The organism is Streptomyces sp. UNOC14_S4, from assembly GCF_020740835.1.
Taxonomy (GTDB): Bacteria; Actinomycetota; Actinomycetes; order Streptomycetales; family Streptomycetaceae; genus Streptomyces.
Genome location: NZ_JAINFC010000005.1, coordinates 1 through 45,036, shown reverse-complemented (window position 1 = coordinate 45,036; position 45,036 = coordinate 1). Strand labels below are relative to the sequence as shown.

Below are 45,036 nucleotides of genomic sequence, written 5' to 3'. Positions count from 1 at the left end.
CCCCATGGCTCCACCGCGACGCGCTGCGCTTCGTCCGTGGACTGCGCCGGCACGGCCCGGTGACGAAGATCTACATCGGCCCCCGCCCCGTCCACGTCCTCAACTCCGGCGAACTGATCCGCGAGCTGCTGACCGTACGGGCCCGGTCCTTCGACAAGGGCGCGATGTTCGACGCCCTGCGGGTGCCGCTCGGCGACGGGCTGATCACCGCCGCGGGCGAGCGCCACCTCCGCCACCGCCGCATGATGCAGCCCGCCTTCCACCACGACCGGATCGCCCGCTACGCCCGCGTCATGACCGAACGCTCCCGGGCCCGCTCCGCCGCCTGGGAGCCGGGCACCACACGCGATCTGATGCCGGACATCCACCGCCTGACCCTCGACATCCTGCTCGGCACCCTTTTCGCGCACCCCCAGGACCCCGGCCTGCGGCCCGCCGTCAAGGACTGGCTGGCCGTCAAATACCACTCGATGCGCCTCGCGCTCTCCCCGCTGCACGCCTGGGCGGAACACGTCCCGCTGCTACGGGGCTGGCGGCCCCCGGACCCCGGACCGCTGCGCCGCCTGGTGGCCGTCCAGCGGCGGATCGTCGAGACCTACCGCGCCGACGGCCGGGACCGCGGTGATCTGCTCTCGATGCTGCTGCTCGCCGACGGACCGGACGGCGCCCTCACGGACGCCGAGGTGACCGACGAGCTGATCACCCTCTTCCTCGCGGGCACCGGCACGGTCAGCGCTGCCCTGGCCTGGGCCCTGTACGAGATCTCCCGCCGCCCCGCGGTCCAGCGGCGCCTCCACGACGAACTCGACACCGTCCTCGCCGGACGGCCTCCCCGCTTCGAGGACCTGCCCGCCCTGCTCCACACCCGGCAGATCCTGACCGAGACGCTGCGGCTGCACCCGCCGTCGTGGCTGCTGATGCGCCGCGCGGTACGGCCGGTCCGGCTGGGCGGCGTACGGCTCGAGCCGGGGGAGGAGGTCTTCTTCAGCCCGTATGCCCTGCACCGTGATCCGCACCTGTACGAGGACCCCGAGCGCTTCGACCCCGGGCGCTGGCCGCCGCGCGACGGCGCCGCGAGGACACCGCGGCACGCCTACCTCCCCTTCGGCGCGGGCAGCCGCCTGTGCATCGGGGAGGACTTCGCCTGGACCGAACTGACCCTGGCACTCGCCGTGTTCACCGCCCATCGCCGCATCGCACCGGCCGATGACGCGCCCGTGCGGCCGCTGGTCGGCACCGTCCTCCGCCCGGAACGCCTCCCGCTCACCGGCCACCCCCGCAGCCCGTCCTGACCCCCTCCCTCCGCCTCGCCAGGAGCCATACATGCCACACATGTCAGTGCCTGAACAGCCGTCGGGCAGCGGAGCCCGGCCCGGTCGGCTGAGCGGCCGGGTCGCCCTGGTGACCGGCGGTGCCTCCGGGATCGGCGCGGCGTGCGCGGGACGGCTGGCGGAGGAGGGCGCCGTGGTGGTGGTCGCCGATCTCGACGAGAACGGCGCGGCCGGGGTGGCCGAAGAGATCACCAAAGCGGGCGGCGCCGCCCTGCCCCGCCGGATCGACGTGACCGACCCGGACAGCGTCGCCCGCGTCGTCCCGGAGGCGGCCGCTCTGCCCGGCGGCCTGCGGATCGCGGTCAACAGCGCCGGGATCAACGGCCGCCTCGCCCCGCTCGCCGAACTCGCGCCCGCCGACTTCGACGCCGTGACGAGAGTGAACCTCCACGGCGTCTTCCACGCGATGCGCTGCCAGCTTCCCGCGATGGCGGTCAGTGGCGGTGTCATCGTCAACATCGCCTCCATAGCGGCGCATTCGGGCTTCCGCGGCCATGCCGCCTACGCCGCCGCCAAGCAGGGCGTCCTCGCCCTGACCCGCACTGTGGCCCGCGAGTACGCCGGACAGGGCGTACGGGTCCTGTCGGTGTCACCGGGCCTCGTCGACACCCCCATGGCCGCCGCTCTCCCGCCCGGCGCGGCCGACGGCCTCCTCGCCTCCGTCCCCCTGCGGCGCCCCGCCGGGCCGGCCGAGGTCGCCGCGCTCGTGGCGTTCCTGGTGTCCGACGACGCCTCGTATCTGACGGGCAGTGACCATGTGATCGACGGCGGGTACCTGGCCAAGTGACGGATCCTGCCCGCGGGCCGGGGAACCGGGGAAGGGGCCTCCGGGCGGCGGGCCGTAGGGCGAAAGTCCCAGGCGAAGATCCGTACAGCGGCGGTGCCGGGCACCGGCCGGCGGCTGGGAGGGTGGCGATCCTCCGATATCCGCCGGAACCGACCTCGGGAGACCGCCTTGGAGCCCTCGTCCAGTCGTCACATGGCCGCCCCCGACATGCCCGACATGGCGGGGTCCCTGAGGCTGATGGAGGAGGCCTTCGGGTTCTTCCATTCCGCCGCGCTGCGGACCGCCGCGTCGCTCCGGCTCGCCGACCGGCTCGCCGACGGGCCGCGCACCGTCGCCGACCTCGCCGCGGACACCGGTACCGACGGCGCGGCACTGCACCGGCTGCTGCGGCTCCTGGCGTCGCGCGGCGTCTTCCAGGAGGTCCAGGAGGTCCAGGAGGTCCAAGAGGGCGACGCCGACGCGTTCGGGCTGACGCCCGCCGCGTACGCCTTGCGCACCGACGTCCCGGGCTCGCTGCACAGCGCGGTGCTCCTGCTCACCGACGACATGTTCACGTGTTCCTCGGCCGACCTCACCGAGACCGTCCGCACCGGGGAATCTGCCTTCCCCAGGGTCTTCGGCACCCCCTTCTTCCAGCACCTCGAAGCCGACAGCGCGGCCCGGGAGGTCTTCGACGCCGGAATGGCGGCCTTCTCCGGCCGGCTCGACGACGTGGTCGCGGCCGCGTACCCGTTCCCGGACCGGGGCACGGTCGTGGACGTCGGCGGCGGACGGGGCGGGCTGCTCCGGTCCGTCCTGCTGCGCCACCCCGGCCTGTCGGGCGTTCTCTTCGACCGGGCGGCGGCGGTGCGCGAACCCCTGCTCGCCACGCGGGAGCTGACGGGACGCTGGCGGGCCGAGCCGGGGGACTTCTTCGCCGCCGTCCCGGAAGGTGACATCCACCTCCTCAAGCATGTCCTGCCCGACTGGAGCGACGAGGACTGCGTGCGCATCCTGCGTTCCTGCCGCCGGGCCCTCGCCCCGGGCGGCCGGGTCCTGGTGGTGGACGCCGTTCCGCCGCCGGGCAACGCCCCGCACCCGGGCAAGGACCTCGACCTCATGATGCTGACCGCCCTCGGCGGCAGCAGCCGCGGTCCCGCCGAGCTCGACGCCCTCTTCGCCCGCTCCGGACTGCGCCGCGTCCGCACCCTGCCCACGTCCGGCTTCGCCTCGATCGTCGAGGCGGCCGCGGACTGAGCGGGACGGGCGCGTGCCGCCGTGCGGCCCGGCGACGGAACCTGGGACCTGCTCGACCGCCTGGCCAAGGTCCGCCTGGCACCCGACGCCGGGTGCGCGGCCATGGTGGATGGAGCGGCCGCCGGGTCGCACCGTGGTCGCCGTGGAGGGCGGCACGGTCGTGGGTTCGGCGAAGATGGGGCCGAACCGGCCCGGTCGCGGCGCGCACATCGGCACGGCCTCGTTCCTGGTCGACCCCGCGTGTCAGGGCAAGGGCGTCGGGCGGGCGCTCGGCGAGTACGTCATCGACTGGAGCCGCGCGGAGGGCTTCCACGGGATCACGTTCAACGCGGTCGTGGAGACCAACGGCCCGGCGGTGCACCTGTGGAAGTCGCTGGGTTTCGAGGTGATCGGCACCGTGCCGGAGGCCTTCGACCACCCCGAGCACGGCCTGGTCGGACTGCACGTGATGTACCACCGCCTCTGACCGGCCGTTCCCGTTCCCGGGCCGGCGGCTCCTACCGGGCGATCCGCGGATGCCGCCGCCAGGTGCCGGTCGCGGCCTCCAGGGCGGCCGCCATCCGCAGCACCCCCAGATCGTCGCCCTGACGGCCGATGATCTGCAGCCCGGTGGGGAGTCCCTGGGGCGTGAAGCCGAACGGCACCGATACCGCCGGGAGACCGGCGAGCGTGACGCGCGAGCAGATGCGCATCCATTCCCGGTAGTGGGTCTGTTCCACTCCGGCCACGCGTTTCGGCCAGTGCTGATGCACGTCGAACGGCGGCAGTTGGGTGACCGGGGCGATCAGGAACCGGTACTCGGTCAGGAACGCGTACATCCGGTCGTACACCCGCGAGCGCAGCAGTTCCGCGCGGCCCAGGTCGTCGATCGTCAGACCGAGCCCCTGCTCGATCTCCCAGGTCGTCTCGTCGCCGAGGTCCTCGGGCCGCTCCTCGTGGAGCTGCTTGAACGCCTGCCGGTAGGAGGCGGCGCGCAGGACCGAGAACGACTCGTCGGCGCCGCTGAAGTCCGGCTCGCGCTCCTCGACCCGGCAGCCCAGGTCCTCGAGGACCCGCACAGCGGGCGCGAGCGTCCCGGTGATCAGCGGGTCGACGGGCAGCCCGCCGAGCGTGGTGGACCAGGCGACCCGGGTCCAGGCCGCACCGTCCTCCAGCGGCTGGGCGAAGTCGACGGCGGGCGCGTTGAGCGCGGCGCGGTGGTCCGGGCGGGCGACGGCCTGCATCTGCAACGCGACGTCGCCGACCGTCCGTGCCATCACGCCGCTGGTCGCGAGTGTGAAGTGGGTCTGCGGCGACGGCCACGCGGGCACCCGCCCTATAGACGGCCGGAACCCGACGACATTGCAGAACGAGGCCGGATTGCGCAGCGACCCGGCCATGTCGGAGCCGTCGGCGATCGGCGCCATGAGACAGGCCAGCGCCACGGCCGCTCCACCACTGGAACCACCGCACGTCACCGTGGTGTCGTACGGATTCCTGGTGACCCCGAACACCCGGTTGTACGTCTGCGAACCCGTGCCGAATTCGGGAGTGTTGGTCTTGCCCATGGTCACCGCCCCGGCGTCGATCAGGCGCTGTACCACCAGGGCGTTGGTGGCGGGCACGTCGTCCCGGAAGATCGGCGACCCCTGGGTGGTGCGGATGCCCTTGGTCGCGGCGAGGTCCTTGTGCAGCACCGGCAGACCGTGCAGCGGTCCCAGCCGCAGCCCGCGGGCGATGGACGCGTCCGCCCGCGCCGCCAATTCCCGCGCGTGCTCCGGTACGAGGGTCACCACGGCGTTGACCTCCGGATTCACCCGCTCGATCTGATCGAGGTGGGCTTCCAGGACCTCCCTCGCGGAGACCTGACGGGTCACCATCAGGAGCACGAGCTCACGGGCCGTTCTGAAGATCAGGTCCTTGTCCGGCATGATGCCTCGTCCTCTCGCTGTCCACTGCCGCCCAAGGGAACACTCGGCGGCGGTGCTCGGCCAGTGCCTCTTCGTAGTGCCGGAGGAGCAGGTCGCCGACCGCCTCCCAGGTGCGGGCCAGCACTTTCGCGCGCCCGGCCGCGCCGTACGCGGCTCTTCGCGACGGGTCGGTGGCGAGTTCGGCCACGGCTCGGGTGATCGCGTCGCCGTTCTCGGGTGCGACCAGCAGACCGGTGCGGCGGTGGCCGACCAGGTCCAGGGGCCCGCCGACGGCCGGTGCGACGACCGGCAGGCCGCTGGCCATCGCCTCCTGGACGGTCTGGCAGAAGGTCTCCAGCGGCCCGGTGTGCACGAACAGGTCCAACGAGGCGTAACAACGGGCCAGTTCCACATCGACGCGGCGCCCCAGGAAGACGGCGTCCGGCATGGCGGCCCGCAGCGCCGCCGAACTGGGTCCGTCACCGATCACCACCACCCGCACACCCGGCAGCCTGCTCGCCCCGGCGAGCAGGGCGACCCGCTTCTCGGGGGCGAGTCTGCCCACGTAGCCGACCAGTACCTCACCCGCCGGCGCGAGGCCGCGGCGCAGCGCCTCGTCACGGTGGCCGGGATGGAACCGTACGGAGTCCACTCCCCGCGGCCAGAGCGCGACCCGCGGCACCCCGTGGGCGGTCAGGTCCCGGGCGGCGGGAGTGGACGGGGCGAGCGTACGGACCGCGGCGCGGTGCACCGTTCTGAGCCGGCGCCAGGCGGCCGCTCCGCCCAGTCGACGGCCCAGCCGGTACACCCGGGTGTACCCGGCGACGTCGGTCTGGTAGACCGCGACCGCGGGCAGCCCGAGCCGGCCGGCCACCCGCATGCCCCGGGCACCGAGGACGAACGGGCTGGCCAGGTGGACGATGTCGGGGCGGTGGCCGGTGATCGCCGCGGCCAGCAGCCGGCTGGGCAGGGCGATCCGCACCTGCGGGTACCCGGGCAACGGGACCGACGGGATGCGCACCACGGAGAGCGGTGGCCCGGCCGGGGCGAAGGAACGCGGGGCACGGCGGTTCCCCCGGTCCGGGGCCGGGGTGATGACCAGGGGGCGGTGGCCGCGGCGGACCAGGTGCTCGGCGGTGCGCAGCACGCTGTGGGCGACGCCGTTGACTTCGGGAGGGAAGGATTCGGTGATGATCGCGATGCGCATGTCGGCGTGGTTTCCGTCTTCGATCCCGGGCGGTTGTCAGGGGATGGCGCTGGGGATGCATAGCCCGCATGGCATCAGGTATGCCGGGCGCGTCATACGAAGGTGTGTACGGAATCGAACGCCGCTCGTCACTCTTCCCGCCCCGAGGAGCGTGAGGGACCTGTTCATCTGGTGGGCGCCGCCCCCGTCGGCCAGGCCGCACCGCCGTTCCGGCGGCCGCCGTTCCTGCCCGGAAGGAGCGTGACCGTGCGCATCGCGCAGTTGGCGAACTTCTACGGCCCGCGCAGCGGAGGTCTGCGTACCGCCCTGCACCACCTCGGGGCCGGCTACACCGCGCAGGGGCACGAGGTCGTGCTCGTGGTCCCCGGGCCCTCGTACGCCGACGAGACGCTGTCCTCGGGGGTGCGCCGGATCACCTTGCCCGCACCGGGCATCCCGGGGAGCGGCGGCTACCGGGTGGCCGCTCCCTGGCGGGTACGGGCCCTGCTGGAAAGGCTGCGCCCGGACCACATCGAGGTGTCCGACCGGACGACATTACGCGGCATGGGACGTTGGGCCCGGCGCAATCTGGTGTCGAGCGCGATGGTCTCCCACGAGCGGCTGGACCGGTCCCTCGGACGGTTCCTCCCGCCGCCCGTGGCGGCGACCCGTGTCGCGAACTGGGCGAACCGGAGGACGGCCGCCAGTTTCGACACGGTGGTCTGCACGACGGCATTCGCCTGCGAGGAGTTCCACCGGATCGGCGCCGCGAACGTACGGCAGGTTCCGCTCGGGGTCGATCTCACCACGTTCACCCCGGTACGGCGTGACCCGCTGCTGCGCCGTGAACTGGCCGACGGCGCCGACGCCCTGCTCGTGTGCTGCGGACGGCTCTCGGCGGAGAAGCATGTCGAACGCAGCGTGGACGCGGTGGCCGGACTGCAGGCGGCCGGACACCGGGTCCGGCTCGTCATCGCGGGGGACGGGCCGCGGCGGAAGGCACTGGAGCGCCGGGCCGCGGGGCTGCCGGTCGTCTTCCTCGGCTTCCTGCACTCCAGGGCCGAGCTGGCCACCCTGCTCGCGACGGCGGACGTGTCCCTGGCGCCCGGGCCGCACGAGACCTTCGGGCTGGCCGCCTTGGAGTCGCTGGCCTCGGGCACCCCGGTGGTGGCGTCGGCGTCCTCGGCCGTGCGGGAGATCGTGGGGCCCGGTTGCGGTGCGACCGTGGCCGACCGCGCTTCGGCCTACGTCGAGGCGGTCGACGGCGTGCTCACCTCCCCCGAACCGGAACGGCGGGCCGCGGCCCGGGCCAGGGCCGAGCACTTTCCCTGGCGGACGGCGGTCGCGGGCATGCTGGCCGGTCTGGACGACGACCGGACACCGTGACGCGGGAGCACTCCACAACCGTCCCGGGGACGCGGCCGGGCCGGTCGGCGGGTCAGAGGGCGTCGAGGGCCTGGGCGAGGTCGGCGACGAGGTCGTCGGCGTCCTCCAGACCGACGGACAGACGGATCATGCTGTCGGTGATGCCCCGCCTGGCGCGCTCGGCCGGGGTCAGACCGTGGTGGGTGGTGGTGACCGGCTGGGTGACGAGGCTCTCCACCCCGCCGAGGCTGGGGGCGATGGTGAACAGCCGCAACCGGTCGACGAACGCGACGGTCTGCTCGGCGGTGGCGTCGAGGACGGCGCTCAGCACACCGCCGCCCCCACGCATCTGCGCGTCGACGATCCGCTTGGCCTCCCCGGTGGCCAGGCCCGGGTAGTTGACCCGGGCCACGCGGGGATGGGTGGAGAGGAAGGAGGCGACGGCGGCGGCGGTGGCGTTCTGCGCGCGTACGCGCACGGGCAGGGAACGGAGGGAACGGGCGAGCAGGGCGGCGGTCTCGGGGGCGATCGTCTGGCCGAGGTTCCTGCGCCACATGGCGACGGGGGCGAGCAGGCTGGCGGGTCCGGTCAGGACACCGGCGGTCAGGTCGGAGTGGCCGCCCAGGTACTTGGTGGCCGAGTGGACGACCAGGTCCGCGCCGTGCCGGAGCGGGTTCTGGTTCACGGGGGTGGCGAAGGTGTTGTCCACGACCGACAGCGCCCCCGCCGCGCGGGCCCGCGCGGCGACGGCGGCGATGTCGAGGACGGCCAGAGCGGGGTTGGAGGGGGTCTCGAAGAAGACGATCCGCGTACGGTCCGTCAGCACCTCGGGCAGCCGGGCGGTTTCGTCGGGACGCAGGAAGGTGGTGGTGATGCCGACCTGCGGCAGATTGGTGCTCAGCAACTCGAAGGTGCCGCCGTAGACGTCACCGACGCACACGATGTGCTCCCCGGCCCGCGTATGGCCCAGGAACGTCGCGGCCTCGGCGGCCATCCCGGAGGAGAACGCCAGCGCCTGCTCGCCGCCCTCCAGGTCGGCGAGCTTGGCCTCCAGGGAGCGGATGGTCGGGTTGAAGCCGTACCGGGTGTAGAGATTGCCGGGCGCGCGGCCCTCGACGACGTCGAGAAGGTCGGCGGTGGAGCCGAAGGCGAACGTGGAGTGCGTGTACAGCGGGGTGTGAACGGCTCCCTCGGAATCGCGCTGCTCGCCGGCGTGCACGCAACGGGTGGACAGTCCCTGCTCGGTGGGGTCGCTCATGCGTCTCCTGCCTTTCCCTCTTCCCAGGGAACGTGATGCCCGTTCGCCGCGCGGGCATGCGACAGGGGGAGCGCGGCCCGGCCCGAGGGCGCGCTCCGCATCGCGGTGCCGTCTTCCCACACCCGGGCACGTCTCCGAGAATTCCTGGTAGTTGCGTCGTGCACGTCGCGCGGAAGACGCGGAAGACGCAGGCGACGACGACCGGTTCGGATGCCCCCGTCATCTCCCGAAGCGAAGGAGCAGACCTTTCATGCGGTGGAGTCCCGCGGTTCTCACGGCCGAACACGTCCGCAGCGCCGATCCGTCGGCCGACACCGCCGTGTTCCTGCACGGGCTGGGCGGATGGACCCACAACTGGGCCCGCCTGATCGACCTCGTACGGACCTCGGTGCACTGCCTGGCCCTCGACCTCCCGGGCTTCGGGAGATCGGCACCCCCGCCCGACGGCGACATCACCGTCGAGCGCCAGGCCGCGGCCGTGGCCGGCCACCTCGACCGGACCGGGCACCGCCGCGTGCACCTGGTCGGCAACTCCCTGGGCGGTCTGATCGCACTCCATATCGGCGCGCAACGGCCCGAGCTCGTACGCACGTTGACGCTGATCTCGCCCGTGCTCCCGGCCCTCCCGTCGGCGCGGGCCCTCCGGGTGGCCCTCCTCGGGCTGCCGGGCGTCCCCCGCCTCCACACCCGGCTGCTGGGCACCCAGAGCCCCGACCGCCAACTGGACGATCTCTATCGCCTGATCTACGCGAACCCCGCCCTCGTCGGTGCCGAACAGCGGGCGGTCGAGGCACGCGAGCGCCGTCGCAGGGCGGAGCTGTCCTACGCGCAGGAGATGCTGGCCGGGGGAGTGCGCGCGGTGGTCCGCGCGTTCCTCCGGCAGGGCGAGGCGTCGGCGTGGCGCCAGGCCCGCCGGATCGCCGTCCCCACCCTGCTCGTCTACGGACGTGACGACCGCCTCGTCCCCTTCCGCACGGCACAGCGCGCCTACGCGGCCTTCCGTGATGCCCGCCTCCTCACCCTGCCCGGCGTCGGCCACGTCGCCATGCAGGAGCAGCCGGTCGCCGTGGCCGTGGCGCTCCGCGCGCTGATCACCGAAACGGGCAACCGCGGACTGCCGCCGAGCCGAGGCCGGTGCGTCGGGCTGCTGCGCGGTTAGGGCGTTCCCGGGCGTTGCGGCCCGCGTGGACCCGCGCAGTCACCGAATTCCCCTTGATAGTCGGATACTTGTTCTGTCGACGACATGGACGCGGCAGTGTGTGACGAGGGGGATCAGCCATGGGGGACCGGGTTTCGGTACTGGTCGTGGGCGCCGGACTGGCAGGCCTGTCCAGCGCGTTGTTCCTGGCGCAGCGGGGAGTGGACGTGCTGCTGGTGGAGCGGCGCTCCGGGACGTCGCCCTTCCCGCGGGCAGTGGGGCAGAACCAGCGCACGATGGAGTTGCTGGGGTACGGCGGGGTCGCCGACGCGGTGCGGGCGTGTGCGCCGGAGGTGACCGGGTTCAGAGTCAGGATCGCGGCGGGCATCCGGGGCCCGGCCTTCCAGGAGTCCGTCTACGACGACATCGTCGCCGACGCGGATGTGCTGTCCCCGGCCTCATGGGGCATGGCCGGCCAGGACAAGGTGGAGCCCGTGCTGCGTCGGCGCGCCGCGGGACTCGGTGCCGAACTGCGTTTCGACACCGAGCTGGTGTCGTTCGCACAGGACGGGGCCGGGGTGACCGCTGTGCTGCGCGAACGTGGCGGCGAGGCGACGGCCCGGGTACGCGCCGACTACCTCGTCGCGGCGGACGGCGGGCGCAGCGCGGTGCGGGAAGCGCTCGGTGTCGGACGGCACGGTCCGGGCCGCCTCTCGCACAACATCAGCGTGATCTTCGACGCCGATCTCGGCGACCTGGTCGATCACGAGCGGCCCACGCTGCACCTGATCCGCAATGAGCGGGTCGCGGGCGTGTTCGCCACCGTCGATCCCGCCGTCGGGCGGTACCTGTTCAGCACGGCGTACGAGCCGGGCGACGGTGATTCCTCCGAGGACTTCACCGACGACCGGTGCACCGAGCTGATCCGGCTGATCACCGAGCTGATCCGGCTGATCACCGAGCTGCCCGGCCTCGCCGTACGGATCAGGGCCGTGCAGCCGTGGGAGATGGCGGCCGCGGTGGCGGACCGGTTCCGGGTGGGGCGTGTGCTGCTGGCCGGTGACGCGGCCAAGGTCACCCCACCGATCGGCGGGTTCGGCGGCAACACCGCGATCGGCGACGCCTACGACCTGGCGTGGAAACTCGCGGCGGTCCTCGACGCCTCGGCCGGCCCCGGGCTGCTCGACAGCTACGACGCCGAACGGCGCTCGATCGCCGACCGGGTCGTCGCCGAGTCGCTACGGCTGCAGGCCAGCCGCGGGTTCGCGCCGGGCGGGGAAGAGACGGAGAAGGTGTCCGAGCAGCAGAAGGCGGTCGAACTCACGCTCGGCTTCCGCTACCGCTCGGCCGCGGTGCTCACCGAGGACGACGACCCCGCCGACGCGGAGGACCCGTTCCGCCCGACCGGACGGCCCGGGTTCCGCGCACCGCACGTGTGGCTGCGCCGAGGCGACGGCACCGTGTCCACGGTGGAGTTCTTCGGGCGCGACTTCGTGCTCCTGACCGGAGCGGACGGCGGGCTCTGGGCCGAAGCGGCCCAGGAGGCCGCCGAGCGCCTCGGCGTCACCGTGCGGACGCACACGCTCGGCGGGGAGCCGGCCGACACCGTCGGCACGGCCCTTGCCCGGTACGGGATCGGCGCCTCCGGGGCGAGCCTGGTCCGGCCGGACGGGGTCGTCGCCTGGCGCACCACGGACGCACCGGACGATCCGGCGCGGGCCCTGTCGGACGCCCTCACGGAGGTGCTGGCGAGGTAGTGGTCGCGTCTCCGTATTTCCGCATTTCCGCTGCCGGGGCATATCCCGGCAGCGGAGTCGGGCTTCGGGTTCGGGGATCCCCCTGCCGTGCGGCTTGTCAGTCTCGTGGGCCGATCTCGCGCACGACCTTGTAGGTCGGAATCCCGCTCATGCGGGGTTCGGCTCGGCCGGAGAGCCCTTCCAACGCCTGCTGAATGGCAGCCATGCGGCCTTCGGTGTCGGACGTCTCGACGAAGTTGCGGTAGTCGGCTTCGCTCTCCCAGTGCACGATGTTGTACACGCGGGTGCCGTCCGTGCTCACATGGAATCGGGCCGAGCGGAAGCCGGGGTAGAAATTCACCCATCGGGTCTGGAGCTCGGCGAAGGCGTTCACGAGCTCGGCCTGCGTCTCAGGGCCGTCGACGGTGTAGTCGATGATCGAGTAGAAGCCGTTGTCGGTGTTCATGCCGGTGTTCATGCCGGTTCTCCTGCTGTCGGTGGAGGACGACGAGTGGTTCGTGATCATGAGTCTGAAACCTCGACATGACTTGAGGTCAAGCATGATCTGTGCCACACGCCGCGCGCTGTGCCCGAGCAGCGGCAGTACCTGATCCCGTACCGCCGGGGCCGGCGGAGCGACCTCTTAAAGAACTCTTAGCGGGCTCTGGGATACATGGTCGCCATGAACTTCAGGGCCGGTCATCGCCGGGATCATCCGCAGGATGCCTCGCCCTGCCCCCAGGCACCAGCACGACCCGGAGTACACAGATGACACGCCCCCATACCGACGTCGACGTCCCCCGTGGCGAGGGCCGCCGTCCCCGTGCCAAGAAGCGCTGGATCCCCGTCGTGGCCGTGACCGCCGTGCTCGGGCTGGCCGCGTGGCCGGTGCTCGATTACGCCGGGGTGTTCTCCGACAAGGGCGATCCCATCAGCTTCGGCCAGGACGGCAAGCCGGGCGGGACGGGCACCGGCAGGACGTCCATGCCGACGGGGCCGGAGGCGAAGTTCACCGTCGCGGGCACGGTGCCGGAGGACGGCAGCAAGATCGCGGTCACCGAATACATAGGCAAGAAGTCCGGGTTCAAGGGCAAGGTGTGGGTCTGGGTCCCGCCGCAGTACAAGGACCCGAAGTACGCGAAGAGCGGGTTCCCCGTGATGATCGCCCTGCCCGGTGGCGCCGGGTACCCGAACAACTACTGGATGGGCACCGACCTCAAGCTCGAGGCGAGCATCTCCAAGTGGTCGCAGGAGGGCAAGAGCCTGCCGTTCATCGTGGTCATGCCGGTGCTCAACCCCGAAAACCACGACACGGACCCCAAGGACCCCAAGGCGGGTCAGTACTGGGACGGCAGCGACATCCCAGGCCAGCCGAAGATGGGCACCTGGCTGACCGAGGACGTTCCCGACCTGGTCAAGGAGAACTTCCGCACGATCGACTCCCGCGACGGCTGGGCCTTCATGGGCTCCTCCACCGGCGGCTTCGCGGGCCTGAAATCCGTGCTGCAGAAGCCGGACAGGTTCAAGGCCGTCATCGCCTCGGGGCCGGACATCGTCCCGGACTCCCGTCTGTGGGCCGGCCACGACAAGGAGAAGGCGGCCAACAACCCGAAGGTGCTCGCCCCCGAGCTGATCCGGGCAGGACAGCCGGACGTCTACCTCGCCTTCCAGGTCGGCACCAAGGAGACCTCGGCGATGCCTCCGGTCGAGGACTTCGTCAAGCGCTACTCCAAGGGCCCGGTCCACACCAAGCTCAGCGTCATCGAGGGCGGCAGCCACAACGCGAAGACGTACGTGCCGAACATGGAGACGGGCGGCCTCATTCAATGGATCAGCGAGCACATGCAGGGGCCTGTGCCGTCCTCCTGAGCCGGGGCGCCGTTCACCTCATCGCGTCGGCCGCCTCCAGCCAGTCGTCCACCGGGCCGAGCGTGACGAGGCCGCTGCCGGCGCCCGCGAGCTGGCCCGCGGCGGGCCGAAGGCGGGCCTGGGCCTGCCGCAGCGCGGGGCGGTCGCCGAGCGCCAGGGCGGCCGCGGCCTGCAGGCAGCACAGTGCCTCGTACAGCAGGTCCGCGGGCGGCTCCGGCAGGGCACGCAGGGCCTCCTGGGCGTCGGCGCGACGACCGCCGCGCAGCAGGACGAAGGGCTCGGCCCAGGGACGGTACGGACCCCAGTCCGCACCCGGATCGACATGCTCCGTCGCGGACGGTCCGCCTTTCGTGAGACCCCTTTCCGTAAGGCCGCCTTCCGTAAGACGCAGGCACAGCAGTGCCAGGGGCAGCAGACCGTCCCGCAGGCCGGGCATGCCCGAGCCCTCCAGCCCCGTGGCAGCGGCCCGATAGGCGGCCTCGGCCCGCGCGAACCGCCCCGCGGCGGCCAGCCGCAGGGCGCCGTACCACTGGGTGAACACGCCCACCAGCGGCAGTTCGTGGCGCGCGGCCAGGCACTCCGCCGCGGCCGCGTGCTCGTCCGCCGCCGGGAAGTCGCCGAGAGCGCAGCGGGCCTGGAGCCGGATCAGGTGACCGAGCACCTCGAAGGTCACCAGTCCGTGCCCCGCGGCCAGGGCGACCAGCTCCTCGCCGATGGCGTCGCGGCGCGCCGCCAGGCCCGCGCGGGTGCACGACTGCATGAACGTCCCGTTGAGGGCGAACGCGAGCAGCGCCGGATCGTCCAGGCGGCGGGCGATCTCCTCGGCGTGGCGCGCGGCCTGCGGTCCGCGCGGCGAGCGGGTGCCGCGCGTTTCCAGCGCGACGGTGGCCAGCAGGCGGCACCGCGCCGCGTCGTACGACGCCGCGCCCGGCAGGACGGCCAGGGTGCGCTCGGCGGCGGCCACGATCCGCTGCGCCTGCCGCGGGTCGTCGCAGCGGGTCCAGATCGCGGGGACGTCGTAGGCGCCGATCACCCGGGCAGTCAGGCCCGGGTCGCCGAACTCCTCCGCCGCGGTGATCGCCGCCGTCCGGTGTTCCCGCGCCGCCTGGAGACCGCCGCCGCCGGTCACCGCGAGGTTCCGGAGCAGCCCGACCGTCGACTCCAGCCGGGCCCGGGCACCGGCGGCGACGGTGCGGTCGTAGGCCTCGGCCGCCTCCGCCCACACCCGGGCCGCCGTGGCCGCGGGGGCGGACCGCGGGTCGAGCCGCGGGTCGTGGGTGAGGATGTCCGCCTCCAGCCGACGCAGCCGCGGGCCCGGATCGAGGCCGAGCCGGTCGGCCAGCATGGTGCGGGCCCGGCGCAGTACGGCGAGCGCCTCCTGCTGGCGGCCGGTGCGGTACAGGGCCAGCGCCAGCAGCCGCCAGGCGTCCTCGCGCCAGGGGTGCTCGGCCAGGTGGGCGTCCAGGTCGGGTACCGCCGCGTCGGCCGCGCCCAGCGCCAGCCGGGTCTCCGCCAGTTGCTCCACCGCCTGCAGCCGCAGTTCGGCCAGCCGGGAACGCTCACCGCGGGCCCAGTCCTCGTCGGCGAAGTCGGCGTAGGCCGGGCCGCGCCAGAGCTCCAGCGCCTCCCGCAGCCGTTCCAGCGCCCGGGCGGGCGGCAGCGCGGCGGCGGAGCCGACCGCCGCTTCGAGGCGCCAGGCGTCCACGGCGTCCGGTGACGCGTGCAGCGCGTACCCCGGCCCCTCCGTGACCAGCAGCCTCGCCGGTGCGCGGGGCGGCCGGTCCGGTTCCAGGGCGCGGCGCAGGTCGGCGACGAAGGTCCGCACGGCGCCGGTCGCGCCGCGCGGGGGCTCGTCCCACAGGTCCTCGATCAGGCGGGGGAGGGGCACCACACGGCGGCGGGCCACGATCAGCCGTGCGAGCACGGCCCGGTGCCGCGGGCCCTTCAACGCCAGCGCGCCGCCACCGCTGCCCCAGGCCACCACCGGCCCGAGCACCCCGAACGTGACCTGTTCCATTCCCTCACCCGCGTGGATCTCCATCGGCCTCCACGGTACGTGCTGACCGGATGCTGATCGGCGGGCGGCAGCCTTGGCGGTGTCCCCGCCGGCCGGCGGGCGTCACCCCGAACGCAGGAGAGCGGCTCACCATGGCACCGACCATTCCCGGCTTCGACTACCGGCGCGTCCCCGTCGCCGACGGCGTCGCCCTCAATGTGGCCGTCGGCGGCTCGGGCAGCCCGATCGTGCTGCTGCACGGCTTCCCGCAGACCCATCTGATGTGGCGGCACGTCGCCGCCGACCTCGCGGCCGACCACACTGTCATCTGCCCCGACCTGCGCGGCTACGGCGCGAGCGACAAGCCCGCGGAGGGCACGCACGGTACCGCGTACGCCAAGCGGACCATGGCCGCCGACGTCGTCGGCCTGGCCCGTGCCCTCGGCCACGAGCGGTTCGCGCTGGCGGGCCACGACCGGGGCTCCCTGGTCGCCTTCCGCGCCGGTCTCGACCATCCGCGGGCGATCAGCCACCTGGCCTGTCTGGACACCCTGCCGACTCTGGACATGTGGCAGGTGATGCATGGCACCGGCGCCGCCGTCGGCTTCCACCTCTATCTGATGGCCCAGCCCCCGGGTCTGCCCGAGCAGATGATCGCCGCCACCGCGGATGCCTTCTTCGGCCACTTCCTCGACGCGTGGGCCCGGGATCCCGAGGCGATCCCGGCCGGTATCCGTGCCGCCTACCTGGATGCCTGCCGTGACGCGGTGCCCTCCATCGTGGCCGACTACCGTGCCTCCGCCACCGTCGACGTGGCACACGATCAGGCCGACCGGGACGCCGGCAGCCTGCTGCGGATGCCGGTCACCGTCCTCCAGCAGGACTGGGGCGCCGCCCTCGGCTTCGACGCCGCCGCCCTCTGGCGCGCCTGGGCACCTGACCTCCGCCACACCACCGTGACCTGCGGCCACTTCATGGCGGAAGAGGCCCCCGCCCAGGTCGCGGCCGAGCTCCGCGACCTCCTGAGCCGCTGAGCGGCCGAGCCGCCGAGCCGCTGGCCGGTCACCGGCGGCTCGGCCACGGCCTCCGGCCAGTGCATCCCCGGCACCGGGATGGGGCAGGCCGCATCCCGGTGCCACTCGCGCCTTTCCGGTTACAGGGTGGAGCTCAGGCGGTCCATGAGCAGCCGGCTGAAGCGGGCCGGGTCGGGAAGGTCGCCGCCCTCGGCGAGCAGCGCGCTGCCGTACACCAGCTCGGCGATCTCCGGGAGCGCCGGGTCGTCGGCGTTCGCCTCGTGCGCCGAGCGCAGGGCGGTGACGAGCGGGTGCGCGGGGTTGAGTTCGAGGATGCGCTTGACCGAGGGGATCTGCTGTCCCATCGCCCGGTACATCTTCTCCAGAGTCGGCGTCATGTCGTGGGCGTCACCGACGAGGCAGGCCGCCGACGTCGTCAGCCGCGACGACAGCCGGACCTCCTTCACACGGTCGGACAGAGCCGTCGTCAGCCACGGCAGCAGGGCGCCGAAGTCCTGCTCGCGCCTGGCCTTCCCGGCCTCGTCCTGCTCGTCGCCGTCGGCCGGCTCGTCGAGGTCGACCTGGCCCTTGGCGATGGACTGGAACCGGTGGCCGTCGAAGGCCGGGATGCGCTCGGCCCAGACCTCGTCGACCGGGTCGGTGAGGATCAGGACCTCGTACCCCTTGGCGGCGAAGGCCTCCATGTGCGGCGAGTTCTCCACCGTCGCACGGGTCTCGCCGGTCAGGTAGTAGATCGCGTCCTGGCCGTCCTTCATGCGCCCGACGTACTCGCGCAGGGTGGTCGTCTTCTCGGCGTCGTGCGTGGACGCGGCCGACACCAGCTCCAGCAGCGTCTCGGCGTTGTCGGGATCCTCCAGAAGGCCTTCCTTGAGGACCGTGCCGAACTGGCCCCACAGCCTCGTGTAGCCCTCGGCGTTCTTGGCCTGCATGTCCTTGACCGCGCGGAGGACCTTCTTCACCAGATGGCGGCGCACGCCGCGGATCTGGCGGTCGTGCTGCAGGATCTCGCGGGAGATGTTCAGCGACAGGTCGTGGGCGTCCACGACGCCCTTGACGAAGCGCAGGTAGTTCGGCATCAGCGCTTCGCAGTCGTCCATGATGAACACGCGCTTGACGTACAGCTGCACACCGCGCCTGGTCTCCTGGGAGAACAGGTCGAACGGCGCCTGCGCGGGGATGAACAGCAGCGCCTCGTACTCGAAGTTGCCCTCGGCGCGCATGTGGATGGTCTCGGCCGGGGCGAGCCGGTCGTGGCTGATCTGCTGGTAGAACTCGCTGTACTCGGCCTCGGACACCTCGCTGCGCGGCCGGGCCCACAGCGCCTTCATCGAGTTGAGGGTGTCCGTGCCCTCGACGGGCGCGCCGTCGGTGCCGTCGGCGGCGGGGGTGCGCTCGGTGGCCATCCGGATCGGCCAGCGGATGAAGTCCGAGTACTGCTTCACGATCTGGCGGATCTTCCACTCGGCCAGGTAGTCGGCCAGCCCGTCCTCGGTGTCGGCGGGCCTGAGGTGGAGCGTGACCGAGGTGCCGGCCGGCAGGCCGTCCACGGCCTGGATGTCGTACGTCCCCTCGCCGTCGGACTCCCACAGCGTGCCCTCGTCGGTGCCGGCCCGGCGGGTGCGCAGGGTGACCTTGTCGGCGACCATGAACGCCGAGTAGAAGCCGACGCCGAACTGTCCGATCAGGTTCTGCGCCGCGGCGGCGTCCTTGGCCTCCTTGATCTTCTCCAGCAGGCGCCCGGTCCCGGACTTGGCGATGGTCCCGATCAGCTCCACCACCTCCTCCCGGGTCATGCCGATGCCGTTGTCCCGCACCGTCAGGGTGCGGGCCTCCTTGTCGGCCTCGAGGGTGATGTGCGGGTCGGAGGCGTCCGCCGCGAGATCGGAGTCGATCAGCGACTCCAGGCGGAGCTTGTCCAGAGCGTCGGAGGCGTTGGATATCAGCTCGCGGAGGAAAATGTCCTTGTTCGAGTAGATCGAGTGGATGACCAGCTGGAGCAACTGGCGGGTCTCGGCCTGGAATTCCAGCGTTTCGACACTGCTGGCCACGGAGGTGTCTCCTTCAGAATCAGAAGTGAAAGGTGATGCATGGATAAAGCGCCGGGGCCGGGCGGTCTGCCCTCGGCATCGGTGTGCCGAGGGCAGACCGGTCGGCGGACGATGGCGGGCGCGGCCGCACACGGTGCGTCAGGCCCGCACCGGCCACGGGTGTTCGGCTCGGTCGTCGGTCTCTCCTCGTGGTCGTCGCGCTCCCCAGCAGTGAAGGTATAACTTCCAGCCGTCGCAGTGTTCAAACGGGGGCGCGGAAGCGGACGACAGGCGGATGCGGGATTTTCGAAGACGAAACAATCGGAGGAGGCCCAGGAAAGGAAAGGGGGAGCGGTCCCCTGTGCGCGGCCCCGTTCGCCTTCACCGCCGAGCAAGAGGGACGAGGGAATACGGGCCGAGGCAAGGGAATTGCTTAGCATGAGGCCATGCCGACCAGCCCTGCCCAGGACCGTCCCGTACGCGCCCACCTCACCACCCCCGACGGCCGACGCCTCTCCTGGCTCGACTTCGGGCCGGACAACGGCCGGCCTCTGCTCGCGTTGCACGGGCACCTCGGGGAAGGCGCCGAGTTCGCGGGACTGTCCGGGGCTTTGAGGGCCGACGGGTGGCGGGTGGTCGCGCCCGATCAGCGGGGGCACGGCGACTCCGACCGGGCGGAGCGGTACGACCGGGACGGATATCTCGACGACCTCCGCCACCTCCTCGCCCACCTGGGCCTCGACCACCGCCCCCTGCCGGTCCTCGGGCACTCCCTCGGCGCCGTCAACGCCTACCACCTGGCCGCGGACCGGCCCGGTGCCGTGAGCGCGCTGATCAATGTCGACGGGCCCGCGTATCTGCCCGTCGTGGACCCCGTCCCGTTGTCCTTCCTGCTCGATCTGCCGTACACCGCCCCCACCCGCGAGGAACTCCTCGCCGCCTGCGGCCCCCTGGCACCCCTGGTGCGGAACGGACTGCGGCCGTACCACGACGGCTGGCGGCTCGGCTGCCATCCCGCGGACACGGTCGACTCGGACACCCGCCTCCTCGGCGACCACTGGCACCGATGGCTGGCCTCCGACTGCCCCGCGCTGCTCCTGCACGGCACCGCCAGTGCCGTCCTGCCCACTGCGCAGGCCCACGAGATGGCCTCCCGGCGTCCCGGCACCACCCTGGTCACACTGGATTCCGACCACTGGGTCCATCTGCGGAGGCCGGCGGAGTCGGCGGCCGCGATCCGCCGGTTCCTGGGCACGGGTACGGCCGCCGACATCCTGGAACCCTCCGATCGCCGCCCTTAGCGGAGGCCGCCTGCCAGCCGGGTGCGGAGGAGGGCGAGCAGAGCGGCCCGCGCCTGGTCGGGGTGGCAGAAGTAGTGGTCGCCGTCGAACACCTCCAGGCGGAAGGTTCCCGCCGTGAGGTCCTGCCAGGCGCTCATGCCTTCCTCGGTGACGAGAGGGTCCCGGCGGCCGTGCAGCGCGGTGACCGGCACGGCGAGCGGTGCCTCCGCCGTCGGCCGGGCGTAGCCGTGGACGATGCGCAGGTCCGCGCAGCCGACCGGGTCCATGACACCGAGCAGTTGCTCGCCGGCCCCCTCGCCGAGGTGCTCCCGCATCGCGTGCCGCAGGCGCTCCGGCTGTCCGTCGAACACGTCGAGCAGTTCCGCGGCGGACGGCAGACCGGCAAGGCCGAGGGCACGGTAGGTCGCCACCACTCCGGCCGCCAGCGGGTTGGGGCCGAGCGAGGGCGAGGTGCAGGCGGCGACGAAGAGGTGCCGCAACGGGGCGCCGCGAACCGTGCCGAACTCGTGGGCGGGCCGGTGGGCGAGCAGGGCGCCCATGCTGTGCCCGAAGAACGCGAAGGGCCGGTCGGTGTACGGGGCCAGCGCCTCGGCGAGGAGCCCGACGGCTTCCTCGCAGTCCTCCAGCGGCCGTTCACGCCAGCGGTTCTCCCGGCCCGGCAACTGCACCGGGCAGACATCGACGTCGACGGGCAGTGCCTCCGCCCAGGCGCGGAAGACGGAGGCGCCTCCGCCCGCCGTACGGCAGGCAGAACACCCGCACGCGCGCGGTCGCGGTGAGCCGGTGATGCCGCAGCCAGTGGGCCGGGTCGCGGGAGACCGGAGCGGAGTGCCGTTCGTCGGCGGGCTCCGGGGACGCAGACTCCGCAGTCGGCATCCCGGGCCCGGGGGCGACCTCGCCGGTCGTGCGGAAGGCGGGCGATCCGGCCAGGACAGCGGAGAGTTCGGCCACGGTGGGGCCGCCTACGAGAACGTCCAGCAGTACGTCCGTGCCGAGATCTGCCGACAGCGTCCGGCGCAGTTCCAGAGCGGCGAGCGAGTTCAGGCCGAGGTCGGTGATCGAGTGCTCGCGGATCGCCTCCGCCTCCGCGGTGACGAGGCCGGTCAGCACGTCCGTCAGGAACGCGGCGAGGAGGCCCGGCCGCAGCTCCGGCCGGGCATCGCGGATTCCGCGCACCAGGTCGGGACGGCGAGGCCCGGCCGTGGCCAGGGTGCCCGCCGTCGGCCGGGGAGACGTCACGTGGGTGAGCGGGTCCGAAGGCGATGAGGCGGACCACGGCGTCCTCGCACTCGGCGAGCAGGCGCCCGTCCTCGCCGAAGAGCCGGTAACCACCGGCGAGATGGCCTTCGTCCACCTGGCCGGTCAGGGTGAAATGCGCCCACAGCGGGCCGTCGCCGACGGAGTTGTCGAGAGAGAACCGGCCCAGCGACGAGGTGATGAACAACGCGTCGGCCGGGAGCCGTTCACCCGCGGCGAGCACGTACAACTGGGCACAGGCGTCCAGCACCCCGGGCCGCCCTCGCCGACAGGGCGCAGCCGGGCCAGGACCTCTCCGTCGCCCGACCACGCCTCCTCGACACACATGACGGAGTCGCCCCGCACCACACCGCGCCCGCACAGGTCGCGGTAGAAACCGGTGCTGTCGGTGTGGACGGGCAAGCAGCGAGCGCAGCGCCCGGCGCGCGTCGTCGTCCAGTTTGGGGCGGGCACCGGCGGGCCGGGGCTGGATGTCCCCGTGGACGTGCCGCTGCCAGCGGCTCCGCCCCTCGACGAGACTGTGCACGGAGAACGGCCGCCAGCCGCCGGCCCCGTCGCCCTCGTCGCCGACGACGACCTGGACCGTACGGCTCTTCCCCGGCCTCGGCAAGCCTCAGGGCCTGGGGGAACGCCACACCACGCAGCTCGTACGACGGCGCCCCGAACAGGTCGCGCGCCGCGTCCGTGAGCATGGCGTGGTAGTGGCCCAGGTGCAGGACACTACCCGTGTCGGCCGCCTCGGGCAGCAGCCGCCGGCTGAGGACGGTCTCGAACTGACGGCTGGGCAGCGGGGACGGCACGGGCCTGAGCGCGGTCGGCCGGGCGGTCCCGGCAGGCGACGACCGGACAGCCGACGGCCGGACAGCCGACCCGTCCCGTCCCCGCGTGGCGGCGCGGAAGCTGTCGGCTCGGGGCACCGGCGGGGCGTGCCGGGTGCGTTGGAAGGGGTACGTGGGCAGCGCGAGCCGGGACGGACGGCCGTCGTCGTGCACCCCGGCCCAGTCGACGGCGGCCCCGGCCCTGTACGCCGCGGCGAGACCGTCCAGGAGCCGCGGCCACAGTGCCCGGCCGCTCAAGGCGCTCCTGCTGACCGCGCTGAGCATGACCGCGGTCCTCGGCGCGATGGTCTTCATCTTCCAGGACGGGCATCTGCAGGGCCTGGTCGGCGCGTTCACCCCGGTGGGCACCACCGACCTCATGATGCCGATCCTGGTGATCGCCATCGCCTTCGGGCTCTCCATGGACTACGAGGTGTTCCTGCTGTCCGCGTTCCGCGAGGAGTACGCCGCCTCGGCCGACAACTCCGCCGCCATCGAGGCCGCGGTCCGCCGCACCGCACCCCTGATCACCTCGGCCGCGGCCCTGATCGTCGTGGTCTTCCTCGGCCAGGCGTCCTCACCGATCGTCCCGCTGAAGACCGTCGGCGTCGGCATGGTCGTCACCATCCTGCTCGACGTGACCGTGATCCGCATCCTGCTGGCCCCCGCCCTCATGCACCTGGCCGGCCGCGCCAACTGGTGGGCCCCCGCACCGCTGGCGCGCCTGCACACCCGCTACGGATTCACGGAGTCCTGAGGCGACGGCGCCGTGGGCTCGGGACCCCCTCCGCCGAGGAAGGTCTCGGCCACCGCGCAGTGCACCGCGATCCCCGCGGCCATCGCCTCCTCGTCGTGGATCACACGGTCGGAGTGGTTGTCGGGAACCGTCCCGGGCGTCCGGCCCGCCGGACACGCCCCCAGGGACGCGATCGCTCCGGGGACGCGCTGCAGGACGTACGCGAAGTCCTCGCCCCCCATGTTGGGGGCGGGCTGCTCGTGGACGGCGGACGGGCCGAGGACGCCGGAGACGGCGCGGCACACGAGGGCGGTGAAGTCCGGGTCGTTGCGGGCCGGGGGATAGCCCTCCGGGAGTTCGGCCTCCGCCGTCGCACCGTGGGCGGCGGCGACACCGTGGGCCACGCGGGCGATGCCCTCGCGCACGGCGCGCCGGGTGGTCTCCGAGAAAGTGCGGTAGGTGCCGGTCAGTTCGGCGGTCTCCGGAATCACGTTGAACGCCTGCCCCGCCGTGAGCGTGGTGATCGTCAGGACGGCGGGGTCGACGACATCGACGGTCCGCGTGATCATGGTCTGCAGGGCCTGCACGATCTCGCAGGCCACCGGGACGGGGTCGAGCAGCCGGTGCGGTGCGGCGGCATGGCCGGTTCTGCCGCGCACGGTGATCCGCAGCATGTCGGCGGCGGCGTACTGCGTGCCCGCGCGCAGATGGACCGTGCCCAGCTCGTGGCGCGTGTTGACGTGGAGGGCGAAGGCACCCGCCACGGGCGGCGCCCCGTCCGGTCCCGACAGGACGCCTTCCTCGATCATCCGGGAGGCGCCGCCGCCGAGTTCCTCCCCGGGCTGGAACATGAACACCACGCGCCCGGCCAGCCGCTGCCTGCGGGCCGCGAGCAGTCGGGCCGCGCCGACGAGCATGGCGGTGTGCATGTCGTGGCCGCACGCGTGCATGACGCCGGGAGCGCCGGAAGCGAAGGGGAGCCCGCTGTTCTCCTGCTGGGGCAGCGCGTCCATGTCGGCGCGCAGCAGCAGGGTCCGCCCGGGACGGGCCCCTTCCAGGACGGCCGCGACGGAGCTCAGCGCTCTGCCGACGGTCACCGTCATGCCCAGGCCGTCGATCGCCCCGAGCACCGCACGCTGGGTACGGGGAAGGCGGAGGCCCACTTCCGGCTCGCGATGGATCCGCCGCCGCAGGGCCACGACATCCGGCAGCAGTTCCCGGGCCTCTCGCAGCAGTTCGGGTTCCGGGGGCTCGGTGACGGTACGCACGGTACGCACGGGACGACCCCTTTCCGTTGACGTGTGCCGCAATGGTCTCGTCCGGGCGGCGACGTCGGGCAGAGGAAAGCGTAAGTCGGCCGGGCCGGTTCCGGTCCGACCGACAGCCCCGCGCCGCCGGACCCGGGGCTGTCGGTCGCCCGCCGGGCGCTGTCGGCGTTCTGCTGGTGCTTTGTCAGTGCTCTGTCGGTGCGGTCGGACAGTCTTGGACGTACGGAAGTCCTACAGACCGTTCAGACCGTTGAGGAGCCCGCAGTGTCCGCATTCACGCAAGCGAAGAGCCCGAAGGACATCAGCGTCCTGATCTCCGGTGCCAGCATCGGCGGCCCCACCCTCGCCTACTGGCTGGACCGGTACGGATTCAAGGTCACGGTGGTGGAGCGGGCCGCCGGCCTGCGGCCGGGCGGGCAGGCGATCGACGTCCGGGGCCCGGCGCTGGAGGTGGCCGAGCGCATGGGCGTGCTGGACGAGCTGCGCCGTCAGAGCACCGCCCTGCGCGGGATGTCGTTCGTCGACGGCGACGGCAAGGAGCTGTACAGGACCACCGAGCACACCGCCAGCGGAGGAATGATCGACAGCCCCGACGTCGAGATTCTCCGCGACGACCTGGCCCGGATTCTGTTCACCGCGGGCGGCAGCGGGATCGAGTACCTCTTCGACGACTCCATCGCCACACTCGAGCAGGACGACAACGAGGTACGGGTGGTGTTCGACAGTGGCACGGAACGCGCCTTCGACCTGGTCGTCGGGGCCGACGGCGTCCACTCCACCACACGGCGGCTCGTCTTCGGCCCCGAGGAGCACCACCTGCGGCACCTGGGCAGCTACCTGGGCGTGTGGTCGGTGCCCAACCACCTCGGCTTGGACCACTGGGAAGTGATCCACCACATGCCGGGCGACGACGTCTGGGGCGCGATGATGATGAGCGTCCGGGACAACACCGAGGCCCGTGTCTTCGTCGGCATCGAGTCGGACCAGCCGCCCGCGCGGTTCCTCCCCCGCGACACCATGGAGCAGAAGCGCCTGGTGGCCCACGCGTACCGGGATGCCGGCTGGGAACTGCCGCGGCTGCTGAACGAGATGTGGGACGCCCCCGACTTCCACCTCGACTCGGTGGCGCAGATCCACATGGACACCTGGTCCCGCGGCCGGGTCGTGCTCCTCGGTGACGCGGGGTACTGTGCCTCGCCCTCCTCCGGTATGGGCACCACCATGGCCATGGCCGCCGCGTACATCCTGGCGGGCGAGCTCCGGGACGCGGCCGGTGATCACAGCACCGCGTTCGCCGCGTACGAGCGGCGGTTGCGCGATTTCGTGGCCGCCTGCCAGGAAGTCGCCCTGGTCTCCCGGGCCCGTATGCGGGAACAGCGTGCCGCCACGACAGACGTGAGCGAGCTGCCCGCCAGGCACGAGGACAGCGCGTACGCGGAGTTCTTCCGGAAGCTCGGCGCCTTCCGGCTCGATGGCTAGGACGTGGGCGGGCCGCCCGGGCGGCCGTTCCCGCCCGGGGACTCGAAGGCGAGCAGCCGGATCTCCTCGGCTATGAGATCCGGGTCGGTGACGGGCACGTAGTGGCCGGACCGGGGGGCGATCACGTGCTTGCCGTGCGCGGCCCCGGCCGCGGAACGGGCATGGGCGGCGTTGACGGTCCGGCGGGTGGCCTCGTTCATGCCGCCGCCCTTGAGCGCGCCGGAGATGATCGTGACGGGGACGTCGCCCAGTTCGGGCGGGGTGCCGCGGAACGCGGAGAGCTCGTCGAGGTAGGTACGGGCCTGGGCGCGCTGGGTCCTGACCACTCCGACGGTCAGCCCGTCCCGCAGGACGTCGCGGCGCGCGTCCTCCGGCAGCGGCTTGGCCAGCGACCCGTAGACGACGCCGAGCAGCCGCAGCCGGGCCAGCAGGAGGCTGACCGCGAGGACCGCGCGCTCCGCCCGGCGGAACAGGGGGCTGAACAGGAGGTCCGCGCCCTCGTCGGTCGGGTCCACCAGCACCAGGCCGCGGATCCGGTCCGGGCGTCCGGCCGCGGCGAGGCGTACCAGCGGGCCGCCCGCGCTGTGCCCGACGAGGACGTACGGACCGGGCCCGAAGTGGTCGAGCAGATCCTGCAGGTCGTCCGCCATGCGGCGCATCGTGCGGGAGGCCGGGTCGGCGGGGCTGAGTCCGAGCCCCGCGCGGTCGTAGACGACGGCCCGCGCCCAGGCGCCCACGGCGGGCTGCACCAGTGCCCAGGAGGACCGGGTGGCCGCGGCGCCCGCTTCGAAGACGACGGTCGGTATGTCCGATCCGGTGCCGGTGCCGGTGTCGTCACCCGGCCCCGGCAGCACCATGGCGTGCAGCCTGCGCCCGTCGCGCGTCGGCACCCATTCCGTACGTCCCTGAACGTGCCCTTCGGTGCTGCTGGTTGAGGACATGCGCTGCTCGCCTCTCCGTCGTGCGATCGCCGCTGATCATCGACCCTTCGGAAGTTAGGTTAGCCTAACTTCCTCCTCGGGCTCGGTGACCCCGGATGCCCCGGAAAGATCAAAGGCAAGCCAAGGGGAATCCACGGGAACCCCCGCTTTCCGCAGCGATGCCGTCAAAGACGGTGCGCCCCTGTGGTATGGATCGCCATAATCCAGCACGGACGGAATCAAGGAGGGCATCGGTGGCGGACACCCCGGGCCTGGTGCCCGCGCCGGGCGTACGGCCGCGGCGGCGCCGGATCGGCTACGAACTGCTGGAGTGCGCGCTGCACGGCCACCGCCTCGTCGGCACCGACGCCGCGCGCGTCCGGCCCGACGACGCGCTCGTGGTGCGCGAGACGCCCGACGGACACCGCTGGCACCGCTGCCTGCGCTGCGACGCCTGGCTGCCGCTGCCGCCGCCCGACCTGCCCGGGCGCGAGGTCCCCGAGCACCGTGCGGAGATCGAACTCCCGCTGCGCGGGCGACCGCTGAGGGACCGCTATGTGCTGCGCCTGATCGCCCTCGACCGGCTGCTGCACTTCGTGGTGCTCGGCGTGCTGGCCGTCGCCGTCCTCCTCTTCGCCCACGAACGCGAGCGGCTGCGCGGACCCTTCTACCGGATCGTGGACGACCTCCAGAACGGTGTCGGCGGCCCCAGCGGCCTCCGCGGTCACGGCCTGCTCGGCGATCTGCAGAAGGCGTTCGCCGCCCACGACCGCACGCTGTGGGTGATCGGGGTGGTGATCGCCGCGTACGCCCTGCTGGAGGGCGTGGAGGCGGTCGGGCTGTGGCGCGCGGCGCGCTGGGCCGAGTACCTCACCTTCGTCGCGACGAGCGTGCTGCTGATCCCCGAGATCTACGAGCTCACCGAGCGCGTCAGCCCGTTGAAGGTGTGCACCCTTGCGATCAACCTCGCGGTGGTGGTCTACCTCCTGCTCGCCAAGCGGCTGTTCGGGCTGCGCGGCGGCGGCCGGGCCGAGGCGGCCGAACGCGAGCGCGACAGCGGCTGGCAGGCCCTGGAACGGGTCTACCCCGGCACGTGACCACCCGGGGCCCGCCCGGAGCCCGGGGGCGGGCCCGGTGACGCGGGTGGTCAGCCCTGGGCGGCGTCCAGCAGGTTCTCGAACGCGGCGGCCACCGTCAGGCTCTTGGCGATGTCCCGGGGGCTGGCCTCCGGGTTCGGGCCGCCGTACCAGACGTTGGCCTGCACCTGGTACTTCGCGATGTAGGGGATCGCGTCGTCGGAGGCCAGGCCCGGGTAGCCGACGGCGACGTCGGTGAACATGTAGTCGATCCAGGGGGTGGCGAAGCGGATGACGTCCACGACGTAGGGCTTGAACTCGTCGCTGTAGGTCGCACAGAACAGGATCTGCCGGCCATCGTCGACGAGCGCGACACGCAGGTCGTGGACCGTCCCGAGGCGGCTCTCCCAGTAGGGCGCCTCGATGCACGCCTTCTCGGCGCGCTCCAGGAAAATGGCAGGCCCGGTCGGCTGGATGACCGGTGCGATCAGGGTGAACTCGGACCGGTTCACCGCCCGCAGACCGACACCGTCGGTCTGCGGGCGGGGGCTCTGGAAGTGCTTGGCGATCTCCTCGACCGGTACGTCCGGGGAGATCGGCCGATAGGTCGACGGGTCGAAGTCGTACATCTGGTTTCCCTTTCAATAGGGTTCGGCAGGGTTCGACAGGAGACGTCAGGACCGGTCGGGAAGCACGTCGGCCGCCGAGGCCGGCTCGGCGCGGTGCTGGCCGTTCAGCTCGTGGCGCAGGACGGACGAGTGCCGGTACACCTCTTTGCGGACGGTCTGGATCGCGCCGATGGGTACGTGCTCCGGCGGGCAGCGCCACGGCGTGAACGAGAGCGCGTCGGCGGCGGCGAGGTTGTCCTCGCCGCCGATGTCCTGGCGGGGGAAACGAAGCCTGGCCACCGTCACGAACGGGGACTCGTGCTCCTCCCATTCGACGGTGAGGTCGTCGACGGGCATGGTCTCCAGGGACGCGCACAGCTGCACCTGGAAGTCGAACTCGTGCTCCGACCGGGCGAGCTCGTCGGCCAGGGCGGGCCGGAAGACCTCGTCCCGGCCCGTCGGGTCGAGGTCACGGGCCCGCACACCGGCCGCCGACGCGTCCGTGGGGCGGATGCGCAGCTTGGCGATGTAGTCGCCGTGGCGCACCGCGCCCATGGAGAAGAAGGAGCTGAGCAGCAGATTCTGCCAGCGGGCCCGCGCGCCCAGCCGCAGCATCGCGCCGAGCTCGTCCCAGGCCCACTCCTCCGGTGGCAGCGTGCCGTACCCGGTCACCCAGTCGTAGTACATCCGATGGTTGCCCCGGCGGCCGTCGAGCCGGTACTTCGGCAGGTCGATGAAGAGCTTCGCCAGGAAGGTGTAGTGGGCCGCGGTGTTGCAGAAGAAGACGGGCCCGTTGATCATGTTGAAGTCCATGGTGCGGCTCGCGGCCTCGTCCGGCAGCGTGGTGGTGGAGTCCACCCCGAACACCTTGGTGGCCATGCCCACGACGTTGCCGAGCATCCGGTCGGCACCCAGGTGGGACAGCCCGTTGGAGTAGCGGACCAGCGCGTCGTGCGTCCCGGGCTTTGCGTAGACGCCCTGGGCGTACTCGGGCGGGACGCCGTCGAGGATCTCGAACGTGCCGCGCACCAGCCCGTACGCCTTCGCGTGGGCGAAGCGGACGGCGCGGTTCTCGCCCTCGCCCTCCACGGAGCCCTTTTCGAAGTTCTCGATGACGTCGATGACCTGCCGCAGGTGGCGGTCGAAGTCCGGTTCCGGAGGGGCGACACCGGGTGAGTACCGCACAGGGGCGAAGTCCGTCTCGGGGGGTGTCACGTGTCGTTCTCCGGTCTCGTCGGGCGTGGCGTGGCGGGCGGGCCCCCGTCCGGGTCGGGCAGTGCGGTGAGCCACTCGATCGCGGTGAGGCCGGGCAGGAAGCAGTACTCGCCGCCGCGTACGGTCACGAACCGGGGCAGCCCGGTGAGCCGGCGGCGGACGGGCAGGGCCGGGACGGTGTGCACGCCGGTGCCGTCGTTGTTGCCCACCAGCGGGTCCCGCTCCGCGCCGAGGCCGGCGAAGTCGCCGTCGTTGAGCCACACCTGCTGCACGAACTCGAACTGCCGGGACAGGCTGGCACCCATGAAGACGAAGATGATCCCGCGCTCCGCGCCGTCGTCCTCGAGGACCCCGTCGGGCAGCAGGGGGCCATAGGCGGCGCCGCGGCGCAGCACACGGTGGATGCCGGTCACGACCACGGAGTCCGTGAGGCTGTCCCTCGGATTGGCGCGCCGGATGTGCGCGCCGCGCGGGACGCGCAGGCCCCGTGGGTCGTCGTGGTAGAGGAAGTCGTTGTTGCGCGCCGGGTCGGCGCCCAGCTCCGGATCGTCGTGTTCCGGCGCCAGCGCGAGCGGTGCGCCGCTGCGCCAGCGACCGACGATCTTGGCCGCGAGCAGTTCCTCGTCCTCGGGCGAGCGGGCGTTGTCGCGCAGGTACCTGCGGAACCCGGCGACGTCGGCGTGCAGCTGCCGGAAGGCCAGGTAGCAGCCGTTGCGGCCGAGCACGTCCGGGGCCGGTCCCTTCGGCGGCGCCCCGGACTCGTCCGGGTAGCCGAAGAGGAACTCGCCGGGCCGGACGGGGTCCTGGCCGGGCAGCGGCCGGTCGGCGCTGCCGAGCAGGTACGGGCTGGAGATGCCGTCCCGGAACCCGAAGTGCTCGTGCCCGGTGACCGGGACGCCGACGTCGAGCCGGTAGACGGGACTCACCCCGGCCAGCCGCCCGGCCGCCTCCACCGGTTCGCGCAGCCCCTCGACGGTCTCCGCGATGATCATCACGCCGATGTGCACGTCGGGGCCGCCCAGCGGGGGGACCCAGTTGCCGGGGTCGTTGGCGCCGAGGTCGCCGAGCACCTCCTTCCGGGCGGCCATGCCCGCCCGGAACTCCTCGGAGAAGGAGGCGAGCGAGTCCTGCGGCACTCCCAGCCGGGCCAGCCCCTGATAGGTGAAGGCGATGTTGAGGGTGAACGGGCGGGGCCGTTCCCAGTCCGCCGCGCTGGTGATCTTCGGCAGGACCTCGCGCAGCGACCGCTTCGCCGCGGCCGGGTCGTCGATCCGGTACAGCAGGTAGACACCGTGGTAGTCGTCCGGGCGACGACGCAGCACGGTGCCCTGGATGTCGTCCAGCTCCAGGGCCGGTACCGCCGTCGCGGTGGGCTCGCTCACCCTTGCGGGGCGAACTGCTGGGTGGTCACGTCCATCGCAGGCCTCCTCTGTATTGCTGTAAATATGTGCATAGGGTGCACTCCGGGTGCCAGCACCGGCGGGAATCCGCTCACCGTGTCGCGATACCGGACTCCGCGTCGCGGGGAGGCCGGTCAGGGTGTGTGGGGCGTCATGGTCACGACCGTGCCCTCCGAGGGGACGATCATGTCGCCGACGAGCCGTCCGGGGCTGACCACGGGAGTGGCCGGGCGCAGGCTCTCCTCGAGCAGGAGGCTCGCCGCCATGGCCTGGATTTCGGCCAGGGCGAAATGAGCGGCGATGCACTTGCGCGCGCCGCCGCCGAAGGGGACCCAGGTGCAAGGGGCCGGCCTCTTGTCCAGCCACCGTTCGGGACGGAAGCGGCAAGGGTCGGGAAAGGCGGCTGCCCGGCGCTGGGCGCCGAAGCCGTTGACAGCGACATGCACACCGGCGGGCAGGGGAAAACCGGCGACGGTGAAGCCGGGTCCGAGGACACGACGGGGCACGATCGGGTTGATCGGGTAGAGGCGCAGGGCTTCGGTGACGGCCGCCGTCAGATAGGTGAGCCGGGACAGGTGGTCCACGGTGAGCGGGGAGCCTCCGGTCACCCGGCGCAGCTCGGCCCGGATGCGATCGGCCGTCTCCTGGTGGGCCAGGATGGCCTCCATGGTCCAGGCCAGGCTGTAGGTCACGGTCTCCGCACCGCTGCCGAGCACCACCACCAGGATGTCGCGCAGGGTCTCGTCGTCCAGCGGTGCCCCGTCGGGCCTGTCCGCCCGGAGCAGAGCGGTCACGAGGTCGTCGTCCGTCGCGCAGGGGAGCACGCGGCGTGTGGCGCAGAGCTCCCGCAGGCACCTGTCCAGCCGGTCGCGGGCGTGGCCGTACCGCCGCCAGGGCCCCACGGCCGACGTGGGCGGGAACCGCGGCAGGTGGAACACCAGCGGCTGGTGCGCGGCTTCGACGAACGCGAGCAGGAGTTCCTTGATGCGCGGCGAGTCGTCCCGGCCGGCCTCGAGGAACTTCTGCAGGAGCACATCGGTGGTGACCGACATCAGGCGGGGCACGAGAGGAAAGGGCCGGTCGCCCGGCCAGGTCGCCATGGCCTCGCGCGTCGCCTCCAGCGCCAGCCGCTGCCCCCGGGCGATGTGAGAACGGTGGAACAGCGGCGTGAGAAAACGCCGTTGCCACGCCTGCTCGCGGCCGTCCCGGGTCAGCAGCGAGTGGGTCCCGTAGACCACGTCGAGTATCCGCCGGGCCCGCCCGGCGGCCAGCACGTCCGGGGGAGCGGCGACGATGCTCCGGATCCCTTGAGGGTCGCTCACCATGACGAGGGCTCCCGTGCCGGCCAGACGCAAGGTGAAGACGTCACCGAAACGGGCGTGCTGCCCGGCGAGCATGGCGTAGGGGGCGCGCAGGAAGCGCACCGACTGGACGAGAGCCGGTGCCGCGGGGCCCGGAGGCAGGCGGCAGCGACTCCTCTTCACCGGCCTGTCCTCCTGGAATCCAGCGGGAACACATCTGTACAGGCGTATGTCCCCGCCTTGTCCGCCGGAAACCACGCGAGCGAGGACGGGTCGGGCCGGCGGCGTCGCGCAAGCGCTTCGGGGGCGTTCGCCCACGGGTGTCCGCTCCCGTCGCCCGCCCCCGAGCGCCCTGGTACGACCCGGTGCCGGATGGAACCGTGAAAGGTGCTCCGGAGCAGCGACCGCCATGCTCGAAACCAGGCCCGGAAGCGAGGACGCACGTTGGCACTGACCCTCCGCGACTCCCTCCTCGACCACCTGGCATCCGTCATCGCCTTCGCCGTCAACCCCAACAAATGGATCCACTGGCTCAACCCGTACATCTGGTATCTGGCCCTCCGCGGCGGGCCCGTCCCCAAGGGGCCCCTGGGCAAGGGCATGCACGCCGCTCAGGTCCGGGCGTGGAAGGCCGAGCGCCGCTCCCCCCGGCCCCGCTGAGCCCGCTCCGCTGCCGCCGAAGCCCGCAGAGAACGCCAGGAGGCGCGTCATGGACATCGTCGGCAGGTGCGCGTCCTTCACCCGCTCCCGGCAGGCCAGGGACCTCGGCCTGTACCCCTTCTACTCCGCCTTCTCCGGCCGGGGCCCGGGCGCCGTCCGCACGGTGGGCGGCCGGGAGGTCGTCGTCTGCGGGTCCGGGGACTACCTCGGGCTCGCCGCCGACCCGCGCGTGACCGAGGCCGCCGCCGAAGCGTCCCGCCGGTACGGGACGGGCCCCTCGGGCTCCCGGCTGCTCAACGGCAACCTCGATCTGCACGAGCGACTGGAGGCCGAACTCGCGCGGTTCTTCGGCAAGCCCGCCGCCCTGGTCTTCGCCACCGGCTATCAGGCCGGTCTCGGTGCCGTCGCCGGCCTGTGCCGGGTCGGCGACCACGTGTTCGTCGACCAGGAGGCGCACGCCTCCCTCGTCGACGCCGCACGCCTCAGCCGCGCCAAGGTCCACTGGTTCCCCCACAACGACACGGACCGGCTCGCCACCGAGCTGGAGGCCCTGCCCGGCAACGGCGGCCGCATGGTGGTCGTCGACGGCGTCTACAGCATGCGCGGCGACCTGTGCCCCCTGCCCGACCTGGTCCGCGTCTGCCGTGAGCACCGCGCCACCCTGGTCGTCGACGACGCCCACGGCGCCGGGGTGCTCGCCGAGGGCCGCGGCACCTGTGCCCGGTACGGTCTCACCGACGACGTACCGGTCATCATCCTGACCTTCTCCAAGGCATTCGCCTCCATCGGTGGCGCCGTCCTCGGCGACGAGACCGTCATCGAGTACCTGCGCCACTACGCCCGTCCCCTGGTCTTCTCGGCCGGGGCGAGCCCTGCCGACACCGCCGCCGCCCTGCAGGCCCTGCGCATCCTGTGCGACGAGCCCCGGCGCTGCCGGGCCGCCCTCGACAACGCCCGTCGCATGCGGCACGCGCTGTCCGCACTCGGATACCGGGTGCCGCCCGGCGAGACGCCCCTCGTGCCCGTCGACATGGGTGACGAACTGCGTACGGCCGTCGCCTGGAGGCTGCTGCTGAACCGCGGCGTCCACGTGAACGCGGTGCTGCCTCCGGCGGCGCCCGCCTGCTTGCGCGCGACCTTCTGCGCCTCGCACACCGCGGAACAACTCGACGCGATCGCGACGGCGTTCGCGGACATCCGCGAGCCGCTGGCCGCCGTCGCCGTACCGGAAACCGGCCCCGCCGCCTCGCACGCGAGCCACCTCCGGCTTCCCCGCACCGAGGAGTCCGCCGAGACCCGGCTCGCGGGAATCCGCCGCCTGCTGCCCTGAGCCGTCCATGCCCGCACCGCCCTGGAGGAACCGTGGCCACCGCCCTCGTCACCGGCGCGACCGCCGGCCTCGGCAAAGCGCTCGCCCGGGCCCTGGCACACGAGGGAGCCGACCTCGTCCTCGTCGCCCGGACCCGGACGGCCCTGGAGGAGACCGCCCGGCAGCTGCGCGCCGAGGGCGCCGGGCAGGTGGCCGTCCTTCCCGCCGACCTCGCCTCGGACACGGGCTGCGACGCGGTCACGGCATGCCTCACCGATCCGGAGGCACCGGTCGACCTGCTGGTCAACAACGCCGGCATGGGCTACGCCTCGTCCTTCCCCGCGAACACCGTCGCGGACGAGGAGCACCTCCTCGATGTCAACGTACGGGCGACGCTGCGCCTGACGCACGCCGCCCTCGGTGCGATGATCCCGCGCCGCTCCGGAGCCGTCGTCAACGTGGCGAGCGTGGCCGGACTGGGCCCCGCCTGGCTCGCCTCCACCTACCCCGCCAGCAAGGCATGGGTGATCAACTTCACCGAATCGCTGGCACGTTCACGCCAGGTCCGGGAGTCGGGGGTGCGGCTGATGGCGCTGCTCCCCGGGTACACCCGCACCGAGTTCCACCAGCGCGCGGGCATCAGCACCGCCTCGCCGCCGCAGTGGCTGTGGCTGGACGCCGACCGCGTGGCCCGCACGGCCCTGCGGCACCTCCGGCGCGGCGCCGTCCTCAGCGTTCCGAGCCTCCGGTACAAAACGGCGGCCTGGGGGCTGCGCCACCTGCCCCGTACCCTCACCCGGCCCTTCGCCTGGGAGGCGGCGCCCCGGTGAACCGGCGGGCCGTCACGGCCGGGTGAACACCAGGCAGGCGTTCTGGCCGCCGAACCCGAAGGAGAAGCTGGCCGCGGCCTCGAGACGGCACGGCCGCGGCTCCCCGCGGACCACGTCCAGGTCGATCTCCGGGTCCAGCCGGTCCAGGTTGACGGTGGGGTGGATCACCTGCCGCCGCACCGCCAGGACACAGCACACGGCCTCGATGGCTCCGGCCCCGCCGATGGCGTGTCCCAGGGCGCCCTTGGTCGCGGTCACGGCAGGCGGAGTGCCGAACACCCGGCGCAGCATACGAGCCTCGGTCAGGTCGTTGAGCCGCGTGCCCGTCCCATGCGCGTTGACGTGCCCGATGTCCCGGGGCGTCAGGCACGCGTCCGCCAGCGCGGCGCTTGCCGCCCTCGTGGCACCCTCGCCGTCCGGGTGCGGCATCGTGGGGTGGTGGGCGTCGGCCGAGGCGCCGTAGCCGGTCAGCAGGGCGTGGACGCGCGCGCCGCGCGCCCGCGCGTGCTCCAGCCGCTCCAGGACCAGGATCCCCGCGCCCTCGCCCAGTACGAACCCGTCGCGATCGGCGTCGAAAGGACGCGAGGCCGCCGCGGGATCGTCGTTGCGGACGGACAGGGCGCCCATACGCCAGAACGCCGCCACGGCCATCGGCGAGCTCGGTGCCGATTCGCTTCCCCCGGCGATCACGATGTCGCAGACCCCGGACTCCACGAGTGCCTTGGCCGTCCCGAGCGCGGTCGCGCCGGACGCACAGGCGGTGCTCACGCAGAAGTTGGGACCGAACGCCTTTAGGTCGATGCCGACTTCACCGGCCGCCATGTTCGGCGACGACCGCGGAATCGTGGTGGGGGAGACCGCCCGGTAGCGCTCCTGCGCGAGGTGCGTGTAGGTCTCCACGCAGGTGTCGTGACTGCCGCTGCCGACACCGATGACGACTCCGACCCTTTCCCCTTCCCACGCCGCCGGGTCGAGCCCCGCGTCGCGCACGGCCTCCCGCGACGTGACCAGTGCCAGCTGGATGAACCGGTCGAGGCGCCAGCCCAGCCGACGCCCGACTGCGGCCTCCAGGGCCCCGTCCGGGACCCGGCAGGAGAACGTCACGGGCATCCCGGCGAGCCGGGGATCGGCTGTCGCCGTCGACACGCCCGCGCACAGGGCCCGCCATCCCGTCTCCGTTCCCACCCCGGCCGGGGTGGTCAGGCCGATTCCGGTGACGGCGACGCCCCTCGGGCGGCTCAACTCCCGCTCCGCGAGCCGGTCTCACCCACCGGACCGCGCTCGCCGACGGCCGGGGCGGGCTCCGGCGGGGCGACGGGACGCGCGGCCCGCTCCAGGAACTCCACGGCCTCGGCCAGCGTGGCCGACAGCCCCAGTCCGTCGATATTGTCGGGCAGCCGTACACCGAGCTTGTCCTCGACGATCACTGCGAGCTCGACCAGGGCGAGGGAATCCATCTCCAGTTCCTCGAACGTGGCCTCTGGACGCAGCTCCGACTTCTCGATACCGAAGTGTTCCGACAGCAGATGGGCCAGTACGGGGAAAGAGATCACAGGGGCGTCCTCGCTCGGTTCCGGCGAATACCTTCCTCGACCATCCTCCACCGGCCACGGCGCGGGAAGAGCGCAGAGGCGCGCAGGCGGAGCGGAGTGCTGCCCGAAGCGTGGCAGGGCGGCTCTGCGGGAGAGCCGGTTTCAACGATGAGTGCTGTGAACAGGTTTCCTGCTGACCCGGTACGCCGACGTCGCGTACCGTCCGGTCAAAGGTTTCTGCAGGTTCGACGATGCGCGAGGTCATGGTGGCTGAACTGACGGAGTCCATCGAATCGGTGGCGCAACTCGCTACGGTCTGGCGTGCCATGGTGGTCGACCGCGACGCGGATGCGGATGTGCGTGACCTTCCGGGCATCGCCGTCCGCTGGGCCGACTGCCCCTTCGTGTTCTGGAACTGCCTCACCCTGACCGATGTGGACGCGGAAGCAGAGCTCATGGGACAACGCCTGGGCCAGGCCGCGGACATCATGCGCTCGAAGAATCACATGGGCTTCCTGTGGCTCTTCGAGGACCTCCTCGACGACGAGGCCCGCTCCGCGCTGGAGGTGGCGGCCGAGCGGGCAGGACTTCAGTACGCCTTCCCCGGGACGGGCATGGCCGGGGATCTGCTCCCCATCCCCGAACCGGTCCATCCCGACCTCACGTTCGCGCGCGTGACCACCGATGAGCAGTTGCGCGCCTACGCGGACCTCAACTCGCGCGGCTACGGGCTCCCCCTGGAGGTGGGCCGCGACGGACTCGTCGGATCCACGCTCTGGAAGAACGAGGTGTACGCCTACCTGGGCATGCGGGACGGAGTTCCGGTGGCGTGCGCGGCCACGGTCGAAGCGGAGGGCCGTCTCTTCGTCGTGCTCGTCGCCACGGACCCGGAGTGGCAGCGCAGGGGCTACGGCGAGGCAGTCACGCGCAAGGCGCTGTACGAGGGCGCCCGGGCCACCGGGCTGACCCGCGCCACGCTGCACGCGACGGTCGCCGGGGCGCCCGTGTATCCGCGCATCGGGTTCCGGCCGAACTCACCGATTCGCTTCTACACCCTGGCAGGCTGACCGACGACGCGAGCCCGGCCACCCCCTCTCCGGCGGGGTGGGCCACAGCCGGTGCGAGCGGTGACGGGAGAGGCGTCAGCGGTGGCCCAGTACGTTGACCACCCGTCCGCCGGGGTCGCGGACGAAGAACCGCCGTACGCCCCACTCCTCGTCCTGCAACGGGTGAACGATCTCCGCACCGCTCTCCCGCATGACCGCGTACGCCGCGTCCACGTCGTCCACCTCGATGCTCATGTCGGGGTTGACAGGCGCGGTCCTGTCGCTGGTCATGACGCTGATCTGCGCCGCCGGGCTGGACGGGGAGGCGAGCGTCATGATCCAGCCGTGGTTCATGACCTCCTCGAAGCCCAGCAGGCCGTAGAACTCCCGGCTCTCCTGCGCGGACTCCGACTGGATGTTGGGCACGACACGGTGAACAGCCATCGACTACTCCTGGTAGGAACACACCGCGGGTCTCATGTTCTCCCAGGAGTACTACGTCGGGTCCGCCGTTGCACGCACTTCCGCGACAGGCGGAGCCGATGGACGGGACGGAGTCGCCCAGGGCAGCGAGCGCGAGCCCTTGACGGCCCAGCTGCTCCATGCGGTCGAACCACCGTGCAGCTGGTTACTCGTAGACGGTTGCCGCAGCGAGAGCCCGCGCGAAGAATGTCCAGTTTCCTTCGGGCGGCAGCTCCTTGCCGAAGCTCCGGTACCAGCCGTCCGAGGCTTCTGCCCACGAGGCCAGGGCTTCCAGGAAACGGTCGAGCGTCGGGTTCTCCCACTTGTGACCCCGCTGTTGGAAGTCATGGTGCAGGGAACGAAGGAAGGCCACCAGCTCATCACGGTCCCGGAGCTCGTCGTCAGGCGATAGAAGCATGACAGCACCGTATCCCTGCTGGTCGTTCGCCCCTTCGGCAAGGGGGCACCCCGCTCAGCCGGTCGCTTTCCCTGTCCTTTTCAGCCTGTAGCGCACCGGGGGGCTTGCGGCAAGACGCCGATTGTGCCGCAGCATGGCGGCCGATAGCAGAAGCGTTAGGAGTGGGGGATTCGCGACATGCGTGTGCTGTTGACGACGTGGGGGTCACGCGGGGACGTCGAACCGCTGGCGGCGCTCGTGGTGCGGTTGCGGGAGCTCGGCGCGGACGTACGGGTGTGCGCGCCGCCGGACGAGGAGTTCGCGGCGCTGCTGGCCCGTGCCGGTGTGGAACTGGTTCCGCTCGGCCCGGCGGTGCGCTCGGTGGTGACCGGTGAGAGGCCGCCGACGGCCAGGGACGCGTTCCGGCTCGCGCCCGAGCTGGTCGCCGCACGGTTCGGCACGCTCACCGCGGCGGCCGGGGGATGTGGCGCGCTCCTGGCGACCGGCCTGTTGCCGGCCGGTGCACGGGACGTGGCCGGGAAACTGGGCATCCCCTACGTGTTCGCGTGCTTCCATCCGTTCGCCCGCGGCTGGGCCGGTCTGGCTCTGACCGACGACCGGAACGACTGCTTCGTCGTCGGCGAGGTCAACCACCAGGCACTCTTCGCCCGAGTGTCCGAGCTGGGCATCGGCGCGGCACACGACGGTCCGGCCCCGGCCCTCGACTCCCTGTCGGCCGCGCTCATCACGGCCCCGACCCCCGGGACCGGGCGAGGGCCATGGCCGGCGCGATCCGCACCGACGGGGCGACGGTGGCCGCGAAACTGCTGCTCGACGCGGCCGACCGGGGAAGGCCGCCCCGGGCCGGGTGAAGCATCCAGGCGGTCAGCCGGGGGCGCTGACCGGCTCGCTCAGGCGGCCGCGGAGGCGGGTCGGTCGCCGGGACCGCCGCGTGCGCCCCTCGCGTGGCACGAGCTTCCGCTCCCCGGTGGAATTCACCGCGGCCGGGCCCGCAGGTGCCTCTGCGATCGGGACAATTCCGGTTCCAGGAGCGGCTGGTGCGAGCAGGGAGGGTGTGTCATGCGCCAGGTGGGGATGCGGGCAAAGATGTGGGGGAGCGCGGCCATGGCCGTGGGGATGGTGGCGGCGGGGCCGTTCGCGGCGCCGGCGGAGGCGCACGGACCGACAGCGGCCGTCAGCTGCGTGGGGACCAACACTGTCGAGTTCTCCCCGGGACTGGGCCTGCGGGCGAGAAAGACCCGGATCACCGGGACGGGCGCCTACACCTGTGCCCTCGCCGAGCCCGGATTCACCTCCGCGACGTCCGAGATCAGCGGTGGCGGTGTGAACGGGTGCTTCGCCTCCGACGCCACCACGGTGGAGAAGATCACCTGGAGCAACGGCGAGAAGAGCGTGGTGGTCTACCCCATGGGCAACGTCCGGCAAGTGGCCGGACAGGCCGTCGTGCTGGTGGTCGGCACCGTGGTGTCGGGCGCCCTCCAGGGGCGGACCGTCGCCTCGCCCGGCCTCCAGCTCACGCTCGACGTCCCGTCGTGTGCCACGGACCGGGGAGTGGCGCTGATCACCGGTCCCTCGGCGCTGCTGATCCGCTGACCGCGCTCAGCGACCGGCGGCCGTGACGGGCCACCTGCCCGAGGACGTACGCGACATCGCCCCGAGTGCTGGTGGGGTTGATGGTGCACATCCGCAGCACCGTGGCGCCGTGCACCCGGGTGGTGAGAAGCAGCGCCTCGCTTTCCGTGCACACCGCCCGGCTGATGTACTCCTGTGCGGCGTCGGCGTCCCAGCCGGGCGGTGCGTCGGCCGGCTGGTAGCGGAAGGTGAGGACGGCGAGGCTGGGCGGCGTGACCAGCCTCAGCTCGGGCCGGTCCGTGATCAGGGCCGCCGCGTGCTCGGCCAGGTCCATGCCGTGCTCGATCGCCTGCCGGAACGCTCGTGCGCCGAAGGTCTTGAGCGACAGCCACAGTTTCAGGGCTCGCAGGCCGCGGCTCTGCTGGGGGCCGTGGTCGGAGAGGTTGACCTCGGCTCCCCGGGGGCCGGTGGGGGCGAGGTAGCCGGTGTCCAGGGCATGGCGCGCCAGGTCGAAGGTGGTGCGCAGCAGTTCCGGGCGGCGCAGCAGGACGCACCCGATCTCGTAGGGCTGGAAGAGCCACTTGTGGGGGTCGACGGTGAGGGAGTCGGCGCGGCCCAGCGGTGCGCGCAGCCCACGACCGCGCGCGGTGGCGGCTGCCGCCGCGCCATGGGCACCGTCGACATGGAGCCAGAGCCCTTCCCGTTCGCAGAGGTCGGCGAGGTCGCCGAGGGGATCGACGGCGCCGGTCCCGGTGGTGCCGAGGGTGGCGACGACGGCGAAGGGGCGCAGACCGGCGCCGCGGTCGGCGGTGATGCGCCGGGCGACCTCCGCCGGGTCGAGACGGAGCGCGTGGTCGGCCGGTACGGCGGAGAGGCTGCCACGGGTCAGGCCCAGGAGGTGGGCGGCACGCGCGACGGAGGGATGGGCCTGGGTGGAGCAGTAGAGACGGGCGCGGGAACAGTCGTCGCCGAGGTGATGGTCGCGTGCGACGGCCAGGGCGGTGAGATTGGCGACGGAGCCGCCGCTGACGAACAGGCCGCCGGTCTCCGCGGGGAGGCCGAGGAGTGCGGTGAGCCAGCCGAGAGTGGTGAGTTCGAGCCGGGTGGGCCCCGCGCCGACCAGCCACGCCCCTGGCACCGAGAGGTAGGCGGAGGCGAGGGCGTCGGCGAGCACGGCGGGGAAGTTGCCGGTGGAGGGGGTGAAGGCGAAGCTCCGGGGGTGGTCGAGGCGGGTCGCCTCGCCGAGGGCGTCGCGGGCGACGCGGTCGAGTACCGGGCGCAGGTCGTCGGTGCCGTCCTCGGGCAGGGGTTCGTCCAGGACGGCCCGCAGGTCGTCGGGGGACGGGACGCGCAGGGGCGGGCGTGCCCGGGAGGTGGCGAACCGCTCGATGACGAGCTCGAGTGCGTGCCGGCCCGCCGTGCGCATCGCTCCCTCGGGCAGCCGGAGCAGGGGCGTTGTGTCCCCTGTGCCGGCCGCCGCCGTGCCGCTCGCCGTGCCGTTCTCCCCGGTCCGGGGCCGGTCGTGGAAGGAGGCGGTCCAGTCCAGCCAGTCCAGCGCCTCCGGACGGAGGCGGGGCCGGGGTTCGAGGGGGCCCACCGCGTGCCCGAACTGGAGCAGGGCCAGCTCCTGGCCCGCGGTGACCGGGCCCGGACGGGCGACGGCCCAGCACAGCGCCTCGCCTTCGTGGAGCCCGGCGAGATCCCAGGGCGCGGGCAGCGGGCCCGACACCGTCCCGCCGTCGAGCCGGTAGCGCCCGGTGGGGGCGAGACCGTGCACCGTGCTGTCCACGGCGGCGTGCACGGTGAGCTGGCTCGGGCGGCGCGGTCCCGGCGGCAGCGCGCCGGACACGGACGGCGGCAGCGCGGGCAGGAGGAAGGAGAGGATGTGCAGCCCCAGAGAGGGCAGCAGCCCCGCCGCGCGCTCGGCGGTCTGGACGAGGGAGACCACTGTCTGGAAGCGGGGGTTGACCTCGATGGCGAGGAGCCGGCCGCCCTCCTCGACGAGGTCGAGGCCGAAGACGCCCCGGAAGCCGCGGCCGCGCAGCACCTCGCCCACACGCCGCGCCGCCTCGCGGGCCTGCCCGTACAGTCCGTCCGGCAGATCACCGGGGTGCACGAGCTGGTTGCCGCAGTGCGTACCCCAGGAGGCGGCGAGCTCGGGCAGCCCCACCAGCTGGTGGGAGACGGCCGAGACCACGGTCCTGTCCGCTCCGGCGCACGCTGTGACGGTCAGGGAGATCCCGGGAGCCCGACGGCTCAGCCGGACCGGCTCGTCCGGCCAGGAGGCCAGGCAGCGGTCCAGTTCGGCGGCGCAGTCGACCGGGACGGTGCCCCGTCCGATCAGGTTGTTCTCCCTGCGCTGGGCCACTGCCCCGGGCCAGCCGTCGTTCCAGTACGCCGTGGCCGGTGCCCGCCCGGTCGCGGGGACGACCACGTACGGCGGGGCGGCCACTCCCGCTTCCTCGAACAGCTCCAGCACACTGATCTTGTCCGCCGCCCAGGCGGTCACCACGGGGTCCGGCGCGAGCAGCCGGTAGCCGTGGGTACGGGCCCACGTACGGGCGTTGGGGCCGTGCTCGGGCGCGAACGAGACGCACACACGACGCGGCCCCGGCGTGCCCCGGAGGCTCGCGGGCGGCGGCACGGGCAGCGGCTGGAACGCGGAGACCGGTTCATGGCGGAGCCAGGCCGGTGCCGGGCCGAAGGACGCGCTGACGAACGGGCAGTGGTCCAGCCACACGGCTTCGTCGAGCAGGTCGTCCAGCAGTTTCCTGCCGGCGTCGGCGTCAACACCCTCAATATCATCGATGCCCCCGGGCATCCTCCCGGCTGGGCCGGTACCGCTCGGGCCCGGACGGCCGTTCAGCCGGTGTCGCACGGTGATCCCTCCCGGACCGGGTGCTGGGCGAGGTGGGCGCGCAGGAGCGAGGCGCCACCGGGGACGCACCGCTCGCAGATCCTGCCGTGGTGACGCCGGTTGCGGCGCCGGGCCGCGCGGAGCGCGGCCGCTCCCCGGCGGACCGACTCGGGAACCGAGGCGTCCCGGGGGAGTTCCCGCACCGCGCGCTCCAGGTGGCGCGAGCGGCGCACCATGGCACGGTGGTCCCGGTTGAACACCCCCGAGAACCCCGCGGGCATGTGCGGAGGTTCCATGGTCGGGCGGATCTCGTCCCGGTAGGCGGTCACGGGAAAGTCCGCCGCGTACTCCATGGCAGCGGTGGCGGCGTCGTACAGCAGACACACCTCCGCCATGCTGTCGGCCAGCCGGTGCCAGACGGCGCCCTGCGCGGCGGACAGACAACTGTCCAGGTCGAGGTTCATGGCCGTGAGCAGCAAGTGGAGCGCCTGGTGGCCGAGCTTCCACCGGCGCAGCGCGCATGGCAGGCCGCTCACCGGCGCGGTGTCGAACAACGCCAGGGGCTGCGTCTCGACGGTGCGGGAGGCGAGCCGCAGCCCCGTGACGAGCGTGGTGCGCAGTCCCTCGTCGAGGCCGGTATGGGGCAGGTCGCCGAGGAGATACGTCCGCAGGTGCGCGGTGCGGGTCCGCTCCGGCTCCCGGAGAATCCCGAAGTACCGGTCGTAGTCGCTCTCGTCGGCCGTCACTCCGCCGGCCTCGCGAGTTCCGTGACGCGGTGGTGCAGACGGTCCAGGTACGACTCGCTCTCCGGCTTCATCAGGACGCTGCGCAGGATGTGGGTGTCCTCGCGATCGCGCACGACGTGCGCGTGGCGGCGGGCGAAGGCCTCCGCGCCGACGCGCGCGACGCTGAGGAACACCGGTCTCTCCTTGGCCTCCATCCCGCGCCGCATCACCCCCTGCGACGCGGTGCCGATCCGGGACAACGCGGCGGGCTCCGTACGCGGGTAGTACGTCACGATGTCGAGCTCGGGCCGCTGATAGAGCTCCAGATGGGGCGAATCGTCGATCAGTCCGGCCCACCGGAGGGCGGCCCGGCGTCCCGCGGCGAGCACACCGCCCAGCCCCTGCCGCGTGAGCGGCATCAGCCGCAGGGTGAGCCACAGCGCGGCCGCGGCCGCCCCCGAGCGCGAGCACTCCAGACTGATCTCCCCCAGATGCGGCCGGGCGGAGGTGAAGTAGGTGTAGGGGGAATCGTGCCGGTAGAAGCGCTCCACCGCGGGATCGGCGAAGAGCACCGCACCGCAGCCGTAGGGCTGGAGGCCGTGCTTGTGCGGATCGATCACCACCGAGTCGCACCGTGCCACGGCCCGCAGTGCCTCGGCGGTGGCCGCGTCCGTGAGCGGGTCGTCGGCGAGCAGCGCGAAGAACCCGCCGTAGGCGGCGTCCACATGGACGCGGGCACCGTACCGCCGCGCCAGCGGGACGATGCGGTGCACGGGATCGACCGCGCCCAGCGCCGTGGTCCCGGCGGTGGCGACGACCGTGCCCACGTCCCCCGAGGCCAGCAGCCGCTCCAGCGCGGCCACGTCCATCCGGCCCCGGCCGTCGACCGGCACGGTGCGCACCCGCACGCCCAGCAGATGACACATCCGCGCGTGCGTGTAGTGGCCCTCGGCGCTGACCGCGACGGCGCACGCCGGACGGCTCTCCCGGGCGACGAACAGGGCCTCCAGATTCGCCATGGTGCCACTGCTGGTGAGATGCCCGAGAGATCTTTCCAGGCCCACCATGGACGCCAGCTGGCCGACCGCCTCCTCCTCCATGGCGGACGTGGCGGGGCCGCCGTCCAGGGCGTGGTTGTTGGAATTGACGAGCATCGCGGCGAGGTACCCCGCGACGGCGACCGGGTGCGGCGGTTTGAGCATCTGTCCCGCGTAGCAGGGATGGAAGAAGGGGTAGCTGCCGTGCAGCCGTCCGGTCAGTTCACCGAAGGCCTCGGCGCAGGACTCCTCACCGACCTCCATGGCCGGGTGGGCCGCGTACTCCTCGTACGCACGGGCCCACGCCTCGAACGCCTCGACCCCGTGCGTCCGCCACCGCTTCAGCTCCTGTCTCTT

The 45,036-nt window shown here is 72.5% G+C and carries 39 protein-coding genes and 2 pseudogenes; 19 read left to right on the top strand and 22 right to left on the bottom strand.

From position 1 onward, the window contains the following. The 4 genes from K6I34_RS01220 to K6I34_RS01205 all read left to right on the top strand — a co-directional run. On the top strand, positions 1-1,292 hold a 1,292-nt coding region (locus K6I34_RS01220; protein ID WP_229322100.1), incomplete at its 5' end, for a cytochrome P450. Between the two features lie 109 nt (positions 1,293-1,401). Beyond that, entirely contained in the window at positions 1,402-2,118 is a 717-nt protein-coding gene (locus K6I34_RS01215) for an SDR family NAD(P)-dependent oxidoreductase (protein WP_229322106.1), read from the top strand. Between the two features lie 192 nt (positions 2,119-2,310). Continuing rightward, positions 2,311-3,354 (top strand): methyltransferase, encoded by a 1,044-nt coding sequence (locus K6I34_RS01210; RefSeq protein WP_229322099.1) that lies wholly within the window; start codon positions 2,311-2,313, stop codon positions 3,352-3,354. A 13-nt stretch (positions 3,355-3,367) separates the two neighbouring features. Next, the gene (locus K6I34_RS01205) at positions 3,368-3,820 is read left to right on the top strand and encodes a GNAT family N-acetyltransferase (protein WP_308293948.1); all 453 of its coding nucleotides are present in this window, start codon (positions 3,368-3,370) and stop codon (positions 3,818-3,820) included. Between the two features lie 31 nt (positions 3,821-3,851). Here the strand turns inward: K6I34_RS01205 and K6I34_RS01200 are convergent, their stop codons facing one another. Together K6I34_RS01200 and K6I34_RS01195 are read right to left on the bottom strand one after the other, a co-directional pair. After that, positions 3,852-5,264, bottom strand: a complete 1,413-nt coding sequence (locus K6I34_RS01200) for an amidase (RefSeq protein WP_229322098.1) — start codon at positions 5,262-5,264, stop codon at positions 3,852-3,854. Next, positions 5,227-6,450: a glycosyltransferase family 1 protein gene (locus K6I34_RS01195; RefSeq protein WP_229322097.1), complete on the bottom strand. Its 1,224-nt coding sequence runs from the start codon at positions 6,448-6,450 to the stop codon at positions 5,227-5,229. The genes K6I34_RS01200 and K6I34_RS01195 overlap by 38 nt, the downstream gene beginning before the upstream one ends. Positions 6,451-6,690: 240 nt before the next feature. Between K6I34_RS01195 and K6I34_RS01190 the strand changes: the two genes are divergently transcribed. Continuing rightward, positions 6,691-7,815 (top strand): glycosyltransferase, encoded by a 1,125-nt coding sequence (locus tag K6I34_RS01190; protein WP_229322096.1) that lies wholly within the window; start codon positions 6,691-6,693, stop codon positions 7,813-7,815. A gap of 52 nt (positions 7,816-7,867) precedes the next feature. On the opposite strand, the gene K6I34_RS01185 is transcribed toward K6I34_RS01190, so the two are convergent. Next, positions 7,868-9,052 (bottom strand): PLP-dependent aspartate aminotransferase family protein, encoded by a 1,185-nt coding sequence (locus K6I34_RS01185; RefSeq protein ID WP_229322095.1) that lies wholly within the window; start codon positions 9,050-9,052, stop codon positions 7,868-7,870. 250 nt (positions 9,053-9,302) lie between these two features. On the opposite strand from K6I34_RS01185, the gene K6I34_RS01180 reads away from it, so the two are divergent. Further along, positions 9,303-10,211, top strand: coding sequence for an alpha/beta fold hydrolase (locus tag K6I34_RS01180; RefSeq protein ID WP_229322094.1), 909 nt, complete (start codon positions 9,303-9,305; stop codon positions 10,209-10,211). Positions 10,212-10,330: 119 nt separating this feature from the next. Next, positions 10,331-11,947, top strand: coding sequence for an aklavinone 12-hydroxylase RdmE (gene rdmE / locus K6I34_RS01175; protein ID WP_229322093.1), 1,617 nt, complete (start codon positions 10,331-10,333; stop codon positions 11,945-11,947). Positions 11,948-12,044: 97 nt separating this feature from the next. On the opposite strand, the gene K6I34_RS01170 is transcribed toward rdmE, so the two are convergent. Beyond that, the gene (locus K6I34_RS01170) at positions 12,045-12,452 is read right to left on the bottom strand and encodes an antibiotic biosynthesis monooxygenase (RefSeq protein ID WP_229322092.1); all 408 of its coding nucleotides are present in this window, start codon (positions 12,450-12,452) and stop codon (positions 12,045-12,047) included. A 242-nt stretch (positions 12,453-12,694) separates the two neighbouring features. On the opposite strand from K6I34_RS01170, the gene K6I34_RS01165 reads away from it, so the two are divergent. Then, positions 12,695-13,795: an esterase family protein gene (locus K6I34_RS01165; RefSeq protein ID WP_229322091.1), complete on the top strand. Its 1,101-nt coding sequence runs from the start codon at positions 12,695-12,697 to the stop codon at positions 13,793-13,795. A gap of 13 nt (positions 13,796-13,808) precedes the next feature. Here K6I34_RS01165 and K6I34_RS01160 read toward each other — a convergent pair whose 3' ends face one another. Next, positions 13,809-15,812, bottom strand: coding sequence for a BTAD domain-containing putative transcriptional regulator (locus K6I34_RS01160; RefSeq protein WP_229322105.1), 2,004 nt, complete (start codon positions 15,810-15,812; stop codon positions 13,809-13,811). A 131-nt stretch (positions 15,813-15,943) separates the two neighbouring features. Between K6I34_RS01160 and K6I34_RS01155 the strand changes: the two genes are divergently transcribed. Continuing rightward, a complete protein-coding gene (locus tag K6I34_RS01155) occupies positions 15,944-16,825 on the top strand; it encodes an alpha/beta fold hydrolase (RefSeq protein ID WP_229322090.1) in 882 nt (293 codons plus the stop codon). 119 nt (positions 16,826-16,944) lie between these two features. Here the strand turns inward: K6I34_RS01155 and htpG are convergent, their stop codons facing one another. Beyond that, positions 16,945-18,873, bottom strand: a complete 1,929-nt coding sequence (gene htpG, locus K6I34_RS01150) for a molecular chaperone HtpG (protein ID WP_229322089.1) — start codon at positions 18,871-18,873, stop codon at positions 16,945-16,947. A 425-nt stretch (positions 18,874-19,298) separates the two neighbouring features. On the opposite strand from htpG, the gene K6I34_RS01145 reads away from it, so the two are divergent. Then, entirely contained in the window at positions 19,299-20,153 is an 855-nt protein-coding gene (locus K6I34_RS01145; protein ID WP_229322088.1) for an alpha/beta fold hydrolase, read from the top strand. Here K6I34_RS01145 and K6I34_RS01140 read toward each other — a convergent pair. The 3 genes and pseudogenes from K6I34_RS01140 to K6I34_RS38775 form a co-directional block, all read right to left on the bottom strand. Beyond that, on the bottom strand, positions 20,150-20,848 hold the full coding sequence (locus K6I34_RS01140; protein WP_229322104.1) for a thioesterase II family protein: 699 nt from the start codon (positions 20,846-20,848) through the stop codon (positions 20,150-20,152). The genes K6I34_RS01145 and K6I34_RS01140 overlap by 4 nt on opposite strands. Next, a complete protein-coding gene (locus K6I34_RS37975; protein WP_229322087.1) occupies positions 20,787-21,392 on the bottom strand; it encodes an acyl carrier protein in 606 nt (201 codons plus the stop codon). Before K6I34_RS37975 ends, K6I34_RS01140 begins: the two co-directional genes overlap by 62 nt. Positions 21,393-21,480: 88 nt before the next feature. Continuing rightward, positions 21,481-21,633 (bottom strand): annotated as a pseudogene (locus tag K6I34_RS38775) (hypothetical protein); the annotation flags it as partial. Between the two features lie 728 nt (positions 21,634-22,361). Between K6I34_RS38775 and K6I34_RS01125 the strand changes: the two are divergent. Next, positions 22,362-22,985 (top strand): MMPL family transporter, encoded by a 624-nt coding sequence (locus tag K6I34_RS01125; protein WP_229322085.1) that lies wholly within the window; start codon positions 22,362-22,364, stop codon positions 22,983-22,985. On the opposite strand, the gene K6I34_RS01120 is transcribed toward K6I34_RS01125, so the two are convergent. Continuing rightward, entirely contained in the window at positions 22,964-24,241 is a 1,278-nt protein-coding gene (locus tag K6I34_RS01120; protein WP_229322084.1) for a M20 family metallopeptidase, read from the bottom strand. The genes K6I34_RS01125 and K6I34_RS01120 overlap by 22 nt on opposite strands. Before the next feature lie 255 nt (positions 24,242-24,496). On the opposite strand from K6I34_RS01120, the gene K6I34_RS01115 reads away from it, so the two are divergent. Next, complete coding sequence (locus K6I34_RS01115) at positions 24,497-25,711, top strand: FAD-dependent monooxygenase (RefSeq protein WP_229322083.1); 1,215 nt, start codon at positions 24,497-24,499, stop codon at positions 25,709-25,711. On the opposite strand, the gene K6I34_RS01110 is transcribed toward K6I34_RS01115, so the two are convergent. Further along, positions 25,708-26,652 (bottom strand): alpha/beta fold hydrolase, encoded by a 945-nt coding sequence (locus K6I34_RS01110; RefSeq protein WP_229322082.1) that lies wholly within the window; start codon positions 26,650-26,652, stop codon positions 25,708-25,710. The two genes, K6I34_RS01115 and K6I34_RS01110, sit on opposite strands and share 4 nt — an antisense overlap. 233 nt (positions 26,653-26,885) lie before the next feature. On the opposite strand from K6I34_RS01110, the gene K6I34_RS01105 reads away from it, so the two are divergent. After that, entirely contained in the window at positions 26,886-27,728 is an 843-nt protein-coding gene (locus K6I34_RS01105) for a DUF2127 domain-containing protein (protein ID WP_229322081.1), read from the top strand. A gap of 50 nt (positions 27,729-27,778) precedes the next feature. Here the strand turns inward: K6I34_RS01105 and K6I34_RS01100 are convergent, their stop codons facing one another. From K6I34_RS01100 to K6I34_RS01085, 4 genes are all read right to left on the bottom strand, one after another. Then, a complete protein-coding gene (locus K6I34_RS01100; protein ID WP_229322080.1) occupies positions 27,779-28,336 on the bottom strand; it encodes a hypothetical protein in 558 nt (185 codons plus the stop codon). A 45-nt stretch (positions 28,337-28,381) separates the two neighbouring features. Beyond that, complete coding sequence (locus tag K6I34_RS01095; RefSeq protein ID WP_229322079.1) at positions 28,382-29,530, bottom strand: catalase family protein; 1,149 nt, start codon at positions 29,528-29,530, stop codon at positions 28,382-28,384. After that, positions 29,527-30,912: a Dyp-type peroxidase gene (locus tag K6I34_RS01090; RefSeq protein ID WP_229322078.1), complete on the bottom strand. Its 1,386-nt coding sequence runs from the start codon at positions 30,910-30,912 to the stop codon at positions 29,527-29,529. Before K6I34_RS01090 ends, K6I34_RS01095 begins: the two co-directional genes overlap by 4 nt. 152 nt (positions 30,913-31,064) lie before the next feature. Further along, on the bottom strand, positions 31,065-32,414 hold the full coding sequence (locus K6I34_RS01085; protein WP_229322077.1) for a cytochrome P450: 1,350 nt from the start codon (positions 32,412-32,414) through the stop codon (positions 31,065-31,067). A 261-nt stretch (positions 32,415-32,675) separates the two neighbouring features. On the opposite strand from K6I34_RS01085, the gene K6I34_RS01080 reads away from it, so the two are divergent. The 3 genes from K6I34_RS01080 to K6I34_RS01070 are packed head-to-tail and all read left to right on the top strand — an operon-like array spanning position 32,676 to position 35,030. After that, positions 32,676-32,891, top strand: a complete 216-nt coding sequence (locus tag K6I34_RS01080; protein WP_229322076.1) for a hypothetical protein — start codon at positions 32,676-32,678, stop codon at positions 32,889-32,891. A 49-nt stretch (positions 32,892-32,940) separates the two neighbouring features. Further along, positions 32,941-34,221, top strand: a complete 1,281-nt coding sequence (locus tag K6I34_RS01075; protein ID WP_229322075.1) for a pyridoxal phosphate-dependent aminotransferase family protein — start codon at positions 32,941-32,943, stop codon at positions 34,219-34,221. Positions 34,222-34,253: 32 nt separating this feature from the next. Continuing rightward, positions 34,254-35,030, top strand: a complete 777-nt coding sequence (locus tag K6I34_RS01070) for an SDR family oxidoreductase (protein ID WP_229322074.1) — start codon at positions 34,254-34,256, stop codon at positions 35,028-35,030. A 12-nt stretch (positions 35,031-35,042) separates the two neighbouring features. On the opposite strand, the gene K6I34_RS01065 is transcribed toward K6I34_RS01070, so the two are convergent. Together K6I34_RS01065 and K6I34_RS01060 are read right to left on the bottom strand one after the other, a co-directional pair. Then, the gene (locus tag K6I34_RS01065) at positions 35,043-36,272 is read right to left on the bottom strand and encodes a beta-ketoacyl synthase (RefSeq protein ID WP_229322073.1); all 1,230 of its coding nucleotides are present in this window, start codon (positions 36,270-36,272) and stop codon (positions 35,043-35,045) included. Beyond that, positions 36,269-36,583 carry a phosphopantetheine-binding protein gene (locus tag K6I34_RS01060; RefSeq protein WP_229322072.1) on the bottom strand — a complete coding sequence of 105 codons (315 nt, stop codon included), beginning with the start codon at positions 36,581-36,583 and terminating at the stop codon, positions 36,269-36,271. Before K6I34_RS01060 ends, K6I34_RS01065 begins: the two co-directional genes overlap by 4 nt. Positions 36,584-36,828: 245 nt before the next feature. On the opposite strand from K6I34_RS01060, the gene K6I34_RS01055 reads away from it, so the two are divergent. Further along, positions 36,829-37,629 carry a GNAT family N-acetyltransferase gene (locus K6I34_RS01055; protein ID WP_229322103.1) on the top strand — a complete coding sequence of 267 codons (801 nt, stop codon included), beginning with the start codon at positions 36,829-36,831 and terminating at the stop codon, positions 37,627-37,629. Positions 37,630-37,704: 75 nt separating this feature from the next. Here the strand turns inward: K6I34_RS01055 and K6I34_RS01050 are convergent, their stop codons facing one another. Both K6I34_RS01050 and K6I34_RS01045 read right to left on the bottom strand, forming a co-directional pair. After that, positions 37,705-38,052, bottom strand: coding sequence for a VOC family protein (locus K6I34_RS01050; RefSeq protein ID WP_229322071.1), 348 nt, complete (start codon positions 38,050-38,052; stop codon positions 37,705-37,707). Between the two features lie 184 nt (positions 38,053-38,236). After that, a complete protein-coding gene (locus K6I34_RS01045) occupies positions 38,237-38,488 on the bottom strand; it encodes a hypothetical protein (RefSeq protein ID WP_229322070.1) in 252 nt (83 codons plus the stop codon). Positions 38,489-38,665: 177 nt separating this feature from the next. Between K6I34_RS01045 and K6I34_RS01040 the strand changes: the two are divergent. Continuing rightward, positions 38,666-39,339: pseudogene (locus K6I34_RS01040) on the top strand (glycosyltransferase). A 208-nt stretch (positions 39,340-39,547) separates the two neighbouring features. Then, a complete protein-coding gene (locus K6I34_RS01035) occupies positions 39,548-40,081 on the top strand; it encodes a hypothetical protein (protein ID WP_229322069.1) in 534 nt (177 codons plus the stop codon). On the opposite strand, the gene K6I34_RS01030 is transcribed toward K6I34_RS01035, so the two are convergent. From K6I34_RS01030 to K6I34_RS01020, 3 genes are read right to left on the bottom strand one after another with little or no spacing between them, the layout of a single operon-like run. Then, complete coding sequence (locus tag K6I34_RS01030) at positions 40,050-42,881, bottom strand: pyridoxal-dependent decarboxylase (RefSeq protein ID WP_229322102.1); 2,832 nt, start codon at positions 42,879-42,881, stop codon at positions 40,050-40,052. The two genes, K6I34_RS01035 and K6I34_RS01030, sit on opposite strands and share 32 nt — an antisense overlap. Positions 42,882-42,922: 41 nt before the next feature. After that, positions 42,923-43,663, bottom strand: a complete 741-nt coding sequence (locus tag K6I34_RS01025; protein ID WP_229322068.1) for a hypothetical protein — start codon at positions 43,661-43,663, stop codon at positions 42,923-42,925. Continuing rightward, positions 43,660-45,024: an aspartate aminotransferase family protein gene (locus K6I34_RS01020; RefSeq protein ID WP_374230765.1), complete on the bottom strand. Its 1,365-nt coding sequence runs from the start codon at positions 45,022-45,024 to the stop codon at positions 43,660-43,662. Before K6I34_RS01020 ends, K6I34_RS01025 begins: the two co-directional genes overlap by 4 nt. Positions 45,025-45,036 lie beyond the last annotated feature (12 nt).

Excerpts from the sequence above, each read along its gene's own strand:
- K6I34_RS01110 (WP_229322082.1), bottom strand. The coding sequence starts at position 26,652 with ATGTCCTCAACCAGCAGCACCGAAGGGCACGTTCAGGGACGTACGGAA.
- K6I34_RS01045 (WP_229322070.1), bottom strand. The coding sequence starts at position 38,488 with ATGCTTCTATCGCCTGACGACGAGCTCCGGGACCGTGATGAGCTGGTG.
- K6I34_RS01050 (WP_229322071.1), bottom strand. The coding sequence starts at position 38,052 with ATGGCTGTTCACCGTGTCGTGCCCAACATCCAGTCGGAGTCCGCGCAG.
- K6I34_RS01100 (WP_229322080.1), bottom strand. The coding sequence starts at position 28,336 with ATGTACGACTTCGACCCGTCGACCTATCGGCCGATCTCCCCGGACGTA.
- K6I34_RS01200 (WP_229322098.1), bottom strand. The coding sequence starts at position 5,264 with ATGCCGGACAAGGACCTGATCTTCAGAACGGCCCGTGAGCTCGTGCTC.
- K6I34_RS01160 (WP_229322105.1), bottom strand. The coding sequence starts at position 15,812 with ATGGAACAGGTCACGTTCGGGGTGCTCGGGCCGGTGGTGGCCTGGGGC.
- K6I34_RS01155 (WP_229322090.1), top strand. The coding sequence starts at position 15,944 with ATGGCACCGACCATTCCCGGCTTCGACTACCGGCGCGTCCCCGTCGCC.
- K6I34_RS01185 (WP_229322095.1), bottom strand. The coding sequence starts at position 9,052 with ATGAGCGACCCCACCGAGCAGGGACTGTCCACCCGTTGCGTGCACGCC.
- K6I34_RS01075 (WP_229322075.1), top strand. The coding sequence starts at position 32,941 with ATGGACATCGTCGGCAGGTGCGCGTCCTTCACCCGCTCCCGGCAGGCC.
- K6I34_RS01030 (WP_229322102.1), bottom strand. The coding sequence starts at position 42,881 with ATGCCCGGGGGCATCGATGATATTGAGGGTGTTGACGCCGACGCCGGC.
- K6I34_RS01170 (WP_229322092.1), bottom strand. The coding sequence starts at position 12,452 with ATGATCACGAACCACTCGTCGTCCTCCACCGACAGCAGGAGAACCGGC.
- K6I34_RS01165 (WP_229322091.1), top strand. The coding sequence starts at position 12,695 with ATGACACGCCCCCATACCGACGTCGACGTCCCCCGTGGCGAGGGCCGC.
- K6I34_RS01195 (WP_229322097.1), bottom strand. The coding sequence starts at position 6,450 with ATGCGCATCGCGATCATCACCGAATCCTTCCCTCCCGAAGTCAACGGC.
- K6I34_RS01180 (WP_229322094.1), top strand. The coding sequence starts at position 9,303 with ATGCGGTGGAGTCCCGCGGTTCTCACGGCCGAACACGTCCGCAGCGCC.
- K6I34_RS01145 (WP_229322088.1), top strand. The coding sequence starts at position 19,299 with ATGCCGACCAGCCCTGCCCAGGACCGTCCCGTACGCGCCCACCTCACC.
- rdmE (WP_229322093.1), top strand. The coding sequence starts at position 10,331 with ATGGGGGACCGGGTTTCGGTACTGGTCGTGGGCGCCGGACTGGCAGGC.
- K6I34_RS01210 (WP_229322099.1), top strand. The coding sequence starts at position 2,311 with ATGGCCGCCCCCGACATGCCCGACATGGCGGGGTCCCTGAGGCTGATG.
- K6I34_RS01035 (WP_229322069.1), top strand. The coding sequence starts at position 39,548 with ATGCGCCAGGTGGGGATGCGGGCAAAGATGTGGGGGAGCGCGGCCATG.